Genomic DNA, 57,671 nt, shown 5'->3' with positions numbered 1-57,671 from the left:
CGAAGTTGCGGTAGACCTTTTCCTTGGTGTCGCGCCCCTTCTGGTGGCCGATGACCATGACCGGCTCGCCGTCCAGCTTGGCCATGCCGCCGACGATGGCGTGGTCGTCGCCGAAGAGGCGGTCGCCGTGGAGCTCCACGAAATCGGTGAAAATGTGGGTGAGGTAGTCGAGGGTGAAGGGGCGGTCGATGTGGCGAGCCACCTGGACCATCTGCCAGCGGGAGAGGTTGGCGAAGATCACTTCCCGCATCTTGTCCACTTTCTTCTCCAGCTTGACCACCTCGGTCTTCAGTTCCACATTGTCGCCGGCAATGTCGGCCAGCTCCTGGATTTTCTGCTCCAGCTCAAACACCGGCTTTTCGAATTCAAGTTGATATTGGGAAGCCATTAACGTCTCCTTTGCACGATTCTTTCTGATGTATTGTCAACGCTGCGAGGCGGTTACTCAAAAGACACGGCATGATAGCCGAAGAGGTTCTTCACTTCAAGGGAGAGTTCCTCGGTGGGGGCCACCTGGTACGAATCGGAAAGGGCGATGGTGGCCCGGCACTGGGCCGGAATCTCGATGGCCAGAAGCGTCTTGCAGCTGCCGGGGTGGCGGCGCATGATCCCCTTGAGGGTCTCCAGGCGGCTCCGGTCGAGGCCGTCGCCCACAAGATTAAAGATCACTCGTTTCGTTTCCCGGCTGCTCACGTCTCGCAGGAGCATCACCTCATTGGCCATGATCTTGATGCTCTTCTCCCCCTTGTCGATGGTGCCCGATATAAGGAGCGGATCGTCGGATTTGAGGTACTCGGACCCGGCGGCAAAAGCCTCGGGGAAGACCACCACCTCCACGGAACCGAGCAGGTCCTCCAGGGTGGCGAAGGCCATCCGGTCCCCCTTCTTGGTAATCAGCTCCTTGAGGGAGGTGACGATGCCGCAGAGCTTAACCTCGCTCTTGTCGGCGCGCTCGTCGAGGGTGGCAGTATCCACGTTGGCGAAGCGCTTGATTTCCTTCTCGTAGCGCCCCAGGGGGTGGCCGGTGATGAAGAAGCCGAGGGCCTCCTTCTCCAGGCCCAGCTTCAGCTTGTCGTCCCATTCGGGGATATCGGGGAGCTGCACCTTCCCCTTGCCGTTGCCGTTGGTCCGGACGATCTCTTCGACACCGAAGAGGGAGACCTGGGCGCTCTCCCGCTCCTGCTGGATCTTCTGGCCGATGGCCATGGCATCCTCCAGGGCCGACATGAGCTGGGAGCGGCGGCCGCCGGTGGAGTCGAAGGCACCGCACTTTACGAGGGATTCCACCACCCGCTTGTTGACCTTGTGGAGATCGACCCGCTCGCAGAAGTCGAAGAGATCCTTGAAATCTCCCTCTTGCCGCGCCTCGATAATCGCCTCGATGGCCCCCTCTCCCACGTTTTTCACGGCCCCGAGGCCGAAGCGGATGGAGTTTCCCAGAACACGGAAGGAGAGATGGGAGTCGTTGATGTCAGGGGGGAGGATCTCGATCCCCATCTCCCGGCAGTCGGAAATGGTCTTCACCACCTTGTCGGTGTTCCCCATATCCTCGGTGAGGAGAGCGGCCAGGAACTCCACCGGGTAGTGGGCCTTGAGATAGGCGGTCTGGTAGGCAACAAGGGCGTAGGCAGCCGAGTGGGACTTGTTGAAGCCGTATTCGGCGAACTTTGCCATGAGGTCGAAGATGGCTCCCGCCTTCTGGAGATCGACCCCACCGTTCTTGGCCCCTTCCAGGAAGATGTCCCGCTGCTTGGCCATCTCCGCCGGGTCCTTCTTACCCATGGCGCGCCGCAGCAGGTCGGCGCCCCCCAGGGAGTAGCCCGCCAGGGTCCGGGCGATCTGCATGACCTGCTCCTGGTAGACGATGACCCCGTAGGTGTCCTTGAGGATCGGCTCCAGTTGCGGCAGGTCGTAGACCACCTTCTTGCGGCCGTGCTTGCGGTCGATGAAGTCGTCCACCATCCCCGAGCCGAGGGGGCCCGGCCGGTAGAGGGCGCAGGCGGCAATGACGTCCTCGAAGCAGGAAGGCTTCAGCTTTACCAGCATATCCTTCATGCCGCTGGATTCGAGCTGGAAGACGCCGGTGGTGTTGCCGGCAGAGATGAGATCGTAACTGGCCCGGTCGTCGTCCCGCAGGGCCGCGATGTCGAAGTTGGGGTCCTTACCGGCCCGAATGATCTTCACCGCGTTATGGATGACCGTCAGGTTCTTGAGCCCCAGAAAGTCGAACTTCACGAGGCCGATTTTCTCCACGTACTTCATGGAGTACTGGGTGGTGAGGGAGCCGGTCTTCTGGTCCTTGTAGACGGGGCAGAACTCTTCGAGCACCTTGGGGGCCACCACGACGCCGGCCGCGTGGGTGGAGGCGTGGCGGGCGAGCCCTTCGAGGCGCAGGCCAATCTCCAGCAACTCCTTCACGCGGGAGTCGGCCTCGGACGCCTCCTTCAGGCGGGGCTCCTGGGCAATGGCGTCCTTGAGCTTGATGCCGAGCACCTCCGGCACCAGCTTGGCGATCTTGTCCACATCGCCGTAGGTCATGTCCAGGGCGCGCCCCACGTCGCGGATGACGGCCCGGGCAGACATGGTCCCGAAGGTGATGATCTGGCAGACCTGGTCGCGGCCGTATTTCCCGGTGACGTAGTGGATAACCTCCTCGCGGCGGTCCTGGCAGAAGTCCACGTCGATATCAGGCATGGATATCCGTTCCGGGTTCAGGAAGCGCTCGAAGAGGAGATTGTAGGGGAGCGGATCCAGGTCAGTGATCCGGATGGAATAGGCAACCAGGGAGCCGGCCGCCGAGCCCCGTCCCGGCCCCACGGGGATGCCGTGGTCCTTGGCCCAGTTGATGAAGTCGGCCACGATGAGGAAGTAGCCGGGGAACCCCATCTGCGTGATGCAGTCCAGCTCGATGCGCAACCGCTCCCAGTACTTCTGCTCCTGCTCCGGGGACATGTCGGGGTTTTTGAGCCTGATTTCCTTGAGACGGAACTCAAGCCCCTTGCGGGCCGCATCCTCCAGCATCTGATCGAGGGTCTGCCCAACGGGGGGATCGAATTGGGGGAAATAGTAGGTCTTGAAATCAAAGTCGAGGTTGCACCGTTCGGCAATCTTCACGGTATTGGAAACGGCTTCCGGCGCGTAGTGGAACGCGGCGGCCATCTCCTCAGGGGTTTTCACGTAAAACTCGTCGGTGGAAAAGCGCATCCGCGCCGAATCGTTCATGGTCTTGCCGGTCTGTATGCAGAGGAGCACCTCATGGGCGCGGGCATCCTCCCGGTTCAGGTAGTGGCAGTCATTGGTGGCCACCAGCGGCAGTCCCACCTCCCGCGCCACCTCCAGGAGCCCCTTGTTGGCCTTGTCCTGCTCCGCAAGACCGTTCTCCTGAAGCTCGATGTAGTAGCGGTCGGGAAAGAGGTCAGCGTACCAGCGGGCCACCCCAATCGCCTCCTCCATCCGGTCCCGCTCGCAGAGATAGGCCACCTCACCCTTCAGGCAGGCGGAGAGACAGATGAGCCCCTCGGAGTACTGGGCCAAAACCTCCTTATCGATGCGGGGCTTGTAGTAAAAGCCCTCCTTGAACCCGACGGAGACCAGCTTCGACAGGTTCCGGTAGCCGGTCATGTTCTCACAGAGAAGGAGCAAGTGGTAACCGGCGCCGGCCTCTCCCCCCTTCACCTCTTTCACGAAGCGGGAGCCGGGGGCGATATAGACCTCGGAGCCGATAATCGGCTTCACCCCCTTGTCCTTGCACTTGAGGTAGAACTCCATGGCGCCGAACATCACCCCGTGGTCGGTGATGGCCACGGCGGGCATATCGGTATCCTTGGCTTTCTTTATCAGATCGCCGAGGCGTATCGCGCCATCGAGGAGGGAATACTGGGTATGGAGATGGAGGTGAACAAAACTCATGGGGTACCTGTGTGACGTTGCAGAGGAAGGATAATTTTATTTTGACTAAAAAATTCTGACGATTATGGCACGAAAGAGCGGGAAGTGTCAACATGGCAGACGTATCGGGAAACCGTGCCACGCACAAGCTAACCCATCAATTTAACAACAGCTAATCCCATTTCAACAACATCTTCCCCGAGCAAGCGTGCCGCACTTTTCCAACTTCTGGTAGCAACCCTCCAATTTTCCATTATAATGAAAGACGACACACGCGACCCTTCGCACACACGGGAGCCCCCATGCCCCTTCACGCCTTCGGGCACAACCGCAAAACAAGCCCACCCCCCACACCGTGGGAGCCGCGGCAGGTCTTTCTCTTCAGCGGCCACATGATCGACGCCCCCGACCGCCCCGAGCCCCGATTTCCTGCCGACAAGGAGACTGTCGCCGCAGCAGCCATCGCCGCCATGCTCGACGAACTGGGTGCCGGCCCCGATGATCTCGCCCTTTGCAGCGGCGCATGCGGCGGCGACATCCTCTTTACAGAGGCATGCCTCGCTCGGGGGGTTCGGGTGGATATGGGGATACCATTCGGGATTCCCGAGTTCCTCACCCGCTCCGTCACCTTCGCGGGAGAAGAGTGGCGCGACCGGTTCTTCGCCATAAAGAACAATCCCCTCGTCACCCTCTTCGTCATGCCCGACGAACTGGGGCCATGTCCCGCCGACCTGAGCCCCTACGTCCGCACCAACCTCTGGCTCCTCCACACGGCCCTTGCCTGGGGGGAAGAGAAGGTCCACTTCATCTGTCTCTGGAACCGCAAGGGAGGTGACGGCCCCGGCGGCACCGAGCACATGCACGACGAGGTCAACAAACGGACCGGACAGGTCCATGTTCTCGACACGAACAAACTTTTCACCCACGAAGGAACACCTTTAGCCGAGAAGTTGGATACATGAAAATCATCCGCCTCTTCATATCCTCCACCTTCCGCGACATGCACGCGGAGCGGGACTGGCTGAACCGGGTCGTCTTTCCGGAACTGCGGAGCCGCTGCCGGCGGCGGGGTGCGGAGTTCGTGGGGGTGGATCTCCGCTGGGGGGTGACGGAGGAGGAGTCCCGGCAACGGGGGGCACTCTCGGTCTGCCTCGACGAGATCGAACACTGTGACCTCTTCCTGGGGCTCCTGGGCGAGCGATACGGCTGGGTGCCGCCTCCGGAGAAGGTGCCGGCGGAGCTCTTTGCCGCGGTGCGGGACAGTGGACAGTTGAGCGAGGAGGAGATCACCCTTGTGGACGCCTGCTACCAGTGGGACCGGACCACGCTGCCGGCCCGTTTCCGGCTCCGGAGAGACGCGGCAATCTCCCCGGAAACGGCCGATACCCTCACCCGCCTCTGGCAGCGAGCCGGACTCCTCGGCGCCGGGGAGTCGGCGACGGCCCTTGAGATGAGGCACGGCGCACTCAACCGCAGCCTCGCCCAGGGGAAAGCCCTCATCTTTCTCCGCTCCGAGGGAATCCATCGCCACTCCGCATTCCCCCCAGCCTGCATTCCGATCTTTACGGAGCCCGAGACCGAGGCTCAACAGCGGCTGTCCCGCCTGCGGGAGGAACTCCGCGCCGCAGCCGGACCAAACCTGATCGTGCGGCAGTACCGGGCCGGCTTTGGCGGTTTCAGGATCGACCCCCTCTTCCTGCCGGCAGCGGAGGCTGGCAGCGCACTGCAGGACGGTGTCATCAAGCCGGAGGAGTGGGGTATAATCAGCGAGAAGGCCCGCCAGGCGGTGGCTACCCACGGCACCATTGCCCTTACGGGGATGGAGGAATTCGGGACCCGGGTCCTCAACGATCTCTGGTGGGCCATTGAGCCGCTCCTGAAAAATGGGAAGCGCCCAGAGATCACGGGGCAGTCGTGGCACACGCGATTCGCCCGGGAGCGGGCTGCTCGCTGCCTGGGCCGTGACGACGGGATAGCCTTGGTCATGGGGTACATCCAGGACCAAGGCGACCAATCACCATATATACTTACCGGTTTACCTGGTTGCGGCAAGTCGACACTTATGGCAGCCTGCGTCGAACGCTTGCGGGAAAAATCCCCCGACATGGTGGTGATCCCCTGGTTTGTGGGAGCGGCCCCCGGATCCACGGAGGTCACCGCCATGCTCCGCTCCCTCTGCGAGCAGCTCCGCCGCGCCTGCCGCCTGGATTTGGAACCATCTCCCGACCCCGACAAGCTGCGACTCCAGCTCCCCGCCTTCCTGGCCGCTGCCGGGGCAGTGCGGCCGGTGGCGCTTTTCATCGACGCTCTCAACCAACTGGACCCGTTGGGGGGGAGCCACGGGCTGGACTGGTTTCCCCGAACCCTGGCGCCAACGGTAAGGGTGGTGGCCAGTACCCTTGCCGGCCCCTGCCTCGACCGACTGACGGAGCGCCTGCCGGCCGATCACCTCGTTATCCTCCCCCCGCTACCGGCCGACTCTCGCGCCACCCTCGCAGAAGAGCATCTGGCCCGGCGGGGGAAGAGGCTCTCCGCCACCCAGCAGGCCCTGCTCCTGGACACCGCGGCCCGGCCAGACGCGGCCCTCCCCCTCTACCTCGTGGCGGCCCTAGAGGAACTCTGCTGCCACGGCGACTTCGAGACCCTTACGGAGCGGATCGCGGCCCTGCCGCCGACGGTGACGGAGCTCTTCGACCAGATCCTCGAACGGCTTGAGCGGGACCACGGCGCCGATCTGGCCACCGCGGCACTGTCGGCCGTGGCCGTTTCCCGGGACGGACTCCTGGAGCCGGAAATTATCGACCTCATCAGGGATGGGGGCGAGGCCACATCACCTCTCTTCTGGACCCGCTTTTACCGCGCCCTGGAGCCTTTTCTCCGCCCGTCCGGCGAGGAGGGGGGCGGAGGGCTCATCGGCTTCTTCCACGAGCAGCTCCGCTTTGCCGCCTTCCGCCGCTACCTGGCCATGGATCCCCCTGCCGCGCTGCCGAGCAGCCAGTTTCGGCAGGCCCACGAACGGCTGGCCGGCTACTTTCGGGCAGGCGCCCGGAAAAACGGTGCCGACGGAGAGTGGAATCCGGAGCACCCCCGCCCCCTGGCCGAACTCCCCTTCCACCTGGCCGGCGCGGGCAAGGAAGCAGTGCTGCGGTCCCTTATCTTCGATTTCGCCTGGCTCCAAACGAAGCTCCAAGCCCTCGACGTGGCCGCGCTCCTGGCGGATCTGAATCTTCTCCCCCCCGAGCCGGCCATCGCCCACCTGGCCCATGCCCTGCGGCTTTCGACAAGCGTCGTGGCCGTGGACAAATCCCAGTTCGCCGGCCAACTGACGGGTCGGCTCCTGTCGCGGCAGGAACCGGAACTCCGGGCGCTCATCACTCAGGCAGGAGCCCACCGGGGCAATGGGTGGCTGAAGCCGGCAACCCCTTCCCTCTATCAGGCTGGGGGGGCCATCGAGCGGATCCTCGGCACCCACACCCATCCGGTGCGGGGTGTCGCCATCACCCCCGACGGCAGGCGGGCCATCTCTGCTGCCGACGACGCGACGCTGCGGGTCTGGGACCTGGCGAGCGGCGCGGAACTGATGGTTCTCAAGGGGCACGAGTCCGAAGTGTTGGCCGTGGCGGTCTTTCCGGACGGCAGACGGATCGCCTCCGGCTCCCGGGACGCCACCGTCCGGCTCTGGGATACGGAAACCGGCGAATGCCTCCTGATCCTACGGGGACACACCCTGCCGGTCAGCTCCCTGGCAGCGGCGCCCGACGGCAGTTGGCTGGCCTCGGGCTCCTGGGACAACGTGGTGCGGCTCTGGGACCCGGAAACCGGCCAGGAGCGGGGAATCATCTGGGGACATACTTACGGGATAAACGCCCTGGCCGTCACCCCCGACGGCCAGACCCTCCTCTCGGCCTCCTTCGACCGGACCATCAAGGCCTGGAATCCTGCAAACGGTGAGCTTCGCCGCGCCTTCGAGGGGCACAGCCGGCAGGTGCTGGCCGTGGCAGTGACCCCCGATGGCCGTCAGTTCGTCTCCGGCTCGGAAGATTGCACCCTGAAGCGGTGGGATTTGGCGGAAGGGACCGAGCTCTGGACCTACTACGGTCATACCGATGGGGTCAGTTCCGTCACGGTCTCCCCGGACGGACGGGAGATCGTCTCGGGCTCCTGGGATTTCACCCTGAGGCGCTGGGACCTGGAGCAACCCCGGGCGCGGGAGGTCCTGCGGGGACACACCTTCAAGGTGAGCGCCGCGGCCATAACGCCCGACGGCGCCACCGCCGTCTCCGCCGCCCAGGATACCACCCTCAAGGTCTGGAATCTGGCCGGCGCCACTGCCTCGCCGCCACTCACCGGCCACGGTGCCACGGTCACTGCCGCGGTCTTCACCCCTTCCGGAAACCGGTTCGTCACCGCCTCCTGGGACCGAAAAATCAAGGTCTGGGGAGCCGCCACCGGCGCCGAGATATTTTCTCTCACCGGCCACGAAACCTGGGTACGCGACGTGGCCATCACCCCTGACGGCCGCCGCGCCGTCACCGCCTCCCACGACCGCACCGTGCGGGTCTGGGACCTGGAGGAGCGGCGGGAACTATGGGTCTTCCGGGGCCACGACGCGGAAGTCTGGTCGGTGGTGGTCACCCCCGATGGCCGGCGCGCCTTTTCCGCCGGTCAGGACGCCACCCTGCGGGAGTGGGACCTGGAAACCTTCCAGCCCCTCGGCGTCACGGGTCTCCCCTCCCCGGCCCGGGTTACCGATGTCTCCCCCGACGGCACGCTCCTGGCCCTTGTGGCCCACTTCCCAACCTTCATCATCCGGGACCTCCGCGCCGGAAGCCTCCGTCCCTACCCTCCCCTGCACCGGGACCAGGTGAACGACTGCGTCTTCCTCCCCGACGGACTCCGGGTTCTCACCGCCTCCAGCGACCGGACCCTGAAACTCTGGCACCTCACCACCGGCCAGGTCATGTACACCCTGCGGGGCCACAACCGGGAGATATGGAGCGTCTCCGTCACCCCCGACGGCCGCCGGGCCGTCTCCGCCTCCGACGATAGAAGCCTCATCCTCTGGGACCTGGAGGCACTTAAGCCCCTTGCCACCTTCACCGGCGACGGTGCGCTGGTACCAGCCGCCATCACGCCCGACGGCAAAACCGTCGTCACTGGTGACGAGGCCGGGGCGGTGCATCTGCTGCGGGCGGAAGGGGTGCGGTAATTCAATTCGGCGCCGACGGCAGCGTAAAGTAAAAGGTAGAGCCTTGGCCGACGGCCCCCTCGGCCCAAACGTCGCCCCCGTGCCGCTGGATGATGTTCTGCACAATTGCCAATCCGACGCCGGTTCCCTCGAACTCCTCCCGCCCATGCAACCTCTCGAAGACGGAAAACAGCTTGTGGACGTATTCCATGTCAAAGCCGGCGCCGTTGTCCCGGACAAAATAGACGGGCACCGGTCCGTCCATCACCGCGTTGACCTCAATTATTGCCGGATCCCGGTAGCGGCTATACTTGAGTGCATTGTCCAGCAGGTTGAACAGAACCTGCCGCAGGAGGGTCGGATCAGACTCACAGGGAGGCAGATCACCGACCGTCACCTGCACACGGCGGTCGTCTTGCCCGTTCAGGAGTTCATCCAGAATTGCACGTACCAGGTCCGCGATCTGAACTGGGCGCTTTTGAAGCGGGGAGAGGCTGTAGCGGGAGAAGACCAGAATGTCGTCGATGAGGGAGGCCATCCGATGGACGTTGTGGGATATTCGCTGAAGGTACAGGAGCATCCGGGGAGGGAGTTGCTCGCCAAAATCCTCAATGAGAACGCGGGAAAACCCCTCAATGGCACAGAGCGGTGCCCGCAGGTCGTGGGAAATGGAATAGGAGAACGATTCCATGTGTTTCAGGGCCGATGCGAGCTCGGCAGTGCGCTCCTGAACCCGCTGCTCCAGTTCCAGGTTCAGGCGGGATATCTCCGCTTCTCTCTGTTTCTGTTCGCTGATGTCGGCCACGACGCCGCAAGTGCCGACGGCGTTTCCTCTCCTGATGAGGGGAGCAGTGCAGACGATTGCAGGAAACGTGCTCCCGTCCTTGCGGCGGACCGTATACTGGGTAGCGGTTCCTGGATCGTGAACACCGGCAAGGAGGCCGACGCGGCTTTGGTGGGCCCGGTCCTGATCGTGGGGAGCAACTGCTTTCAGAATGTTTATCCCCTGGGCGAAGTCTTCCTCGGTAAAACCGAAGGCCGTGAATGCCTTGCGGTTGGCGAAGGTGATGCGTCCGTCCGGATCTGCCTCATAGACCGGCTGTGGCAGGAGTTCGGCCAGTTGATAGTAGCGGCGCTCGCCATCCCGCAGCAGACTCCGGATCCGTTCCAACTCCCCCGTGAGATGACGCACAAGAATTGCCACCAGACCGGCGGACAGCAGGATAAAGAGCGCCTGCCACACCATTGCCGCTCCGAACCCCATCCAGGTGACGGTGGCAAGCATCCAGACAATGCCGAACGAGAGATAGACGACGACAATTTTTGCGGCACTCCATCTCGTGGCCTCTGAATCGGAACGGCCGATTTCGGGGAGAGTGTCCTGGCGACGGTACGGCATCTATTCCTCCCGGGGGTGTCCGGATACAGTACGGCGATCAAAAATGAAGTATTATTTCATGGACATGCAGTTATTACAATCCTCAAATCATATACCATAAGACCGGGAAACCAGACTCTGGACAACAGAAAGGGCACCCCGCGGGATGCCCTTTCTGTTGCAAACCAGGATGTGGCCGTCGCTTGTTCAGTTCGGCACGGACGGCAGTTCCACCCCGGCCATTTTCTGGACCATGCGTACCACCTGGCAGCTGTAGCCGAATTCGTTATCGTACCAGACATAGAGGACGCAGCGCTTACCCTGGGAGATGGTGGCCAGGGAATCGACCACGCCGGCGTGGCGCGAGCCGACAAAATCGCTGGAAACGACCTCGGACGAGTTGGTGTAGTCGATCTGGTTCTGGAGCGCTGAATCAAGGGAGATTTGACGCAGGTAGCCGTTGATCTCCGCAACGCTTGCCTCCTGCCCCAGTTCCAGATTGAGGATGGCCAGGGAGACGTTGGGGGTCGGCACCCGGATGGCGTTGCCGGTCAGCTTCCCGGTCAGCTCCGGAAGCGCCTTGGCCACGGCCTTGGCGGCGCCGGTCTCGGTGATGACCATGTTGAGGGGGGCGCTCCGGCCCCGGCGGGACGCCTTGTGATAGTTGTCGATGAGGTTCTGGTCGTTGGTGTAGGAGTGGCAGGTCTCCACGTGGCCGCTCACGATGCCGAACCGGTCATTGACCGCCTTGAGCACCGGGACGATGGCATTGGTGGTACAGCTGGCGGCGGAGAAGATATGCTCGTCCGGGGTGATCAGCTCGTTGTTGATACCGGCCACGATGTTGGGGATGTCCCCTTTGCCCGGGGCGGTGAGAATGACCTTGTCAATTCCCTTGGCCTTCAGGTGCCGGCCGAGGCCGTCGCGGTCGCGCCACTTGCCGGTGTTGTCGATGAGGATGGCGTTCTTGATGCCGTACTGGGTGTAGTCCACGTTCTCGGGCGCGTCGGCGTAGATGATGCGGATCATGTTGCCGTTGGCGATGATGGCGTTTTCCTGCTCGTCAAAGGTGATGATGCCGTTGAAATGGCCGTGGACCGAGTCGCGGCGCAGGAGACTCGCCCGCTTGGCCAGGTCGTCGGCGCCCCCCTTGCGGACCACGGCGGCCCTGATCCGGAGCTTCTCGCCGCTTCCCGCCTTCTCCACGAGGATTCGGGCAAGGAGGCGGCCGATGCGGCCGAAACCGTAGAGGACGACGTCGCGGGGCTCGCTCAGGATGGGGCTGCGGCCGGTGTTGACGGAGGCCAGCTCCCGGCGCGCGAAATCATCCACGCCGATCCCGCTCCCCTCGGCCTTGTAGCGGACGGTCAGCTTGCCGATGTCGACCCGGGCCGGGGCCAGGTCGAGCCGCGTCATTGCCTCCACAATGGGAAAGGTGTCGAGCACGGAGAGTTCGTCATCGAGGATCAGCCGGGCAAACCGATGGGATTTGAGAATGTCGATGGTGGTACTGTTGACGAGCGTACGGCCGTAGACCGTGGTCACGACGTTATGCTCGCGGTAAAGCTTGCCGATCAGGGGGAGCATGCATTCGGCACACTCCTCCAGGTGTTGCCACTCCTTGAGGTAGGTCACCTGCATCTGATTGTTCATGCAACAACTCCTTCTCCGTTGGTTTCCTGCAGCGGATTGCCGAACAACCCGTGCAGGGCGCTCCTAGTATTACAAAATTCAGGCACAGTAAACAACAGATATTCTCATGTTCGCAACAGCCCGACAATCAGGCGCCAAACAGCCTGAACTTACGCAGCAACACATTCCTCTAGCCCCCAGCAGCAGGCAATAGGTATGTTAATTTTAGTTAAAGTAAATTTCAAGGGATTTAAAGAAGGAATGTCCACATTGTGTCGGCGCATGGGGGAGGGGCGGAGCTCTCGCTCCGAAGCGATCCAGCGTCACCAGCCGGTCTTCGTGGCACGTGAACAGCTGATCCCGGGGCTTTCCCTCCGCTCATGCCTGAGGTGGTTTTTTGCGGGGATCGCTTCTCCGCGAGAGCTCCGCCCCTCCCGGGAGCCAGTGGTAAAAAATGCGCCGACGTGGAGCCCCGACAGGGACTCCACGTCGGTTGCAGAATCGCTCACTGAGAGTCTTGATTAGAATGCCGGTAACCGTCCGAGAGGGTCTTCATGAACGCGACGATGGCGTCCTCTTCCATGTCGCTCAGGCCGAGATTTCCCAATTCGGTCTTGTTCACGTTGTCAGACACTTCCGGAGCCGGCCAGCAGGTCATTTTCTCCCCGGGGTCACCCGGGTTGCAGGTGGGAAACTTGTCCCTGGTGTTGTAGAAGTGGACAATCTCCTTCAGGCTCTTGAAGTAGCCGTTATGGCCGTAATCCTTGACGAACATCGGATAGGGACGTTTGTCCACGTTCCGCAGGGTCGGCACTTTGTGCTTCCCGTAGTTCTTGTCGGCGTACATGGCGAAATCCATGCGGCTATTGAGGAAGCCGCCCAGCCCCGGATCGATCCAGCCCGATCCGCCTTCAGGCTGGCCGTAGAACGGGTTCTCCGGATTTTTCGGAACTCCCAGGTTGTCGAAGGTGTAATCCGTGAAGAGGGGGCTCGACTTCCCGCAGTCATCGGCAACGTCGGGGCATCGTGACGCGGCGCAATCAATGCCGCTGGCGCATTTCCGTTCCACGGTGCTTATGTGGCAATTGGCGCACTTTCCCTTGCCGTTGAAGAGAGCGAGACCCCATTTTTCCTTGTCCGACAGCCCGGCCTTCCCTTTCAGGTACTGGTCGTACTTGGACGAAAAGGCGTTCACTTCTTTGGAATCCTCGAAAGCAGCAATGGCGTATGCGACGTCGTTGTACGCCACATCAACCTTCGCCCTCGTCATGGCATCCAGGCTGAATGGCCCCTGGGACGGATTTGAACAGGCGCTCTCGAAATCGATGGTGGTTGGCCAGTCGATATCGCACGCACCGGGCCAGACCTGCTGGAAAAGCATGCCGTAGTCCGGTGAATTGCACACCCGGTACACCACGCATGCGGCATCAGGAAGGGCCTGCTCCTTCGGGTTCAGGAACGGCCCCTGGGCCTGGTCGGCGGCCGGGTTTCCCAGTTTCGCGCCGGTGGCCCTGCCGTCCCAGAAGTTTCCGCCCGCAAACGCCGCGTCGGAAACGTTCACCAGCCGGAAGAAGGGGCTCGTTGTGGCATAGGCCGAGCTGGGGGGCTTGCGGTTGCCGAACTGTCCTGCTATTGATCCTTCATAGACCGCGCCATGCTTGTTGATCTCCTGGTCGGGGCCGGTCCAGCCGACCTCCGGAGCGTGGCACGCGGCACACGCCTGGTTTTTGTTCACGGAAAGCCTCTGGTCGAAGAATATCTTCTTCCCTACCGCTTCCTTGCACGTCAATTCCGATGTCCCCGCCGCCGCACCTCCGGCGGTGAGAAGCAGAGTCGCTGCCGCAGCCAACAGTCTCGTTGTAACCATCCCTGGTCCTCCTTGTGGGTTCGAATTTCCGGACCGCCAACGGTGCATCCTCACCGCCTGGCAGGTCAGCTCACCTTCACTCTGTCGTTGATCCACCTCCTTCCCAAAGAAACGATCGGCAAAAATCAGCCCCAATCCACAAACAATTCCCATTCCCGCTGAAGCCGGCCCTATTGTCGTTTGGGGAAGCTTCAGCGATCCGGCTTAACACCACCCAATAGTACTTCGAAACAGCCACGTGTCAAACGGGGAGGCAGCCGAAGCAACTGATGTAATTTCACCCTCTTCCCTTGTCGCTGCGCCCATGGCGGCTATACTCTAACAAACCATAAATTTCCCCAATGAACGGACAACTCGCTGCCAATCACAACCATGAGGAGGACACCATGCCCACGAAAGCGAATACCCAAAGAAACTGGACCATCATGGTCTATCTCGCCGGCGACAACAACCTGGACAGCGCCGGCGTAGTGGACCTGAAGGAGATGAAGACGGTGGGGACGACCGACAAGATCGCCGTCCTTGCCCAGTTCGACCGGGCCGGTGCCAAGCAGGCAACCATCCGCTACTGTCTGAAACAGGGGACCCCCTTGGCCAAGGATGCGGTGCAGTCCCTCGGGGAGACCAACATGGGAGACCCGAAGGTGCTGGAGGATTTCGTCACCTGGGGGGTCGCCAACTACCCGGCCGACCACTACCTGCTGGTCCTCTGGAACCACGGCGCCGGGTGGGACGATGCCAACCTCTACCAGGGGGATGTCTTCAGCGGGGCCGCGCCCCCCGTCTCCCGCAAGGCCCAGCCCGTTGCCACCCGCGGGGCAACCGCCGGAGCCAAGGCGATTCCCCTGGCACAGGCCCGGGCCGGCATCAGGCGTGCCCGCCGCGCCCTCTTCAGCACCACGGTGGAAGCCGCCATCAAGCAGCGGGGAATCGCCTTCGACGACCAGGCCCAGGACTTCCTCGACAACATCGAGCTGAAAAGGGTGCTGACCGCCATCAAGAAGAAACTCAAGAGAAAGATCGACATCGTCGGCATGGATGCCTGCCTCATGAGCATGGCCGAGGTAGCCTACCAGATGCGCGACGTGGCCGACTACAGCGTCGGTTCCGAAGAGACCGAGCCCGGCGACGGGTGGCCCTACGACCGCATCCTCAAGGCCCTGGCCGCCAAGCCGGCCATGACCCCGGAAGAACTCTCGAAAACCATCGTCGCCCAGTACCTGGCCTCCTACAAGGCCACTGAAAACGTCACCCAGTCGGCCATGAAGCTCTTGGCGCTCAACCCCCTCGCCACGGCCGTGGACGGCATGGCAAAGGCCCTGACGGGAATCCTGGGCGACACCGCCGCCCGCACCGCCCTCATCAACGCCCGGTCACAGGTGCAGGAGTACAGCCGCCCCTATGACGACTACTGCGACCTCCTCGATCTCTGCGACCTGATCGGCAAAGGGGTCGCCAGCCCGGCGGTCAAAACCGCCTGCGCCAAGGTCAAGGATGCCGCCGCCGCTGCCATCGTTGCCGCCGGGTACAAGGGAACGGGCGTGGACAACTCCGGGGGGATCTCCATCTACTTCCCCAAGAGGAAGCTCTCGCCCCTCTACAAGACCCTGGACTTCACCAAGAAGACCGCATGGGACGAATTCCTGGCGGCCTATCTGGCGGGGCTGGGGCGGTAGCACCGACTCGCCCGTAGCCTGAGGGGACGGCGTTCGCCAGGAGGAAGAACAATGAGCATACTCTGGTTTCTGCTGATCGGAATAGCCGCCGGCTGGCTGGCTGGCCAGCTCATGAGAGGTGGGGGGTTCGGCCTCGCCGGAGACCTCATCGTCGGTGTCATCGGTGCACTTCTCGGCGGGTTCCTGTTCGGGCTGCTCGGCCTCTCCGCCTACGGGATGCTGGGCCAGCTCGTCACCGCGACGGTAGGCGCCATCGTCCTGCTGTTCGTGCTCCGCCTGATCAAACGTTGACTGACCAGTCAGACCTGTGTCACGTGCCCCTGCCTTTTCGGGAGGGGCACGTGGTATCCGGCATTCCTGAAAAATGTTTCCAAACCCGCTGTTCCCCCCTGTTCTCCCTTGAATATTCGCCTTTGACATGAAAAAAAGGCCGTCATATAGTGCCGAGTCAAATGGGAAAACTCTTGCATGGGCCTCTTCCGGCAGCATCGCTCTGTTGGGATGATCAGCAGAAACTGCTCAACAGACCAAACGGAACATTTCTGCTTTCCACAATCATCGACAAAACAGATAGCTGCAAAATTGTTGTTGTGAATTTCACTTTAGCGGTTCAAGTGAACGAGGGAGATGGCCGGATCTGCTTAATAATGAGTTGAATCAAGACGTTATAGGAGAATATTTTGGCAAAAAAGAAACGAGTTCAGCGGTCAAAAGAGGACCTGAAACAGGAATTGCGGGATCAAATAACACTTCTGCAGCATGCGTGTGAAAAGTACGATTCTGGCCTCGAAGCGATTGGAAAGCACATAGCTTTGAGCCTACGAGTTCTATTGCATCACTATGGCCAGTCTAGAGCCTTGCTTGAGCAACTTGGTCTTCGTGACGTTAAGTACTATGACAGTGCTGGCCCTATTAATCCCAAAAACCTCCTTAGCGAGTGCAATCTTATTGTACTGCACGCCTCGTCAAACGGCGGAAAATATATCCCGCAAATATCTGCAGGTGGTGGCCCTTTTCCTCCTAGAAAAGTCACATTAGTAGAGTGGTGGAACGAACCCGTCTTGAAAGATCAGCAAGGTCGAGTATTCAATAGGCGCGACCTGATCTTGAATGTTGCCGACACAGACGGTGGGGCACATGTAGATCCAGAACTAGAAGAAGCTTACATGGACCTTTCACGTAACAACTCGCTCGGCTGGGTGTTCGGGGACGGAAATATCGAGAAAGCATTTGAAGGCCGTACTGAACTGGCATGTATGAGACAAATTGCACATGAATTATTAATGACTCTTCGCGAGATATTCCCTGATATGTTTTGACAAGATCCAACTTGCGGCGGCAGCAGGCAGGCTGCTGCGCCTTTTGACGTTGGCAAACCATGAGCAATCACCCCACTGGAGAATTACCGTGCCTGAACTCCCCGAGGTAGAACTGACCCGCCGCAGGCTGGAGCGGGAACTGACCGGCAAGAGGATCGACCGAGTGGTGGTGCGGACGCCGAAGCTCCGTTTTCCGATCCCCCAGGAGCTGCACGTTTCCCTGCCGGGGCGGACGGTGCGATCCGTGGGACGACGGGGCAAGTACCTGCTGTTTGACTGTGAAACGGGGTGGCTCATCGTCCATCTGGGGATGACCGGCTTTCTCCGTCTGGTTGCCGGGACGGCGCCCCCGGGCAAACACGACCACCTGGACATCGTCTTTGCCGATGGCACGGTGCTCCGTTTCCACGACCCGCGAAAGTTCGGCACCGTGGCCTGGACCACGGATGCCCCCGCAACGCATCCGCTCCTGGCCGCAATCGGCCCGGAACCGCTGACCGCCACCTTTGACGGCGCCTATCTCTTCGCGGTGACCCGGACGCGCCGGGTCGCGGTGAAACAGCTCCTCATGAACGCGGCCATTGTTGCCGGAGTCGGCAACATCTACGCCAACGAGGCCCTGTTCCGCGCCGGCATCCGTCCCGACCGGCCCGCTTCCTCCCTCGGCCGCCCTGAATGCGAGCGGCTGGCCCGCACCGTCCGGGAGGTGCTGCAGGAGTCCATTGATCAGGGGAGCACCTACCGGGTGGAGGAAGAGACGGTCGCCTACCATCCGCTGAATTTCGATGTTTATGGGCGGGGCACTGACGCCTGCACCCGCTGCGGCGGGGCGCTGGAGGAGATCCGGCTCGGCAACCGGAGCACGGTCTTCTGCCCCCGCTGTCAAACGTGACCGGGCCTATGATTTCGGAGACTTCATGCTTATGAAGAAAAAAGGAGTTTTATGCTTGGCTCTCTAACCCTCATTCTCATCTGCCAGCTGATCGGAGAGATCATAACCCGGCTGACCAGGATTCCCGTGCCTGGTCCGGTAATCGGGATGGTTCTCCTTTTCTGCGGCCTGGTCTTTTTCCCTCGGCGTATGCCCAGCGAGGTGGAAACCGTCGGCGGATTCCTGCTGCGTTACCTGGCCCTGCTTTTCGTCCCTGCCGGGGTAGGCGTCATCACCCATCTCGATCTTCTGATGAAGTCATGGGCTCCGCTATTCGGCGCCATCATCGTCGGCACCCTTGCGACAATCGGGGTAACCGGTCTGGTCATGAAATTCCTGAACCGCCGACTCGCCTGTGCACACGAGGAGACCCGGCAATGAGCGCTGAAATGCAGCAGGTATGGGTGTACCTGTCGACCTCTCCCCTGTTGTGGCTGACGTTGACCCTGATCGCGTACCAGATCGGCACGTGGGTCTTTCGGAGGCTCGACTGCCCTCCTTTGCTGAATCCGGTGCTGACCGCCATCATCCTGCTCGTTGTGCTGCTCAAGGTGAGCGGCATCGATTATCAGACCTATTTCCGGGGAGCCCAGTTCATTCACTTTCTGCTCGGTCCGGCAACGGTCGCCCTGGCAATACCGCTCTATCGGGAGATGGAAGTAATCCGAAAGTCCTTTATCCCGATTCTCATCACCCTGGCAGTGGGCTCCGTAGCGGCCATCATCAGCGCGGTCGGCATTGTCTGGGCGCTGGGGGGAGAAACAATCATCCTTTTGAGTGTGGCTCCGAAATCGGTTACGACACCGATCGCCATGGGAATTTCCGAACAGATCGGCGGTTTGCCGTCGTTAACCGCCGTGGTGGTCGTTCTGACCGGAATTACCGGAGCCGTTGGCGGCGACTTCATACTGAACCTGCTGAGGATCAAGGACGACAACGCCCGCGGCATGGCTCTGGGAGTCGCCTCACACGGCATCGGCACCGCCCATGCCATTCAGAAGAGCAGGATGGCCGGTGCGTTTTCGGCCCTGGCCATGGCGCTGAACGGGTTGTTTACCGCTTTGCTGCTGCCGGTGCTCGTTCATTTAATGCAGTAGAGAAACGTTGAATAGCCGAAGGGAAGAGAGAGGTGCCCCCATGAAAAGACCAACATTCCCTGCGCCATACAAACATGAACACGCGCCGGTCAAAAACGTCAACGAAGTCATCACGGAACAGCTGACCATAGGCCAAAAGGCGGCGGACTGGATCGCCGCCAGGGTCGGCTCATGGGAATTCATCATCGGGCAGTCTGTGCTCCTTACCCTCTGGGCGCTGCTCAACGTTACCGCCTGGGTCCGACACTGGGATCCGTATCCGTTCATCCTGATGAACCTTGTCCTGTCCCTCCAGGCAGCCTATACGGCGCCAATGATCATGATGAGCCAGAACCGGCAGGCGGCTCGCGACCGGATCGAGGCCCACAACGATTACGAGGTCAATCTCAAGGCGGAAGTGGAGGTCAAGGAAGTGTTGGAGAACCTCGCCGCTCAGAATATCGCCATTGCCGAACTCCAGACGATGCTCGAAACCCTGCTCGCCCGGCAAGATGATCGGGAGTAGCCCGCATTTTCGCCAATAACGAGAACGAAAAATCTCTGAATCCTGACGCGAGGTATCCTTGGATACAGCACATCTGCAGAAAAAAACAGGTTATGTGGTACGCCTGTCCGAGCATGCCCTCATAACGCTCATCCTGAACGGACTCGAAGCCTATTCCGTTGAACATGAACGGAAAACACCCCATCTGGAGACGTGCGGCGCCCTGTTCGGCTACCAGGTGCCGTTGAAGGACAACAGGATTCTCTACCAGATCGAGATTGCCAATGTGGATACATCGGCAAAAAGAAACAAACGGTCAGTGACGCCGAATACCAATGCCATGAAACTAAAGGCGGACATCATGGGAGCCTTCTGGCCGAACCTCGAATATCTCGGGGACTACCACACCCATGTCTATAAATCCGTCAGCGATGTCTATTCGGTGGAATTGGAGGAAGGCGACCGCCGGGGAGATGATAAAGGCTTTTATATCTCCAATGGAGACCGCCACTGGCTGGAAGCGAATGCGGCGCTGTGCCTCAGCTACGGCTACCGGATAGGGCTGGTCGTCACCATTGCGGGGATGAAAAGAACGGGAGGCGTGGGAGCCAAACCCGCCAACTCCAGATCCCAGGCGATTGAGTTCAACCTGGGGAAGAAGAAAGTATGGCTATCGGCGTACTATGTGTACGAACAAAACGGCACCGTCAAATACTCAGCCAACAACGACCGGCTGATTACCATCGAGTGCCCTTCCCTCCTGGGTTTTCGGGGTGAGATCTGACCCGGATCCTCTTCCGGATCCTCACCCGGCAATCCCACTCTTCACTATTCAAACAATTCCAGCCCCCTCCCCTCAACACACTTCCTTAGAAACCCGCCTCTTCCCTAAAAATTATCACTCATTTCAGTTCGTTTCCTTGAAGCGGTGCCAGACAGCCCTATACTGTTAGCAGCGAACGAGTTCGAAACCCGCAGTTCCTCCCCCCGAGGGAAACAACATGAATCCGTCCAATCCAGCATTTTCAGGCGACACTGAGCATCTCAGCGTCCTGCTAAGGGCAGTTGAACAGTGCGACATATCAATCTGGAACAACTGGAGAACGACCAATCCAGCAATACGCCCCGCCCTGACAGGTGCTACCCTTGAAGGAGCAGTTCTGTTCGATGCGAATCTGGCAGAGTCAAACATCGGGAACGCAAATCTTCGCAACTGCCGGATGATGGGGACCAATCTGCGGGGCGCCATCCTTGCCGGCACTGATTTGGACGGTGCCAACCTTTTCGGTGCAAACTGCCAGGGAGCAAATTTCTGCAACAGCAGTCTTCGGGGAGTAACCCTTCGCTGCGGCATGCAAGGGTGCATTCTCGAAGGTGCGAACCTTGAGCGCGCCGATATGATCGGGACCGATTTCACCGGTGCACGACTGGCAGGAGCATCGTTCCGAAATGCTGAAGCCTTTGGCGCCCGGTTCCGGAACGCGATCCTCACAGGTGCTGACCTATCAGGAATCAACTTGGGCACTGCAGACCTGTTCAAGGCAGAGTGCAACGAAGCGGTGTTTTCCGATGCCAGCCTCCTCAGCGCAACGTTTAGCGAGGCGAGCCTCCGCCATGCATCCTTCTGCCGGGCAGACCTCTCAAATTCCTATCTCAATAGCGCAACACTCATCGCCGCCGATCTCAGCGGAGCTAAACTTGCTTTCGCGAACCTCATGGAAGCCGATTTGCGCGACGCTATCTTCCGAGGAACGAATCTCCAGGGGGCTGTGCTCATGAATGCGAAACTGACTGGGGCCGACCTTCGCAACGTCAACATGAGTCTATCTAACCTCACAATGGCCGATCTTGCGGAGGCCAACCTCACCAATGCAAATCTGACGGGCGCCCTAATGGTCGGCACCGATCTGAGACGCGCCACCCTCAGGGGATGCTTGGTCTTCGGGATTTCACCGTGGGAGGTACTCGCGGAGGATGCCGACCAACAGGATCTGGTAGTCACTAAGTTGAACCACCCGCAGGTTACGGTAGACGACATCGAGATGGCCCAGTTTATCTATTTGCTTCTCAATAACGCCAAGGTACGCCGAGCTGTAGACACTATAACCTCGAAGATTGTACTCATCCTCGGCCGTTTCTCTCCAGAGCGAAAATCGGTGCTCGATGCCGTGCGAGATCAGCTTAGAGCCTGCAACTACGTACCTGTACTCTTTGACTTCAATCGGCCAGAGTCCCTCGATGAAGTGGAAACCGTTACACTCCTTGCACGGATGGCCAGATTCATTATTGCCGACCTGACGGAGCCTCACTGCGTTCCCGATGAACTACGCTCAATCGTTCCCGATGTAGAAGTGCCTGTTCTGCCAATAATCGAAGGAGATAACCCCTACGGAACATTTGGAACTCTCCGCAAATATCCGTGGGTGCTGGACATACATCGATATCGGGGCATTGAAGACCTGCTTGCCTCCTTTGACGAATCGGTCGTCGTCCCTGCCGAGAACATGACTCGGGAAATTGGAAAGCGTAAAGCACTTCGAAATAATTGAACAAATAATAGCTCCACGGAGGGAAATACCATGGCCGAAGATAAATCCACCATCAAACTCCGCATCCCCGGCACGGAAATCACGGGACCGCTCCCCCCCGGAACCACCGGCCAGATCACCATCAAAGAGGTGCGCACCTTCCAGATCAGCGCGGCGCGGTCCGGGGGGACGGAGACGCCGGTGATCGAGAGCCGCCCCGACGACATCGTGGAGGTGGAGCTGGAAGACGGGACCCGGTTCTGGACCTCCCAGGAGCGGCTGCGGACCGAGTTGCTCGGCCTGGCCGGCACCAGAGGGGCGGACGGGGTGGTGGAGCTGCCGGCCGCCATCGAACGGCGGGGCGCCTCGCGGGGGCTCATCGGCAAGATCGTCATCAAGACCCTGAAGTTCTTCAACATCGACGTGGCGGCGGACGCGGCCCGCTTCATCGCGGAGAAGCTGGAGAACCATCTCCTCGGCACAAAGGATGAGAACCGAGGCCCCGGGCTCCACCGGTTCCTACCGGGAGACGAGCTGGCGATCACGCCGGTTTCCGAAGCGGTGCTCGACCTCCCGGCGGACCGCCCGTCGCTCCTCTTTCTCCACGGCACCGCCTCGTCCACGACGGGGAGCTTCGGCAAGCTCTGGACCGACAAGCGCCGCCCCCAGCGGCAACAGCTCCTCACCCCCTACGAGGGGCGGGTCTTCGGCCTGGAGCACGAAACCCTCTCCAAGAACCCCATCGACAACGCCATTGCCGCTGCCGAGCGGTTGCCGGCCGGGGCGCGGCTCCACCTGGTCTCCCACTCCCGGGGGGGGATGGTTGGGGAACTCCTCTGCCGGTCCGGCATGGAGGGGGGGCGCGACCCCTTCGACGATGCCGACCTGACGTTCTTCGCCGAACGCAACCCCGACAAGGCACGGGGAGACCTGGAGCGCCTCAACACCCTCCTCAAGGAGAAGCAGTTCAAGATCGAGCGATTCGTGCGGGTGGCCTGCCCCGCCCGGGGGACCACCCTTGCGTCGGAGCGGCTCGACATCTACCTGTCGGTCCTCTTCAACCTCCTGGAGGGGTACGGCTTTGTTGCCCAGCTTCCCGGCGGGATCTTCACCAGCATCTTCAGCGAGCTGATCATGGCCGTGGCCAAGGAGCGGACCGACCCCACGGTGCTGCCGGGAATCGAGGCCATGATCCCCTCCTCACCCCTGGTGGCGCTCCTGAACAGGCCCAAGGCCCCCGTTGCCGGGGAGCTGCGGGTGATCGCCGGGGATATCGAGGGGGGCAACGTCCTGAGCGCCATCGGCACTCTCCTGACAGACCCCCTCTACCAGGACGACAACGATCTGGTGGTGAACACCGAGGCCATGTTCGGCGGCTGTGAGCGGTCCGGCGGGTCCGGATTCATCTTCCGGCGCGGGCCCGATGTGAACCACTTCAGCTACTTCGAGAACGCCGACAGCGCCGACGGCCTCGCCCGGACCCTCTCCCGGAGCGGCTCGGAAGCGGACGGGTTCGAAACGTTTTCGGTGCGGGCCACCGACAGCGGCACCCCCCCCTACGAGAAGCGGGACGTGGCCGACATGGCGCCGGTGGTCTTCGTGCTGCCCGGAATCATGGGGAGCCACCTGGCCATCGACGAGAACCGGATCTGGCTCGATCCCTTCGACATTGCCCGGGGGAAATTGCAGCTCCTGAGCTACGGTACGCCGAACCTGGTGAAACCGGACGCTCCCATCTGGCTCTTCTACGGCGACCTGGTGAAACACCTGGCGATAACCCACCGGGTGGAGCCCTTCCCCTTCGACTGGCGGCTCTCGCTCTTCGATGAGGCGAACCGCCTCGCCGACGCCATCACCAAAGCCCTGGACGCCACCGAGAAAAACAGACAGCCGGTGAGCATCGTGGCCCACTCCATGGGAGGACTCGTGGCCCGGGCCATGATCGTGGCCCGGCCTGAGGTGTGGGAGCGGATGAAGGAACGTGCCGATGCGCGCCTCATCATGCTCGGCACCCCCAACGGCGGCTCCCATGCGGTGACCCAGGTACTGACCGGGCGCGACAGCCTCATCCGCAAGCTGGCCCTGCTGGACATAACCCGCAGAAAGCGGGAACTGATCAGCATCGTGGCGCAGTTTCCCGGCCTCCTGGAGATGCTCCCCGCCCTGTCCAGCTTCGACCTCTTCGATGCCGGGGCGTGGCAGAACCTGGCGGACGCCGACCCGGAAAACGACACCTGGCAGCCCCCCACCGCCGCCGCGCTGGCAGCGGCCCGCGCCAACCGGCAGAAGTTGGCCGCCTCCCCCATCGACCCGCAGCGGATGCTCTACATCGCCGGCTGTGCGCCGGCCACGCCGGTGGACCTGACCATCGAGGATACGGGGGAGAAGAAGCGGCTGGTCTTCCACGCCACCCCCCGGGGCGACGGCAGGGTGCCGTGGGAGGGCGGCATTCCGGACGGGGTCAAGGCCTGGTACCTGCAGGCCTCCCACGGCGACCTTCCGAGCGCCGAGGAGGGGTTCGACGCTATAACCGACCTCTTGCGGCGCGGCACCACCGACCTACTGCCGACGGCCCCGCCCGAAACCCGCGGCGTGCCTGAACGTTTCGAGCTTCCGGCGGAGAAGGAGCCCCTCTACCCCGACTTCACCGACCTGGCCCGGACCGCGGTAGGGGCCGGACGCGCGAAGCGGCCCCGCCGCACCGAACGCAAGATTCAGATCAGCGTCCGCCACGGAAACCTGGCCTTTGCCGGCCACCCGGTCCTGGTGGGGCACTACAAGGGTGACACCATCATCAGCGCCGAGGCCTACCTGGACCGGACCCTCGACGGCCGGCTGAGCGCACGGCACAAGCTCGGGGTATACCCCGGGGCCGACGGCACTGCCGAGGTGTTCCTGAACCTCTCGTGGGAGGAGTCGCAACGAAATGACGGCAAGCCGGCCGGAGCCATCGTCATTGGCCTCGGCAGCGTGGGTGAGCTCTCCCCGGGACAGCTCTTGCGGGCCGTCTCCCGCGGAGCGCGGGCCTATTCCGTCGCGCGGGCCGAATGCCTCCCGGTCAGGAGCGGCACGCCCGGCCCCGCCGGCATCAGCGCACTCCTCGTTGGAACCGGCGCCGGCGGCGTCTCGGTGCAGGACGCGGTGACCGCCATACTCCGGGGGATCATCGACGCCAACCACGCCATCGCCGATTCGGGCCGCGCCGACTGCGCCCCAATCGAAGAGGTGGAGTTCGTGGAATTGTACGAGGACCGGGCCATACAGGCAGCCAGAACCCTTGCGCGGTTGCGCAGCGACCCGGACATCTCCCGGGCCTTTGACATCGACGCCACCCCCCTTGTCATCCCCCTGGAAGGAGGGATGCGCCGGGCCAGCTTCTTCGAGGAGGACCCCTGGTGGCAGCGGCTCCAGATCACCGAGGACGAGGAGGAGCGACTCTCCTTCAACCTCCTCACCGACCGGGCCCGGGCCGAGGTCTACCTGCAGCAGTCCCAGCGGAGCCTGGCCGACCGGTTCATAGAAGAGATGTCGGAAACCACCGCCAGTGAAGAAGGGGTTGCCGTGACCCTCTTCGAGATGCTGGTCCCCAACGAGCTGAAGGAGTACACCCTTGACCGCCGGGACATGGTGCTGGTGCTGAACGACACGGCGGCCCGCTATCCGTGGGAAATGATGCAGGAGCGCAGGCGGGGTGACAGCACCGCCCGGGCCGAAAAGCCCCTGGCCGTCCAGGCCGGGATGGTGCGGCAGCTCCTGGTGGAACGGTTCCGCGAACAGGTGGTGATGGCACGGGAGGCAACGGCCTTGGTCATCGGCAACCCCACCACCCCCTTCACCAACCTCCCCGCTGCCGAGCAGGAGGCCCGGGAGGTGGAGAAATCCCTCAAGAACTACGGATACACCATAACCCCCCTCATCGGCTCCGATGCCACGGGGCCGGCCATCATGACCGAGCTCTTTGCCCGGGATTACCGGATCGTCCACCTGGCCGGGCACGGCGTGCTGGACTACCGCCCGCCGGTGCCGTGCGGCTCCTGCCACCAGCAGACCGAGGGGAACCCCGTCACCGGCATGGTCATCGGCGAGAACCAGTTCCTGACGGCGGCCCAGATCCGGCAGATGCGCACGGTGCCGCAACTGGTATTCGTCAACTGCTGCCACCTGGGGAAGATCGACGACCGGAATCCCCCCCGCAACCTGCCGAACCTGGCCGCCAACGTGGCCACCGAACTGATCCGGATGGGGGTACGGGGAGTGGTGGCCGCCGGCTGGGCCGTGCAGGACGATGCGGCGTCCCTCTTTGCCGCCACGTTCTACCGGGGGATGCTGACCGGCAGCACCTTCGGCCAGGCAGTGCTCGCGGCCCGCATCGCCACCTACGCCGCCCACCCCGAAGCTAACACGTGGGGCGCCTACCAGTGCTACGGCGACCCCGACTTCACCCTCGGCAAAGGGGACGGCGCCACTGTTCCCCGCAGCCGCGGAATCTCCTACACCGCAATCTCCGAGGCGATCGTCGACCTTGAGAACATCGCCGCGGCGGCAAAGACCTCCCGGGGACCGGCCGCTGACGCGCACCTGAAGGCCATCCGGGGCATCGAGCAGAGCGTTCCGCCGGCCTGGCTCGCCTGCGGTACTCTCCAGGAGGCGCTGGGGCGGGCCTACGGCGAGCTGAAGCAGTTTGCGGAGGCGGTGGATCACTACCGGAGGGCCACCGACGACGACAAGGGGCTTGCCACCATCAAAACAGCGGAACAGCTCTGGAACCTGCAGTCCCGGTGGGCCCAGGAACTGGCCGCCACAGACCCGGCCAAGGCGCTTCACCTCGTCACCGAGGCGGAAGAGAGGCTGACGGGGCTGAACAGCGCCCTGGGCGAGACCGTGGAACGGCTATCGCTTCTGGGGAGCGTTGCCAAGCGGCGGATGATGATCGCCACGGAAGTCCCGGAAAAGCAGGCGGCCCTCCATGCCATGGCGGATCACTACTACCGGGCGTACGCCCTCGGCCTCGAACGGGGCAAACCATCCTACTATCCCCTTGTCAATCACCTGACGGCCCAGACCCTGGCCCACCTGCTGGACGGAGAGGAACAACTCCCCCCCGATTTCGAATCCGCCGTGGACAAGGCTGTGGAACTGGCGGAGGGAGAGCACAATGCCAGCCCCGATTTCTGGAACACGGCCACGCCGGTGGACTGTCTCCTCCTCAGGCACCTGGCCGCCGGGGATCTGGCCGATTATACCGGGGACATAATCGACGACTACGCCAGGGCGAAGAATGTGGGATCGCCTCGGCAGTTCCAGTCGGTGCTGGACCAGCTGGCGTTTCTCAAGAACGTACTCTCATCGGTACCGCAAGATCTCGAAAGACAGGGGCTCGTGGCGGCCCTGCAGGAAATCCGGGAGGGGGCGGAAGCAGCGGGAAGCGGTGACGAGAAACGCGGGATCGGGCCAGTCGACATAGTGACGATGCGGGCGGGCGGTTCAGTGGCTCGTTTCACTCCCGACGACATGCGATCCGTGGACACACACGCAACTATTACTCTCGGCCGCCCCCTCCGGCTGAAAAAACTTGAGCTATCAGAGCCGTCACAAGGGGAGCCATCACCTGTCGGAGCCGAGCCTCCTCCAACCGTCGGGGGAGGGCCTCCGCCGGCACCTGCGCCCAAAATGTCCGGCACCGTGCCGGATGCGGCCGAAGAGCTGCAGCCAGTCCAACTCGGCGCCTCGGCCCCCCGGCAGGCGAAACCGGGGAGCGAGTTCACCGCCCGGTTCGTGGCCTACGAAAAGGCCCTGGAGCAGGAGGTCCAGGATCTCCTCACGAAACTGGCCCCCTCCGCCGAGCCGGTGCTCGGCATCCAGGAGTGCCGCTGGAAGCGGGATACCCGCGTCACCGTCAAGCTTTCGGGCCGGGGGCTCACCGTCGATCCTCCCGAGCAGGAATTCACCTGGCAGGGGGGGCGGTCCCTCCTGGAGTTCGACGTGACCGTGCCCAAGGGCGCCGAGGAAGGGACCATCCCCCTCAAGTTCGATGTGGCCATTGAGGGGATCATCGTGGCGCGCCTGCGGCTCGACCTGGAGATAACCGCCGCGCCGAAGAGGAAGAGAGTCGCCACCGCCAGCGGCGAGCCGGCAAAAACCGCCTTCGCCTCCTACTCCTCAAAGGACCGGCTCCGGGTCCTGGACCGGGTGGACGCCATCAAGATCGCGGCGGGCATCGATGTCTTCCAGGACTGCCTCGACCTGAACCCCGGGGAAGAGTTCAAGCCGCGCCTCGACAACGAGATCAGGGAGCGGGACCTTTTCCTCCTCTTCTGGTCCAAGAGCGCCAGCGAGTCCAAATGGGTGGGGTGGGAGCTGGAAACGGCCCTGACGGAAAAAGGGGAGGAGGCACTGCAGCTCCACCCCCTCGACCCGGGAGTGGATCCGCCGCCTGGTCTGGAGAAGCTGAACATCGGGAGCAACGCCATGTGGGTCCGCAAGGGGTATGAGGCGGTAGTGACGGAACGCGGTAACGCCGGCCCGCCGTGAAGGGGTGTGCTGGATGGACGGGAAACGTAACAGAGGAGAGCTTATGAAAGCGACAATCATGACTATCCTGAAGGTGGCATGTATCGTCATCGTCATGCTCGCGATGCCGGTGGGTACAATGGCGCAGGAAGGGGAAGCCGATCAGGCGGCCAAGTTCAGCAAGCAGGAGCTGACTCAGATGCTTGCGCCGATCGCCCTGTATCCCGATTCATTGATCGCCCAGGTGCTGATGGCATCCACGTATCCGCTTGAATTAGTGGAGGCGGAGCGATGGCGGCGGGACAACATGGGGCTGAAAGGGACCGAACTGGACAATGCCCTCCAGAACAAGCCGTGGGATCCCAGCGTCAAATCGCTCTGCCATTTTCCGGACGTTCTCTTCGCCTTGAGCGACAAGCTCGACCAGACGAGAAAACTGGGGGATGCCTTTCTGAGCCAGGAAGATGATGTCATGGCCTCCATCCAGGAATTGCGCCAGAAGGCCGAGCAGCAGGGGAATCTCAAGACAACCAGCCAGCAGAAGGTTGTCGAGGATCAGGGAGAGATCCAGATCGAGCCGGTTGACCCGGAAGTCATCTATGTGCCGGTCTATGATCCGTCATATATCTATGGCCCGTGGTGGTATCCCGACTACCCCCCCTACTACTGGTATTACCCGACCAGTTACCCCTTCGGCCTGAGCTACATCGCCTTCGGCCCTCCCTTCTATTTCAGCTTCAACATTTTTTCCTGGGCCTGGTGCGACTGGCGTTCCCATCGTATCCACGTAGACTTCGACCGGACGAGGCGGTTCAACCGTTTCAATACCAGCCGGGATCTTGGCGGCTCTGTCTGGCGCCATAACCCCGTCCACAGGAGAGGGGTTGCCTATCGGGACATACGAACGGGCGAACGCTTTGGGCTGAGACCGACACGGGTGTCACCGGCCGGGCCGGAAACACGCGGCTATCCAGTCAGGGGTCAAGTGAGGCCGGGATTGCGGGGCACACAGGCGCCTGCCGGGCGCGTGCCTGAACAGAGGGAACGGGCCGTTGTGCCGCAGAGGGAACAAGGGCCAGCAGTCCGGCAGGCTCCGGTTGAGCGGCGGGAAGGCACCACGGTGACGCCGAGAATACAGGCACCGAGGGAACAGGTACAGCGGCCGGCAGGGCGGGATACCCCCTTCAGGGGGGTCGGCGAAGGGACCTTCGAGCGCCGGGCGATCAATCGCGGCGAGATGAGCATCCGGAGTGGTACGCCGCCGATGGGAAGGTCCAGAGGCGGTTTTGGGGGAGAGATCAGACAGCCTTCAGGCGGCTTCAGAGGTGGCGAGATACGACAGCCTGCCGGTGGCGGCTTCCGGGGCGGCGAGATACGACAGCCATCCGGCGGCGGCTCCCGGGGTGGCGGTAGACGTTGATACAGACTGTTTTGGTTATAGCAGGGTTGCACGCATACAGGGAGGCACCATGAAAGTTAGCGCATCGAATCACAAAGGGGGCACGGGTTGGGTGATGTGGGCCTGCGTCGTGGCCGTTGCCATGATCTTTTCAGTGATATCCACACCATCTTTTGCGGCGCAAACACGGCAGAAGAAATTCGCCACGCCCGACAACGCGGTGAAAGCCCTGGTTGCCGCCGTGAGGGAGGGGAACGAGAGAGATTTGACGCTCATCCTCGGTCCCGGCAGCAAGGATCTGATATCGTCCGGCGACGAGGTTGCCGACAAGACGGACCGGGAAAAATTCCTTGCGGCCTATGACCGGATGAACAGCCTCGAGCGCAAGTCCGCCACGGTCATGGTCTTGCACGTTGGCCCGGATAACTGGCCCATGCCCATACCGATCGTAAAGAAAGGGGGAAAATGGGCCTTTAATATCGGGACAGGGAAAAAGGAGATCCTGAAACGGAGAATAGGCAGGAACGAACTGCACGTCATCGATGTGCTCGACGCCTATGTGGATGCACAGCAGGAATACGCGGGCAAGGATTGCCGGGGAGGCGGAAAAGTTGAATTCGCCCAGAAGCTTATCAGTTCCGAAGGGAAACGGGACGGCCTGTACTGGGAAGCGAAGGAGGGCGAACCCGAGAGTCCGCTCGGCCCCCTGGTGGCGCGGGCGGCGAAGGAAGGGTACGCAAAGGAAAGCAACCTTTCCCCCTTCCATGGCTACTACTTCAAGATACTCAAGGGGCAGGGGAAACACGCCGCGGGAGGGGCATACCAGTATGTGGTCAAGGAAAGGATGATCCTCGGCTTTGCGCTCGTTGCCTATCCCGCCGAATATGGCAATTCGGGGGTCATGACCTTCATCGTCAATCAGGCGGGAACCGTGTACGAGAAAAATCTCGGCAAAAATACGAGACGTCTGGCAGAGGCCATGGAGCTGTTCGATCCCGACAAGACCTGGAAGCCGGTCAAGACCGGAGAAACATCCAAGCAGAAATAATCGTGGTTTGACCAGCTCTCAAACTCCATGGAAGGAGATCACCATGAATGCTCGCCAAGTATTGAAACGGATGAACCAAGTGGCCTGTCTTGTGCTCCTGGGGACCGGGGCGGCAGTTTCGTCCATCACCCTCGAAACAGCCACCTCCCCTGCCGCCGCCCTCGCCCTCACCATGGCCGACTGCCGTGTCTGCCATGCAAGCGGCAACAATGTCACGCGTCACCACAACCTCATAACCACCAAAGGGCTCGATTGCCTGGACTGCCACAGGCTGGTGCTCGACCCCGTCACTAACACCTATGTGTTTGCTCCTTTCAGGGACTGCACCAGTTGCCATTCGACCTTGGTCCATTTCGACAAGCACGGCCTCTACATCGCCAACTGGCAGACCATGTCCGGCGTCGTGCCGGGAACTGCCCCCCTCTGGACCCAGATCATGACCTTCTCCCTCGTCAATCCAGCCCAAAACCAGTATCAGGTCTGCTACAAGTGTCACTCGTACAACGCCTTCGGCCCAGCGACCACGGGTGTCAGCCCCGTCGTGAGCCACTCCAATATCAAGCTCACCGACCAGGCCATGGAGTTCAACCCCAACAACCGGTCGGCACACCCCATACAGGTCCCCCTCAATTCTCAGACCGGCTCCTATGCACCCAAGGCGTTGCGCTCGAACCAAATGAGCCTCGGCTGGACCAACGTGGGAACCCAGACAATGGTCTGCTCGGACTGCCACGCGGCTCCGCCCACCGGGAGTACGGGAGCAACCAAATACCTCCTCAAGGGACCCCGCACCTACTGGCCCTACAACAGAAACGGCCAGCTCTGGACCCTCGGCGACGTCAGAAGCAACGCCAACAACTGGTCGACCGATCTCTTCTGTGTCAACTGCCACCCCATCTACTCGGGGGGATCGTGGGAAAACAACGTCCACGGAGAGGGAGATCACCATGACTCCATGACTATCGGCGGGACACGTTTCAATGGAGCCCCCTGCGTTTCCTGCCACGTGGAGATTCCCCACGGATACCGCATCAGCCGGCTCATCGGTTACGATACGGATCCGGCCCCCTACGGGACAGTCCAGGCAAACGGGACGAAGGTACAAGTGCTCAAAGGTTTCAGAAAGGCTTCTTCACCGACCAATTACGGAGAAGGGAACTGCTATTCAACGGTTGGCGCATGCGACGAACACAACAGTCGGAGCATGACCTACGACTGGTAGAGGCATAACCATTACACAGCAGGCCGGTAATCGATGCGGGCTGCCAGGGAACTGGCGGCCCGTTCCAATTCAGCCCCGGCAATTTCACCCCGTTTCCTTGATGCCGCGCGAGGCTGGTTTATACTTAATGAACCAACCTTTACCGGTACGCAGCAAGGAGGCCATGCCCGCCACAAACCTCACCGTCACCGACGCCTGACTGGAGGAAACCACAATGGAAGGCATATTCATCAGCTACCGCCGCGAGGAGAGTGCCGGCCACGCCGGCAGGGTCTACGACCGGCTGCGGGAACGTTTCGGCAGGGACCGGGTCTTCATGGACGTCTCCGCCATCGAGCCGGGAGTTGATTTTGTGGAGGCCATCGACCGGGCCGTGGGCTCCTGCGCGGTGCTCCTGGTAATAATCGGCCGGCGGTGGATTGACTGTACCGACGCGGCGGGCCGGCGTCGCCTGGACGACCCCCGGGATTTCATCCGCCTGGAAGTGGGGACGGCCCTGCGGCGGAACATCCGGGTGGTTCCGGTGCTGGTCCAGGATGCGGCCATGCCGGGGGAGGCGGATCTCCCCGACGACCTGAAGCTCCTGGCCCGCCGCAACGCCATCGAGATCAACGACACCCACTGGGACTCGGACTTGGCGCAACTGGTGGATACCCTGGGCAGGGTGCTGGAGGGGACGGTCGGAGCGGCTGCGCCGGGCGGTACCGGCGCCGTGCCGGCGGTACGGAAGAATCGGCTCGCCTGGCTCATCAGCTCCATCACCGCAATCGTGGTGGCGCTGGCGGGGCTCTTCACCGGCGTCGAATCGTTGCGCACCAGCTTCGTCAAGCTGTTCAAGGGATCGCCGCCCGTTACGACGACCGGCACCACCACCCCTTCCGGCCAGGGGCAGACTGAACCGGTAGCCATCACTGTGCCTCGGGTTACCGGCATGGAGGAGCAGCAGGCCGTCGAGGCCCTCCGCGTCAAGGGATTGCACCCCCAGGTGGTGCGGCAGATTGTGCCCGAAGCCCCACCGGGGACAGTGACTCAGCAGGAGCCGCCGGAGGAGACGAGCGTCACCGCCGGAGCGATGGTGAATCTCGTCGTGGCGGTTCCTCCTGAACGGCCGGAAGAACCGCCGCCCGGCGGACAGCAGGAGCCCCCTCCGCCGAAGCTCGTCACCGTGCCGAAACTGGCCGGGAAAACCCTCGGTGACGCCAAGGCTGCCCTTGCAACAGCCGGCTTGAGGGTGGGAACGGTGGAAAAGCGGAAAACCGACACGTCAGAGCCGGGCACGATCATCGGCCAGACCCCCAAGGCCGGCTCGAAGCTGGCACAGGGGAGAAAAGTCAGGTTGGTGGTAGCCGTAAAGCCCCCGGAACCGGAACTGGTGACGGTGCCCAACGTGGTGAAGCAGCCCCGGCAACGCGCCCTGAAGATGCTGGTGGATGCGGGACTGCAGCCGGGGGCCGAGACCCGGCGACCGACGACCCGGGCGCGTCCCGGAACAATCCTCGACCAGAAGATCAGGGGTGGAACCACGGCAAAGCGCGGGACACGGGTGGATCTGGTGGTTGCCGCGCCGCCGGACGCCGGAAGGACGGCAGAAGAGCCCACAGCGGGGAAGATGATCACCCAGGGAAGGGGCGAGATTCGCCAGACTTATCTGTTTGACCTGGATGCAGGGAGCATTGCCCAGAACGGTGACGCGGACATCTGGTTCGAGGCGGAAACGGAGACGGAGCGTTACCTGACGCCGCGCAATGGGGCTTCCCTCGGCTTCACCCGAGAAAAACCCACCTATGAAAACTGCTCGAAAGTCAAGATGACGCAGCGGCGCATCCCCATCCAAAGGATACCGGAGAACGCCAACGTCTGCGTCCGTACCAACCGCGGCAACCTGTCCGCCTTCAAAATCAGGGAACCGGTCGGCCCCAGCCCCGGCGTCATGAAGATCAGCTACATCACCTGGGAGGGGGTACGCTAGGGTAGCGTCGGAGCAAAGGATTGCATTGGGAAGGTGGCGCCGTTGGGCGGCGCCACCTTCATGCCGGTTACTTGCCGACGGTTACTGTCTCGGCACCGACGGGCGATGAAAAGTTGAGGGTTTCGGCGGTACCGGTGGGGGTCCACGAGCCGGTGAATATCCCATCCCCTGCTGCCAGATCGGGGTAGACACCGTCATCGCGCATGGTCAAGACCCCACCGGTGCTGAGGGAGACCGTGACAGGTCCGGCAGGCTTTGAGCAGTTGATGCTCAGGGCGGAAAGCGTCGTTGCCACACCAGGCTGGAGGGTGGCTGGATATGTCAGAGCGGAGAAGACGCGGCTGTCGACGCAGGTGAGAGAGCCGAAGGCGTCGATACGCCGGCCGGTGACAGTCTTGGCGGCCAGCGACGACGGGCGGTCGCCGCCGGAAAGGATGAGGTTTTTGATCCCCCGCCAGTCCATGGTCGGATACTTGGCCTTGATGAGCGCGGCCAGGCCGGTGACGTGGGGGGTCGCCATAGAGGTGCCGGAGAGGTAGGCGTACTGGTTGTTGGGATAGGTGCTCAGAATGGAGTACCCGGGCGCTCCCACCATGACGGTCCGGCGGCCGTAATTGGAGAACGAGGCTAAGCCGTCCGTCGACGTGGTGGCGGCAACAGCGATGATGTTCGGCAGGTTGTAGTCCGCGGGATAACTCGGGGTCGTGTCGTTGTTGGCAGCGGCGTTGCCGGCGGCGGTAATGAAGAGGATATCCCGCTGGCTGTTGATGGTGTCGTAGAGCGCCCGCGAATAGCCTCCGCCCCCCCAGCTGTTATTGGTGGCGACGATGTTCACCCCGCGGGATTTCATCTTCTTGACGTACTGTAGACACTCAATGGCATCGGAGGTGTAGCCGGAGCCGTTTGCATCCAGGAATTTGCAGGCCATGATCTTGACTGTCCAGTTGACCCCGGCCACGCCGATGCCGTTATTGCCGACCGCCCCGATAGTGCCGGCCACGTGGGTGCCGTGACCGTTGTTGTCCATGGGGTTGCCGTTGTTGTTTACGCCGTTGTACCCGTAGATATCGTCCACCACGCCATCCCCGTCGTCATCGATTCCCGGTTTGCCATTCAGTTCCGCCTGGTTGATCCACATGTTGGCCTTTAGGTCCGGGTGGTTGTAGTCGACGCCGCTGTCGATCACGGCCACCACGACCCCGGCACTCCCCGTGGTATTGTCCCAGGCCGCCGGGGCATTGATCTTCGCCATTCCCCAGGTGCTGTAGAACTTCGGGTCGGTGGGAATTTTCGAGGCCTTCAGCAGATAGTTCGGCTCCGCATACTCCACATCGTCGTCCGCCTCGAACTCTTTTACGGCATTCTCCACGCCGAGGCCCGGTCTGATCTTCACCTGCTCCATGTTGAGGTCACGGAATTCCTTCTTCCTCTCCGAGCCGTGCCTGCGGTGCCCCTCCGCCTTCCCTTCCTCGGAAACTCCCTCCCGGTACTTCACGATCAACTCCCCCTCCTTATAGGGAGCAGTCCCAGCGGCCGAAGCTGTCATCATCCCGGCATTGCCATATCCCGCCATGAGCACGACCATAAACAGCGAGCAAACGAAGCGTTCCAACCTTTTCTTCATCATCCATCCTCCCCTTTCGACGTGTCCCGGCTACTGGAGCCGCTTTTTCGTCCGGTCCGGCACAAAAAAAGCCGGGTCGGAATATCGATGCGATATTTCGGCGACCCGGCTGTCTCGGGGAGACCCTGTAGGCTTTCCGTCCCACCCTCGCGGATGGTTTAGTATTGTCGTCTATCTACTGGTGCAAAACTGGTCGTGTCTAAAATTCAAGTTTCCCTAAAATCGCCCGTCAAGAGGTCGGCCGTCAAGAACAAAATCAAGAGGTTAGCCGACAATAATTCGCCCCATCAGTAAGCGCGTTCTCCCTTTTGACAAACCAGAAACCGACAGTACACTTTTGTTAATTAGAATTTCCCCCACCCCGCCCTCCTCCTTTCTCCGCGGGGACACATTCGTTTCGATTGCCATATAACACCACGATGGCCAACATGTGATATGCCAAGGAGGGCATGCATGAAGACCCCTCGCCTCTCGTTTGAAACGCTTGCCGATCTCCAGATCCCCCGGCTCGACCCTGCCGAGCTTTCGCTGTCGGCCCTGCGCCGCGATCCCAGGAACGCCACCTTCGACTGGCTTGGAAAGGCGGGGGAAGTCATTCTCGGCCCACGGTCGACACGGACCAAGGCGGCTCCGCCGAAACCGGCCGCCAAGGGACCGCCGCCGAAGTTCATCACCATAGGTCCCTTCTCGCTCGTTTACAACCAGCTCCAGTTGACCCTTCAGGAACAGGGGGCCAGCCAGTTCTGGCATCTGGAGACCGCATGGTTTGGCGGCGCTCCCGCCCTGACGGTGACCCAGAAGGACGGCGGCGTGGATATCACTCTTGCCGGCGCCTTCTACCCCGGCACCACCATCCCCGCCTCACTCAGGGCCGCGATCCGTCTCGTGAACGGCACCTGGACCCTGCGCCTGCGGCTGAAGTACGGAAGCTTCGACGCCACCCTTCCCCTGTCGCCGTGGCTCGCCCGCACCCAACTGGCGCTGTCGCCGGTCCACCTGGACCTGGAATGCGCTCCCCTGGGCCCGGCCTCGGCCCTGGATGCCAAAGGGGGCGGCATTGCCGCCTTCACGGCGGACTGGCTCCTGGGAACCCTCACCATTGACGGTTTCCGCTTCCCCGGCTTTCCCGGCAACGTGACTGCCGATGCGGCCCTGGTGGGGCTTCTGCCGCCGGGCGCCCCGGCCTTCTTCCTCCCGAACACCCTGCGGCGGACCGGCATCCTCTTCGCCGCGGACCAACAGTTTCCGCTGCAGCCCGAGTTCGCGACGCCCGGCCCCACCATCCATTTGGGAGGGTTCCGCTTCGACGGGCTTTTCCTGGAAGCGGCGCTCCTCCCTAACGACCAGGCCATCCGCTTTCTCTTTGCCCAGTCAGTGGCCGATCCGACCCTGGCCGGGCTCGAAACCGGCGGCGGACTACGGGGAAGCGACGGCGCGCCGTTCCGTGTGCCGCTCCGCAACCCGCGCTACGGCCAGCTCTTCGACGACAGCCGCCAGCGGAATGTGGCCGGGCTCGTGGCCCAGGTGGACGAGGCCCCCTTCTGGCTCCACAGCCCGGGGGTGAGCCTCCTGCTGGCCCAGTCCCGCCAGGTTCCCTCCACCGGCATCCTGCAGATGGGGGCAACCCCGCCGGTCATGGTCTGCCGCCTGAGCCTCATGAAGAGCGCCCCCCGGGTGGAAGGGATGCTGGTCCGCCCCGAACCGGCCCCCCCCCGGTCCGAGGTCCTCGTCACCTGGCGGCCCCTTCCGGGCACCCTCCAACCCACCTTTGGCCATGTTGAGATCGATGCGGCGGCCGGCAGCACCACGGTGCGACTCCCCCGCAACACCTCCCTGGCCGTGGTCCGGCGCGACGACTTCCTCCACCTGGGGTACCGGTGGACCAACCTGCGGCTCGTGACCGAAGGGACGACGCGGCGCCTCCAGCCGCTGACCACGGGCCCCTCCTACCTGGCGGTGGTCTTCCCCCCCCAGAGCATCGGCGAGGAGACTTTTTTCGAGGCGGACCCGAGCTACAAGGTAAGCGATTCGGACATGCCCCCGGCTCAACAGGTGAAGGAAGGGCCGAGCATCGCCAACCCGCCGTCGCCGCCGGTGAAGGCCCTCATGGCAAAGCAGAGCCGCCTCGTCTTTTCCCTCCCCCAAGGGGACCAGGCGTTCCTCCTGAACGGCGCGACCATCCTCGACTGGCAACCCCTCACCCCGTCCCTGGCCCCCACGGCCCTGCCGGGATCGGTGCGGCTGAAGCGGCCGGGTCTCCCCCCCATCATCCTCCCGGGCCCCGAGCCGATCTTCAAGGTGGCGGCACCCCTCTGGAACCGCCCCCCGGTGGCGCTCACGAACCGCGCCGCGCCAGTGCAGCGGGTGACGGCAACCCTCGCACGTCAGACGGTCCTCGGGAACCTGCGCCCCATCGACACCATCAGCATCCTGCCGGGGCTCCTCCTGAAGCCGGCCCCCCCCTCGGCCACCACGACACAGATCGAGCTCCCCTTCCGCCTGATCATCTCCCCCAACCACCATGGCACCTGGGTCCACGCCAACGCCCCGGTGACCCGCGACGGCCGGACCGAGCTCTGGCACACGCGGCTGGCAGTGCGCGCCGGCGAGGCAGTCACCGAGGAGCCCCACCAGTACCGGACCGTGCGGGCCATCTGGTCCCGTGACCACGACATCCCTACCGACTTCGACAAGCCGTTCCTGATGCCCATGGACCAGGACGACCGGCGCCAGATCGTGGACCTGACCGCCGACTTCACCATCGGCACGCCGACCCCGGTCTCCATCAACAAGCTGATGCTCTCGTCCCTGGGGGGGTGGCTCGACAGCAACCTCCAGCTGTCGCCGCCGGCGGGATACTCCGTGGAGCAGTGGCGGCACCGGGCCACCATGGGGCGCGACCACTTCGTGCGGGTGGTCTACAAGGGGTTCCTCTTCCCCTTCGGCCACCGGGCGTCCCTGGTAAAAATCAGCGAGCGGAAGGTGGAGCTCTCTCCCACCGGCGACCCGGTGGCGTACATCAGGCAGCGGATGTTCATCATCGTCCGGGAGCCGGAGCGGACCTACGGTGGCAGTGCTTACGCCTTCAGCGGCCGCGAGACCCCCCTGCGGCGGGTCCGGATAACCACCGTCGTCACCCCCAACCTGAACCCGCCCCAGGAATCCCCCCTGGGTGCCGATCCGGGCCAGCGCCCCCTCGGGGGGCCGGTGGGAACGCCACCCATCGCCGCCTTCTGGCCCCGAGTGGGGCCGGGCGACTTCCTCTTCCACCTGAAGGGGTGGGACTGGGAGGGTCACGAGGTGGACTTCGTGATGCCCCTGGCCTTTGTCCGCTCCGACATGCTCGACAACGCCGCCGAGATCAAGGTGGCGGTGGATGCCTACAACGCCCCCAAGGAGAAGGACCGGCGCGCAACCACCCTCGGCGGCCAGCAGGTGGCCATGGCCGAGTCGACGGGGTATGCTGGCAAGACCACCTTCGACACGGCGGCCCTGAGCTTTGCGGCCCTCTCCCCCGCCGACGGCACCCGGGAGCCACCTTGCTACCCGAAGCTGGACCAGGCACAGATCGCCATTGCAGCCCTACGGCAGATGACCGGCAGCAACGATCCGGCCACGGTGGAGCTGGCTCCCCGGTATCTGGAGCACAGCTTCGACCCGGTGAAGAACAAGGCAGGGCTCTTCGCCCAGGTGCCGGCCATGGTTCCAGCCCCCTCCCTGGACTACACGGCCGGGAAGAGCTCCGACCGCTCAGGCGGGGTCGCCACCCCCAGCATGGCGATCCGCGGCCTCTCCCGGGAGCTGGGGACCGTGGGGGACACGGCCGACAGCTTCGCCGAGGGGAATTTCGACCCACTCCAGTTCTTCGCCGGCCTCAACGCCCAGCTCCTCGGAGGGATCACCCTGGCCGACATCCTCGACGCCCTGATCCCCGGCGACTTCCTGGACCAGGCCCCGAAGCTCGTCACCGCCAACAGCGCCACCGAGATCACCACGACGCTCCACTGGGAGACCACGAAACTCAAGGCCAGTGGCCCCTTCGTGAAGGGGGCCGCCGCAAAGCTCACCCTCGACAGCCTCCTCAAGACCCCCAAGGCGGGGGGAGGCAAGGCCTTCCAGCTGACGGGAAAAATCGTCGATTTCACCATCAACCTGGCTGATGTGGTGACGGTGAAGTTCGACCAGTTCTCCTTCACCTCCGTGGACGGCAAGAAGCCCGACGTCCACGTGGAAATCGCCGATATCACCTTCACCGGGGCCCTGGAGTTCGTGAACGAGCTGCGAAACTACCTGCAGCCGGCCAACTTCGCCGATCCCCCCTTCCTGGACGTGACTCCCCAGGGGATCACCGCCGGCTACTCCCTCACCATCCCGGCGGTCTCGGTGGGGGCGGTTTCCATCGCCAACATCGCCCTCGGCGCCCGGCTCACCCTCCCCTTCACCGGGGAGCCGATGCGGCTCCGCTTCAACCTCTCGGAGCGGCAGAGCCCCTTCACCGTGTCGGTGGCCCCCTTCGGCGGCGGCGGGTTCTTCGCCCTGGCCGTGGGGATGGACGGGGTGGAGACCCTGGAGGCCTCCCTGGAGTTCGGGGGCTGCGTGGCCATCGACCTGGGGGTGGCCAGCGGCGGCATCTCCCTCATGGCCGGCATCTACCTGAAGATCGACGTGAGCACCGACCACTCGCAGCTGACCGGATACGTGCGGGCCAACGGCGCCCTGGAAGTCATCGGCCTCATCACCGTATCGCTGGAATTCTACCTGGGGCTCGATTACGACTTCGGCTCCGGCAAGGCCTGGGGCGAGTGCCGGGTTTCCGTGAAGGTGGAGGTGCTCCTCTTCAGCGCCAGCGTCACCGTCACCATGAGAAAACAGTTCGCCGGGTCCAGCGGAGATCCGCCCTTCGGCGTCATGATGCCCCAGCCGCGCTGGGAAGCCTACGCCGCGGCGTTTGCATAGGGGGTAACTGCCATGAAACAGACAATCATATGGACCGCTCTTCCGAAAGGTATGAGCGCTGACGGAAAGAATCTCCTCCTGTCGGTGATGGTATCGCCCCGGCTCGACACCGAGGGACCGCCTCTGAAGCTCAGCGCCTTTCCCCCCTTCACCAACTGGCCGGCCCAGCCCCTCACCATCTCAATCCAGTTCAGCGGCCAGGCGCCAGTGGCCGCAACCATCATCCCCTCCGGGGCCGACCCGGCCCTCTGGCAGGCCCTCTTTCCGGCGGAGGAGACCTCGGTCCGCTCCTTTGTCCCTGCGGACCAGTCGAAGCAGCTCATCCACTCGTTCCCGGTGGCCAACGTGGTGGAGCACCTGCGCAAGCTCTACGCCGCCGTGGGGGTCGCCTCCCCCACCGATCTTCCCCTGATCGCCGAGCTGGCCCAGAAGGGGGCGACCCTGGTCCGCACCGTGGAGGGGCAGGGGCGCGAGTGGTTCAACCTGGACGACCATCTGGAAGCGGACCTCCTGGGCCGGTACAAGCGGCTGAAGACCACGGCCCTGCCGCCGGGGCCGCCGGAGCCGGCCATGGACTTTTTCCGGGCCAAGCACTTCCACCGTTTCAAGGGGGGGAACCGCGACAACCCGGTGCCGGTGCCCGACTTCGACTTCCACGAGGCCGTGGCCATGGTGGGGAACCACCCCCTCCTGATGCGGCGGCTCGGGCTCGTGATCGAGGTGAGCGTCCCCCTGGCCGGCCAGCCCGCCGGCGGCACCGTGCAGGTGGCAAGCGTGGGGCACGAATTCGTCAGCGACGACCAGCCCCTGCGGGTCCACTACCTCCTCGATACGGCAAAGAAGCGCTTCCTGCCGGCACCGGCGGCCACGTCGGACCTGGCGGACGGCATGCTCCGGCTCGGCACCACCGACTTCAGCATCCAGCAGGTGGACGCGGACGGCGCGGCCCTGAAGGCCATCGACTACGCCAACCAGCTCCAGATGCGACAGCAGGGGCGGCTCAGGACCGCCGACTCCACCAACGACGACGGCCTCCCGGCCCTGCGCTCCGGCGGGGTCTCGGTGCTCCGGACCGGCCGGGCGGTGCGGTTGGCCAACACCTTCAAGACCGTGACCCAGGCCAACACCAACCTCAATCCCCAGAACCCGCCGGAACTCTGGGCCGATGACGTGACCGGCGGGTTCCGGGTGGACGTGCAGGACGTCGCCGGCATCTGGCGCTCCCTCTGCCGGCGCGGCGTCACTTACCGCGTGGGGCGTCTCGCCGGCCCCCAGGCCACCATCACCGACTCGGACGAAGGGACCGTCACCGCCGCCGCCATGCAGGACGTGGACCCCACGAAGAACGACTTCTACCTCCACGAGGCCCTCTTCCACTGGGACGGTTGGAGCCTGGTGGCCCCGCGCCCCGGCGAGGCGATCCAGAACGACGGCCTGAGCCACGGCGAGAACCTGGGACCCGACGGCAAGGCGAGAAACCCCTCGAAAACCTCCCTCAACCTGGAGATCACGGCCGAGCCGACCCCCAAAACTCTCCCACGCCTGCGGTTCGGCGGCACCTACCGGATCCGGGCCCGGTCCGTGGACGTGGCCGGCAACAGCCTCCCCTACGACTCCACCGACGCATCCCAGGCCTCGCCGCAAGTCACCTACCGCCGCTTCGAGCCCGTGGAAGCGCCGGCCGTGGCCATCGTCTCAGCCGTCCCCCTCTCGAACCTTCCGGGGGAGTCGACGGCGCACCTCGTCATCCGGAGCTACAACGACACCCCGGCCGACGACGGCACCATCTCGCCCGAAATGTCGGAGCGGCTCCTCCTCCCCCCCCGGACCGCCGTGGCCACCATCGAGCAGTACGGTCTCCTAGACACTCCCACGGGGGTTGACGCCACCCCGACCACCTGGAACCGCCTGGCCGCCAAGGATGCGGCAGCCATCCCGGAGGTCTACCCGAACCCGGCAGCGCTCCCGACCGAGGTCCCCTACCTGGCCGACCCCTTCGCCGCCGCGGCGGTCCTGCGGGGGCTTCCCGGGACGGCGCCCGAGTCAAGTCAGGCCATAACCTTCGATGCCGCCCCCGGCTGGTGGCAGGGGAAACCGTTTCGCATCGCCATGATCGAGGGGAACGGCCCGCCCACCTGGGATTCGACGGAGCGCATCCTCACCGTGGAGCTTCCCAAGGCCGCCGTGGCAAAGGTGCGGCTTAGTTCCCGCGTCACCCCCGCCGATCTGGAGAAGCTCGCCGTCTGGAAGTGGATCGAGGATGAGGCCTTTGACGACGAGGAACGGGCGCGGCTGAAGCAGCTGGCCCTGGACGGGCTCCACTGGATGCTCACCCCCTTCCGGGAGCTGACCCTCGTCCACGCAGTGCAGCAGCCCCTGGCGCCGCCGGTCATCGAGGCCCTCAATCCCCGCAAAGCTGCCCTGGGGGACACCTTCGCCACCGTCGGGGGGACAGTGGGGGTCCACGCCCCGAGCACCGGCAAGGTAGACCTCCTGGCCCTCTGGAGCGAGCCCACCGGCATCGGCTTCGCCCGCAAGAGCGGCGAATCCCACGCCTTCGACCTCCCCGTGGCCTCGCCGGACACCCCGTCGGTGCCGTGGGGGGGCCGTCGCCACGAATTCGGCGACACCAAATACCGCAAGGTCAGCTACTACGCCACCGCCACCACCCGATTCCGGGACTACTTTGACCCTTCCCTCACCAGCGACGAATTGACCCGGCCCCCCAAGGCCGAGCTTCCCCCTGCCTCCGCCACCCACCTCTTCGAGACGGAGGTGCTCAACTCGGGCCGCCCCCTGGCGCCGAACCTCCTCTACGTGGTCCCCACCTTCGGCTGGGAGGCAGGAGAGGACGAGCGGGGAACCTTCAGCCGCCGCACCGGCGGACTGCGCCTCTACCTGGAGGAACCCTGGTTCTCCTCCGGCGACGGCGAGCTCCTGGGGGTAGTGGTCTGGCCCGGCGAGCGGGACTGGTGCCTTTCCGGCAAGCCGATCCGCGACACCTTCGTGCGGATCGAGGTGCCCGACGAACTGAAGCCCTACGCCAGCCAGTGGGGGCGCGACCCCATCTGGCTCTCGGGCCCCACCCAGCAGGTGCCGTCGCTCCAGAACTTCACGAAAGCCGTGGCGGTGCAGACATCCCTCACCATCGAGGAGCGCCCCGACACCCTCGTGGCCGTGGCCGGCCATGGGGTGGGGTACGACGAGGAACGCCACCTCTTTTACTGCGATCTGGACATCGATGCCGGCGACTCCTACTATCCCTTCGTGCGGCTGGCCCTGGTACGCTACCAGCCGAAATCCATTGCCGGCGCCGAGCTTTCCCGGGTGGTGCTGGCCGACTTCGCCCAGTTCGCCCCGGACCGGATCTGCTGGGTGGCCCGGGACGCCGCCGACCCGACGGCGCTCCGGATCACCGTCTCCGGCACCGGCTACCGGAGAAACGCCTCCTTCAACTGCACCGGCGAGATCGAGGCCCGGCTGGAGCGGTGGCTCGGCCCCGGCGAGGGGGACATGGGGTGGGTGCCGGTCTCCATGGCGCCGGTCACCCTCTTCAACGCCCAGGCCCTCAAAACCCTCTCCGTCTGGGAAGGGACCATCACCCTCCCCGTCGATGACCCCGATGCCCTCTTCCGGGTGGTGGTGGAGGAGTACGAGGCATTCCTGGGCGACGCGCCCGAAGCGGGGCTCACTGAGCGGTTCGGCTCGGGCCGGGAGCGGCGGCTGGTCTATTCGGATGCGGTGGAAGTGGGAGAAGGGAAATTGTGAGAGGTTCCGAAAGGAGGTAGGTATGCGAAGGCTCGCACTGGCAATGCTGCTTCTTATCTTCGCTTCTCCGGTCGCTGCCGAAGAAATTCACATACTCGGCGGATACGGAGTAGATTCAAACCCGAACCGCAAGGCTGGAGCTTATCAGATCGAATATCTGGAGGGGCTTGGGGAGCACTTCGCCTTCAGTCTTTCGTATCTGAACCAGGGGCACTTTCCCGAGCACCATCGCGACGGCAACTCCTTCAACCTCTGGCTCCGCACCAACCAGCTCCACCCCCAGCTCTCCCTGGCCGCCGGCATTGGCGTCATGTACTATTACGACACGACCCATCCGCCTCCCGGCACCCCATCCGAGGATGTCCACGGCCTGGCGAGCATGTACAGCCTGGCCGCGACCTGGTACACGGAAAGCCGCGTGATCTTCCAGCTCCAAACCTACTGGGTCAAGGCAAACGCCAGCTTCGACACCGTCTCGGCCCTTGTTGGGATAGGCTACCAGCTCGATGCTCCGCCCAAGCCGGGTCCGCTTGCCAAGGCGCCCCCCCAGACAAAGAGAACAACTGAAAACGAACTGACGCTTCTCGGAGGGCAGACAATCGTCAACGTCCCGGGGGACGGGCATTCGCAGGCTCTCAGCCTCGAATACCGGCGGGGGATCTGGCGTTTCGTGGAGATGACCGCCGCAGCCCTTTACGAGGGGCGAAGCACGCTGTGCGACCGGTACGGTCTGACCACCCAGCTCTGGCTCGCACGGCCCTTTTTTGACGATCATGTGGCGCTCGGCATCGGTTTCGGGCCCTATTTTGCCGTGGACCGTCGCCGCCAGAACGACAATGAGGTCTTCATCCCCACCATTTTCACCGCTTCGGCCGGTTTCCGCTTGACGCCACACTGGCTTATCAGGGCCTCCTGGAACCGCGTCATTACCAACTATAATCGGGATAGCGACATATTTATGGGAGGGATCGGCTACCGATTCTGAGACCTCTTTGTTTCTTTTTTGTTTTTTTAGGTTGACGTTCTATTTTTGATCATGTACTGTCAGATAAAAATTTTGCAGGGAAGATAGACGACAATACTAAACCATTCGCGAGAATGGGGCGGAAAGCCTACAGGGTCTTATTGAGACAGCCGGGTTGCCGAAATATCATTATGATAATCGGCCCCGGCTGTTCTGTTTTCCCCGTCTCTATCTTCAATATCGATAGTCGATAATACTAAACCATTCGTGAGAATGGGGCGGAAAGCCTACAGGGTCTTACTGAGACAGCCGGGTTGCCGAAATATCACCAGATATTCGCAACCCGGCTTTTTTGTTGACTGCAGCCTCAAAAGAGCCGGGATGCGAAGAACCAGGAAAGGGGGAACCTTCTGTCACCATGCTTCTGATACTTATAACCATGGGACAGACACAGTTAATGACGAGCAGGACATCTGCAACTAGTCATTGCTGAACGTAATCACGGATGAAAAAAAAGATGAAAGGGATTTCAACGATGATCAAAAACACAATGCAAGGAGTTTCAAACATGTCTAAAACTTTGAAGATGGCAGTACTCTTTCTGGCACTGACAATCGGACAAACAGCGGTAATTCCCTCAGGACATGCCGACGACGACTATGCAACGAAAATAAAGAAGGCTTCCCAGGAAAAGGCTGAGAAGGAAAAAAAGGAACGGGAGAAGAAGGAGAAGGAGAGCAAGAACCACAAACCGGCTCCGATTCCCAGGCCGAACCCGACGCCGGTCCCCCCGACTCCCGCGCCGGCTCCCAAGCCTATCCCTGCACCGGCCCCCAAACCGACCCCGGCGCCGACGCCGGCACCTACGCCCGCTCCGGCCCCGGCACCTGCTCCGACACCGGTTCCTGCGCCGACCCCGGCTCCTACTCCCGCTCCGGCTCCGGTTCCAGCCAAGACCTGGGCTCTGTACAACCAGTACTGCGCCGGGTGCCATGGCGCCTCGAAGCAAGGTAAAACCGCTGCCGCCATTCAGAGCGCCATCAGTGGCAACATCGGCGGCATGGGCTACCTCAGCAGCTCTCTGACCGCCGCTCAGATCACCTCTCTTGCTGCCGGTCAGTGACTCTCGGTAACACCACCAAACAGAGCCCTCCCCTCCCCGGGGAGGGCTTTTTTCTTTTGTCCTCCCACGACATCAAATCCCCCCCCCATGAAATCGCACCCGACAATGTTATAATTAGCCCACTTACCGATGGGAGGGCTAATCATGGACTTTACTTATCCGCCAACATGCTCCAAACAGTTCCGGGGGATCCTAAAGGTCAGCGTCCGGTATGCGCTCCCGCTGGCAATGGCCCTCTCCGCAAGCACCGGCCATTGCGACACCTTACCGGATACATTGAGTCTTTCACGGGGAATGGCAATCGAAATGGCGATCCGCAAGAACATCGATCTGCGGGTCGAATCTCTTAATTACTCAATGGCGGAAACGGACGTTGACCGGAGCTGGGGAATCTATAACCCGATTCTGGTAGTTTCCGGCACGGGCGGAGTCACATCCGTTCCGGGCGACCCCTTTTTCAGCAGCAGATACTCAACCGGCTCCATCGGCCTGACTCAGTATCTTCCGACAGGCGGATACTTTTCTGCATCAACCCAAAGCGGTTATACAAACGCCGAGGTCAGCAACCCGGACTCATCCACCTCGACCTGGCAGTCAACGGCGGGCCTCGCACTCTCGCAACCTTTGTTGAAAAATGCGGGGAAGCAAACGATGGAATTGAGCATAACGCTGGCTGCCAATGCGCTGGAGGATTCAAGGGAACGGTACCGCTTCACCACCACCGATACCGTTCTGGCCGTCATTACCGCATACAATCACCTCTACACCTTGCGGCAGACCCTGGAAACGAAGAGGGGAGCCCTGAAATCCGCCCAGGATTTCCTCGAAGAATTACGCAAAAGGCCAAAACCGACCGCCCTCCAGAAGATAGAGCTGGCCAACACGGAATACACCATCGCCCAGAGGCTGAAAGACCTCGTGGAAGCGGAGAGAAGTGTAAGTGACCAGGAAGCGAACCTCCGATACCTGATCGGAATGGAGCAAAAGACCCGGATCATTCCTGTTGATCCGCCCCCAAGAGAGGAGCCGCAGACAACGGAGGATCAGGCGGTCAAGTCTGCCCTGGAGTACCGCTCCGACCTGAAACAGCTCCGCATAACCTTGAAATCGTCTCAACTGCAGGAACGGGTGGCCGATCATCAGACATTGCCCGAACTCACTGTCAGCGGCAGCGGGGGCCTCACCGGGACCGGCACCAACTTTGCGGAAAGCTACCGGAAGGTAGCGCAGAAGCCGGGAACGTACTGGTCGGCGGGCATGCAATTAAACGTGCCGCTGGGCAACACCGCCGCCTATAACGATTATCTCAAAAACAAAATTAGGACCGAGCAGGTGCAAAACCAGATCGATGCGCTCGTATGGAAGATACGCAACGACGTCGAGGCCGACATGCGGGCGCTTATTTCCGCGCGGTTGCAGATACAGACGACGGAAAAAGCACTTCAGTACGCCGAGCAGCGTCACGACGAATACCGGAATCAAACCAGGGCCGGTGCCACGACGGTTCAGGATTTCATCAATGCGGAAAACGACCTTATTGCCGCCCGAAACGCCCATCAGGACTCAACGGAAGCATTCGCGTACGCCGTCTCGAAGCTGTGGCGCGACACCGGCGAGCTTCTCGACCATCAGGGAGTACGTATCACGAGCCCGGATCAACTCAAGTCGAACAAATAGGGGGCCGGCCTATATCCATTTCTTCCTTCTGAAAAAGACGAGCATCCCCCCGATCACCAGAAGCATGAGGATGAGCACGGCGGGGTAGCCCCAGCGCCAGTTGAGCTCGGGCATATAGTGGAAGTTCATGCCGTAGAGACCGGCAATGAAGGTAAGGGGCATGAAGAGGGTGGCGATGATGGTCAGCACCTTCATGACTTCGTTGGTGCGGTTGCTGAGGGTGGAAAGGTAGATGTCGAGGAGCCCCGAAAGGATATCGCGGAAGGTTTCCACGGTGTCAATGATCTGCACGGTATGGTCATAGACATCGCGCAGGTAGATGGCGGTCTCTTCGCGGACGAGGGACGATTCACGCCGTTCGAGGCCGCTGATCACCTCGCGGAGGGGCCAGATTGATTTGCGCAGAAAAATCACTTCCCGCTTGAGGATGTGGAGCCTGCCGACGGTTTCGCGCACCGGATTGGCCACCAGCTCTTCTTCGAGCCGCTCGATCCGCTCCGCCAGGCTTTCGAGGATAACGAAGTAGTTGTCAATAATGGCGTCGATGAGGGAGTAGACGAGATAATCGGCTCCCAGGGAGCGGATTTTCCCACGACCGGCCCGCAGCCGCTCACGAACCGGGTCGAAGGGATCCCCCGCAAGCCCCTCCTGGAAGGAGAGCACGAAGTTCTCACCCAGAATGAGACTCATCTGTTCGGCAGCCACCCCTTTGTTGCCGTTTTTGAGGGAGAGCATCTTGAGAACGATGAAGAGGTAGGCGCCGTAGTCCTCCCGCTTCGGGCGCTGGTCGGTATTGAGAATGTCTTCCAGCACCAGAGGGTGGATGCCGTAACATTCGCCCAGTTTCTGAAGGAGTTCGATGCTGTGGATTCCCTCCACATTGATCCAGCTGACTTCCGGCTGGTTGCGCAGAGGGAAACAGGCGGCAAGGTCGTCGGAAGCCTGTTCGTAAACGCCTTTCTCGTCATAGGCGATAATGGAGACCCGGGCCGCTTCGCGGTGCCGTTCGCCGATGTGAACGAGGGTGCCGGGGGGAAGCCCCGCCTTGGCGGAACGCTTTGTGACGAGCTTGTTCCTCATGGGGGTTGCGTTAGCGCCTCCGGGCATCAGAATGGCTTGAGCCCGATGCCGAACTGGTCTTCAAGGTGAAGATAGTTTCCGTGCACCATACCTTCACCGCAGGCGATGGCTACCTTGCGCTTGCGCACGTCCTCTATCCACCGCGGGTTAGAGGCCTCGGCCCGACGGTTTGCCACGATAATCAGGCGGGCTTCTTCAGTCTCGTCCTTACTCAGGTCGCCTCCCAACCGGGAGAAGTCGGCCATGATCTGGGATTTCACCAAGGGAGAGATGCTCCCGTTCTGGGTCTTGATGTCGAACATGAGCGCCACGCCACGCTCGGACCAGAGGCCATACTCGGCACAGAGGTCCTTGGCATCGCTGAAGAGCATGCCTGCGGCGCCTATTTGGATATTCTGGAACTCAGCGGTGCGCCCCAAGGTGGTGAGAAGCCCCTTCCATGGTTCGAACAGGCTAAAGCGCTGCTGGTCCTGGACCGAGCGGACCCAGGCGAGCTGGTCGTCCTTATCGGAGGTAAAAATGGCCTTTAACTCGGGAAAGTAGTCGTGGCAGATACTCTCCAGTTGGCTGGGGTACTTTTCCGCCATTTCCTGGAAGAGCGGCTGCAGCGACCCCTGGCCCAGATTCCACTGGAGAGCGCCGAAACTGAGCCCCTGGCCGTCGAAATCGCCAGAGACGACAGCAAAGCAGTGGGGTATCGGTTTGCCCGTTTCGATGGTGCCTGTCAGAGCCAGACAGCGATATGCCAGAGTCTGCTTGCCGATTTCGGGCTCCAGCAGCTTTTCACCGTGGAAAAGCTTTTTCCAGGTATCCTCCCCAACGATTCCATCCACATCCAGTCCGTTCTTCCGCTGAAAATTCTTCACAGCGCTTTCGGTGCCGCCACCAAAGATGCCGTCAGTATCGCCACTATAAAGCCCAAGCCCCGCCAACCGTGTCTGGATTGTCTTTACCTCTGCTCCCGTGCTTCCGCGTCGATAGGCGTTCGTCATGAATCCCTCCCCGGTCATTGTAATGATCTGCTGGAGCGTCCCTAGGCAGTCCCTTCGCTCGCAGATACCAGCGAGACGGGAAGTGGCGCCGACTCCCAGGTTACTTCGGGGAAGAGGGCGTTATCGAGACGAAGGTAGGTGCCATCGACCCCGGATTCGGCCCACCAGCATTCGTTGCCCCGGAGGGGAAGGTCCTTGAACAGATAGAGTTGCTTGTCCTTGTCTCGGGCTACGTACATGGCATCGGCTCCTTTTATCACGGATTCTCCACAAAAACAGTCAGTGTGGTTTGTTCAGGTTTCCCAGCTTCCCTCCCCTAGGCAAACAAGCCACCGATAGATCTCAAACCACCGTTCGGGGAGGAGTGGCGAAGTTCTAATGAGCAAAGTGTACTGTTGGTTTCGGGTTTGTCAAAAGGACATTCCGATTGCAGGCTCTCACAAAGTAACAAACCAGCGCTAAGTACTTCAAATACACAGCAGTGTACAATTATTAATCGCACAATGACCAATATTTAATCTCGAACTCGACGAACAACGATAGATTATGCCGCAAATTCGGGCAGATGCCTCTTTATGCATCGTCGGCGCATTTTTTGGTGCACCCTCTGCATATATAAGTGGCGCCAGCCAAGAAGGCAATTAACCCGATTCTGAGCACATGTTGAACAGGCTCACAATATCATCACAAGGAGGAAGCATGTCACCACAACTTATCGACGAAAGACTCGCAGGCATCTATCAGGATGTGCTCAAGCGCAACCCGGGCGAGGTGGAATTCCACCAGGCCGTGGCCGAGGTCCTGGAATCCCTCGGACCGGTCGTGACCAAGCACCCGGAATACCTGGAGCGCAAAATCATTGAGCGGATCGCTGAACCGGAGCGTCAGATTATCTTCCGGGTGCCCTGGCAGGACGACAAGGGGCAGGTCCACATCAACCGAGGCTTCCGCGTTGAATTCAACTCCGCTCTCGGCCCCTATAAGGGAGGCCTCCGCTTCCACCCCTCCGTCTATCTCGGCATTATCAAGTTCCTCGGCTTCGAGCAGATCTTCAAGAACTCCCTCACCGGCATGCCGATCGGTGGCGGCAAAGGTGGTTCCGACTTCGATCCGAAAGGGAAGACCGATGACGAAGTAATGCGTTTCTGCCAGAGCTTCATGACTGAACTCTATCGCCACATTGGCGAACACACCGATGTTCCGGCAGGAGACATCGGGGTTGGCGGCCGCGAAATCGGCTACATGTTCGGCCAGTACAAGCGGATCACTAACCGCTGGGAAGCCGGCGTCCTCACCGGCAAGGGACTCAAGTTCGGCGGATCCCTGGTTCGTCCGGAAGCAACAGGCTACGGCGCCACATACTTCATCAACGAAGCCCTCAAGGTACGCAAAGATTCCTTCGACGGCAAGACCTGCCTGGTATCAGGTTCAGGTAACGTGGCCATCTACACCATCGAGAAGATCCACCAACTGGGTGGCAAGTGCATTGCCTGCTCCGACAGTAACGGCGTCATCATCCACGAGAAAGGGCTTGATGTGGAACTGATCAAGCAGCTGAAGGAAGTGGAGCGTCGCCGGATCGCCGATTACGCCACCTACCACAAGGATGCCAAGTACATCGCCAACGGCAACATCTGGGATATCCCCTGCCAGGTAGCCATGCCATCAGCAACCCAGAACGAGATCAACGGCAAGGATGCCAAGACCCTGGTGAAGAACGGTTGTATTGCCGTGGGCGAAGGGGCAAACATGCCCACCACGCCGGAAGGGATCAAGGTGTTCATCGAGGCCCAAATTGCCTACGGTCCAGGCAAGGCGGCCAATGCCGGCGGGGTTGCCACCTCGGCCCTCGAAATGCAACAGAACGCCCAGCGCGATTCCTGGTCCTTCGAAGAGACCGAGAAGAAGCTGGAGAAGATCATGGTCGGCATTCACAAGCTCTGCTACGAAACTGCCGAAGAGTATGGCGACAAGGGGAACTATGTCACCGGCGCCAACATCGCCGGTTTCATCAAGGTAGCTGACGCCATGGTCGCTCACGGTCTGGTATAAGCAGCACTCGTTCATTCATAACCCCAAAAAGGCCCGGCATTGCCGGGCTTTTTTCAGGTTCATCCGGGAATTCCGGGGAAAGCGGCTCTGATCTTGAGAAAGAAGTATTCGTGATCCCGGAAGCCGTAGGCCATTCTTTTGATCACCTTGATCTTGTTATTGATGCCTTCGAGGATTCCGGTGTGAAGGGGCCAGAGGCAGTGGTTGAGGATTCCTTGGAGATAGCCCTTTAGCCGGCGGGCAAACAGGATGAGTGGCGGTATTCCACTCTCCATCGCCCTTTGGTGCCACTGCTCCCAGAATAGTCCCGCCTCTTCAATGCAGGTAAACTTCCACAGTTGCTTCAGATCGTCTTTGAGCAGGTAGACCGTAAGGAGGCTGCGGTTTGCCTCCAACAGTTCCTGGAGGCGAAGCATGTCGTCGCCCTTGACGTTCTCGCTGTTTCGTAGCAGCAACCACCGCGATGTTTTGACTACCTTCCGTGCCTTCTTGTCTTCCTTCAGGCGGTTTGCCTCATCGACTCGCACCCTGTCGATCACTTCCCTGCCATACTTCGCCACCACATGGAACAGGTCGTAGACTATGTCTGCCTGGGGCGAGTGCTGCTTGATTTCCTCCTCATATGATGCGTTCATATCCATCACGACCGCTTTGAGCCGTTTACAGCCATGTGGGCCAAGCTGCGTGAAGAAAGGACGGATACTCTCGCGACTCCTGCCTTTGCCGATCCATAAGACTTCCTTACGGTATGGCTCGATGATAACCGTCGCATAGCGGTGCCCCTTGTGAAGGGCGAACTCATCCATCCCGAGAACTTCGATGTTTGAGAGGTCGACGGTGCCGACCCGCTCTGTGAGTGAGCGCTTGTCGATTTCCTTCACCTGGTCCCAAGAAAGCCCCAGATACTGCGCCACGTGCTTCACAGACACGACACCACACAGTCGCGCTACGCTCTCTGCAAGCCTGCGCGTCACGCGGGCGTATTTCGCCAGCCATGACAGACGCTCCAGCGTTGGCCCACACTGAGGGCACAGCAGCCTGCGGCGGTGAACGATCAGATAAGTCTGAGCATCGAGAATCGGCAAATCTCGAATTACGCGCTTGGTCGTTTCATGGACGCTTGTGCAACGCCCACCGCACGAGCCACACACCATCTCATCCTGGGACAGGGTTGACCTTCCCCCCATCATCCAGCCATTTGGAAGTTAGTGATTTGGCCTTGTGACCTTCCCCCTGTAAACTGATCCAAAAAATTGTGTTAGTCTTTCGGAATCCGAAAGGGGGCATAATGAAAAAATCTAGGTTTACAGAGGAGCAGGTAGCTGCGGCAATAAGACAGGCAGAATCAGGAGTTCCAGTTGCTGAGATCTGCCGTCGTCTTGGAGTCACTGAAGTCACCTTTTACCGCTGGAAGAAGCAATTTGCCGGCATGGGTGTGACCGAACTGAGAAAGCTACGTCAACTCGAAGACGAGAATCGCAAGCTCAAGTCATTAGTTGCCGATCTGACCCTGGACAAGCACATGCTTCAGGAGGTCATTGCATAAAAGCTGTGAAGCCGGCGCGCAAGCGGCAGCTGGTTGAGTTCCTCCGAGTGGCTTTCAAGGTGAGTGAGCGCCATGCCTGCCGGCTGATACGATTGCAACGCTCAAGTCAGCGCTACCGGCATCGCCGTAATGAACAGATTGCCTTGCGCATTCGGCTCAAAGAGCATGCTGCCGCTCGTCCTCGCTTTGGGTACTTGCGGTTACACATTCTGCTGCTTCGGGAAGGCTGGCAGATCAACCGTAAACGCGTTTATCGATTGTACCGGTTGGAATGCCTTAACTGCGCCACAAGAAGCCTAAAAAGCGAATTTCGGCCTTGAGGGTTGCTCATCCTGCACCGCAGAGACCTAATGAGTGTTGGAGCATGGACTTTGTTTCTGATAGCCTCCATGATGGTAGGCGATTTCGGGCCTTAACGATAGTCGATAACGTAAGCCGTGTTAGTCCGGCAATTGAGGTCGGAAACTCGCTCTCGGGGCGCCGGGTAGTCGATGTGCTTGAAGGTCTGGCCTATACATATGGCCTACCGAAGGTAATCCAAGTCGACAATGGACCGGAGTTCACCTCGAAGGCGCTGGATGAATGGGCTCACCGGAGAAAAATCAAGCTTCAGGTCAGTCGGCCAGGCAAACCAACCGACAATCCGTTCATCGAGAGCTTCAACGGTCGGCTCCGGCAGGAATGTCTTGATCAAAGCTGGTTTATTTCAATAGAAGACGCCCAGATGAAAACCGAAGAATGGCGTGTAGATTACAACGAAAACCGGCCGCACAGTTCACTTGAAAACAGGGCTCCTAGCGACTTCCTGGATGCTTGGAACCAAAATCAACAAACCGAAAAACTAACACATCTTTTGGACCAAAAAACGGGGTAAGGTCACTAGACAGAAATCACTAAGTTTGCAATGGTTCAGTTTCTGGGGGGAAGGTCAAACTAGGATTGAGGGAAACGAGGCGATTGGAGGGTGGGGTAAAAGCACTAGGAACAGCAAAAGCCCCGCCCTCAGAGAAGAGAGCGGGGCTTTTGGATAAAACTCCCGGCGGCGACCTACTTTCCCACACAGCTACCCGTGCAGTATCATCGGCCCAGAGGGGCTTAACTTCCGTGTTCGGGATGGGAACGGGTGTGACCCCCTCGGCATAGCCACCGAGAAACCTTGTAAATGTATCTTTCCAATCACATGAGCGAGATGTTTAACGGGGTAAATATGGGGGGTGGGGTTACCACCCCCGTCAAATAGTTCGGGAAATAATTATGATCAAGCCTCACGGCCGATTAGTACCGGTCAGCTGAGCGCATTGCTGCGCTTACACACCCGGCCTATCAACGTTGTGGTCTACAACGGGCCTTCAGGGGATTGCTCCCAGGGATACCTAATCTTGAAGGAGGCTTCCCGCTTAGATGCTTTCAGCGGTTATCCTTTCCGTACATAGCTACCCAGCGACTGCTCCTGGCGGAACAACTGGAACACTAGAGGTACGTCCATCCCGGTCCTCTCGTACTAAGGACAGCTCTTCTCAAGTATCCTGCGCCCACGGCAGATAGGGACCAAACTGTCTCACGACGTTTTAAACCCAGCTCGCGTACCGCTTTAATTGGCGAACAGCCAAACCCTTGGGACCTACTTCAGCCCCAGGATGCGATGAGCCGACATCGAGGTGCCAAACCTCCCCGTCGATGTGAACTCTTGGGGGAGATCAGCCTGTTATCCCCGGAGTACCTTTTATCCGTTGAGCGACGGCCCTTCCATACAGAACCGCCGGATCACTAAGACCTACTTTCGTACCTGCTCGACTTGTCTGTCTCGCAGTCAAGCTCCCTTATGCCTTTGCACTCTACGGCTGGTTTCCAATCAGCCTGAGGGAACCTTCGTGCGCCTCCGTTACACTTTGGGAGGCGACCGCCCCAGTCAAACTACCCACCAGACAGTGTCCCCGACCCGGATGACGGGCCTAGGTTAGACACCCAAAACAACCAGGGTGGTATTTCAAGGTTGACTCCACCGAGACTGGCGTCCCAGCTTCATAGTCTCCCACCTATCCTACACAAGCTATTCCGAATGTCACTGTCAAGCTGTAGTAAAGGTTCACGGGGTCTTTCCGTCTTGCCGCGGGTACTCGGCATCTTCACCGAGAATTCAATTTCGCTGAGCCACTGGTTGAGACAGCGCGGAAATCGTTACGCCATTCGTGCAGGTCGGAACTTACCCGACAAGGAATTTCGCTACCTTAGGACCGTTATAGTTACGGCCGCCGTTTACCGGGGCTTCGGTTCAAAGCTTCGCTTGCGCTAACAAATCCCCTTAACCTTCCGGCACCGGGCAGGCGTCAGACCCTATACATCGTCTTGCGACTTAGCAGAGTCCTGTGTTTTTAGTAAACAGTCGCTACCGCCATTTCTCTGCGACCCTCTTCGGCTTCACGTGCGAATCGCTACACCTAGTGAGGGCACACCTTCTCCCGAAGTTACGGTGTCAATTTGCCGAGTTCCTTAACCAGTGTTCTCTCAAGCACCTTAGGACATTTATCCTCACCCACCTGAGTCGGTTTACGGTACGGTCACCTGCCGTCTGAAGCTTAGAGGCTTTTCTTGGAAGCATGGGATCAACGACTTTGCGGGGATACCCCCTCGTCATAACGCCTCAGCGTTGAATGGAGAAAGGGATTTGCCTCTCTCTCCCGCCTACACGCTTAAACCGGGACGTCCAGCACCCGGCTCGCCTACCCTTCTCCGTCCCCCCATCGCAACGACAAGTGGTACAGGAATATTAACCTGTTTCCCATCAACTACGCCTTTCGGCCTCGCCTTAGGGACCGACTAACCCTCAGCAGATTACCTTTACTGAGGAACCCTTGGGTTTTCGGTGTGCGGGTTTCTCACCCGCATTTTCGCTACTCATGTCAGCATAATCTCTTGTGATACCTCCAGCCGTCCTCGCGGTCGACCTTCGCAGGCTTACACAATGCTCCCCTACCACTCGCATCTTAAGATGCGAATCCGCAGCTTCGGTACCATGCTTGAGCCCCGTTACATTTTCCGCGCAGACCCACTCGACCAGTGAGCTATTACGCTTTCTTTAAAGGGTGGCTGCTTCTAAGCCAACCTCCTGGTTGTCTGGGCATTTCCACATCGTTTTCCACTTAGCATGGATTTTGGGACCTTAGCCGACGGTCTGGGCTCTTTCCCTTTTGACTACGGATCTTATCACCCGCAGTCTGACTCCCGTGATAACAGTTAGTGGTATTCGGAGTTTGATTGGGTTTGGTAATCTGGTAGGACCCCTAGCCCATTCAGTGCTCTACCCCCACTACTTACTTCACGAGGCTATACCTAAATATATTTCGGGGAGAACCAGCTATCTCCGAGTTTGATTAGCCTTTCACTCCTATCCACACCTCATCCCCTGGCTTTTCAACGCCAGTGGGTTCGGGCCTCCACGAAGTGTTACCTTCCTTTCACCCTGGACATGGATAGATCACCCGGTTTCGGGTCTACTCCCGGCAACTCATGCGCCCTATTCAGACTCGCTTTCGCTGCGGCTCCACTCTATGAGCTTAACCTCGCTGCCGAGAGTAACTCGCTGACTCATTATGCAAAAGGCACGCGGTCACCCCTGATATACATGGGGCTCCCACTGCTTGTAGGCATACGGTTTCAGGTTCTATTTCACCCTCCTCATTGGAGTACTTTTCACCTTTCCCTCACGGTACTAGTGCACTATCGGTCAGAGAGTAGTATTTAGCCTTGGGAGAT

Annotated in this window: 32 protein-coding genes, 2 rRNA genes, 2 pseudogenes and 3 riboswitches (2 of these 39 only partly in view); of the genes and pseudogenes, 23 read left to right on the top strand and 13 right to left on the bottom strand. The window is 61.3% G+C overall.

The window, feature by feature from the left end; genetic code table 11:
- Together GMET_RS06120 and dnaE are read right to left on the bottom strand one after the other, a co-directional pair.
- Positions 1 to 388, bottom strand: the start of a protein-coding gene (locus GMET_RS06120; RefSeq protein WP_004512154.1) for an acetyl-CoA carboxylase carboxyltransferase subunit alpha. It extends 569 nt beyond the left edge of the window; only the first 388 of its 957 coding nucleotides appear in the window; it begins with the start codon at positions 386 to 388; the stop codon falls past the left edge of the window.
- A 53-nt stretch (positions 389 to 441) separates the two neighbouring features.
- Positions 442 to 3,909 (bottom strand): DNA polymerase III subunit alpha, encoded by a 3,468-nt coding sequence (gene dnaE, locus GMET_RS06115; RefSeq protein WP_004512155.1) that lies wholly within the window; start codon positions 3,907 to 3,909, stop codon positions 442 to 444.
- 281 nt (positions 3,910 to 4,190) lie between these two features.
- On the opposite strand from dnaE, the gene GMET_RS06110 reads away from it, so the two are divergent.
- Positions 4,191 to 4,850: a hypothetical protein gene (locus GMET_RS06110; RefSeq protein ID WP_004512156.1), complete on the top strand. Its 660-nt coding sequence runs from the start codon at positions 4,191 to 4,193 to the stop codon at positions 4,848 to 4,850.
- Positions 4,847 to 9,097, top strand: coding sequence for a DUF4062 domain-containing protein (locus GMET_RS06105; protein ID WP_004512157.1), 4,251 nt, complete (start codon positions 4,847 to 4,849; stop codon positions 9,095 to 9,097). Before GMET_RS06110 ends, GMET_RS06105 begins: the two co-directional genes overlap by 4 nt.
- Position 9,098: 1 nt before the next feature.
- Here GMET_RS06105 and GMET_RS06100 read toward each other — a convergent pair whose 3' ends face one another.
- The 4 genes from GMET_RS06100 to GMET_RS06090 form a co-directional block, all read right to left on the bottom strand.
- The gene (locus GMET_RS06100) at positions 9,099 to 10,475 is read right to left on the bottom strand and encodes a sensor histidine kinase (RefSeq protein WP_004512158.1); all 1,377 of its coding nucleotides are present in this window, start codon (positions 10,473 to 10,475) and stop codon (positions 9,099 to 9,101) included.
- Between the two features lie 186 nt (positions 10,476 to 10,661).
- A complete protein-coding gene (locus GMET_RS06095) occupies positions 10,662 to 12,107 on the bottom strand; it encodes a glyceraldehyde-3-phosphate dehydrogenase (protein WP_004512159.1) in 1,446 nt (481 codons plus the stop codon).
- Between the two features lie 302 nt (positions 12,108 to 12,409).
- Positions 12,410 to 12,595 carry a hypothetical protein gene (locus GMET_RS18745; protein WP_138983407.1) on the bottom strand — a complete coding sequence of 62 codons (186 nt, stop codon included), beginning with the start codon at positions 12,593 to 12,595 and terminating at the stop codon, positions 12,410 to 12,412.
- On the bottom strand, positions 12,592 to 13,953 hold the full coding sequence (locus GMET_RS06090) for a cytochrome-c peroxidase (RefSeq protein ID WP_004512160.1): 1,362 nt from the start codon (positions 13,951 to 13,953) through the stop codon (positions 12,592 to 12,594). Before GMET_RS06090 ends, GMET_RS18745 begins: the two co-directional genes overlap by 4 nt.
- Before the next feature lie 386 nt (positions 13,954 to 14,339).
- Here GMET_RS06090 and GMET_RS06085 point away from each other — a divergent pair, with 386 nt between their 5' ends.
- The 14 genes from GMET_RS06085 to GMET_RS06020 all read left to right on the top strand — a co-directional run bounded on the left by GMET_RS06085 (position 14,340) and on the right by GMET_RS06020 (position 34,136).
- Positions 14,340 to 15,629 carry a clostripain-related cysteine peptidase gene (locus GMET_RS06085; RefSeq protein ID WP_004512161.1) on the top strand — a complete coding sequence of 430 codons (1,290 nt, stop codon included), beginning with the start codon at positions 14,340 to 14,342 and terminating at the stop codon, positions 15,627 to 15,629.
- 51 nt (positions 15,630 to 15,680) lie between these two features.
- Positions 15,681 to 15,920, top strand: a complete 240-nt coding sequence (locus tag GMET_RS06080) for a GlsB/YeaQ/YmgE family stress response membrane protein (RefSeq protein ID WP_004512162.1) — start codon at positions 15,681 to 15,683, stop codon at positions 15,918 to 15,920.
- Positions 15,921 to 16,309: 389 nt separating this feature from the next.
- Positions 16,310 to 16,948, top strand: coding sequence for a hypothetical protein (locus GMET_RS06075; RefSeq protein WP_004512163.1), 639 nt, complete (start codon positions 16,310 to 16,312; stop codon positions 16,946 to 16,948).
- Between the two features lie 88 nt (positions 16,949 to 17,036).
- On the top strand, positions 17,037 to 17,840 hold the full coding sequence (gene mutM / locus GMET_RS06070; RefSeq protein WP_004512164.1) for a bifunctional DNA-formamidopyrimidine glycosylase/DNA-(apurinic or apyrimidinic site) lyase: 804 nt from the start codon (positions 17,037 to 17,039) through the stop codon (positions 17,838 to 17,840).
- Positions 17,841 to 17,891: 51 nt separating this feature from the next.
- A complete protein-coding gene (locus tag GMET_RS06065; RefSeq protein WP_004512165.1) occupies positions 17,892 to 18,260 on the top strand; it encodes a CidA/LrgA family protein in 369 nt (122 codons plus the stop codon).
- Positions 18,257 to 18,976, top strand: coding sequence for an LrgB family protein (locus GMET_RS06060; protein WP_004512166.1), 720 nt, complete (start codon positions 18,257 to 18,259; stop codon positions 18,974 to 18,976). Before GMET_RS06065 ends, GMET_RS06060 begins: the two co-directional genes overlap by 4 nt.
- Positions 18,977 to 19,016: 40 nt before the next feature.
- Positions 19,017 to 19,481, top strand: coding sequence for a DUF1003 domain-containing protein (locus tag GMET_RS06055; protein ID WP_004512167.1), 465 nt, complete (start codon positions 19,017 to 19,019; stop codon positions 19,479 to 19,481).
- A gap of 58 nt (positions 19,482 to 19,539) precedes the next feature.
- Positions 19,540 to 20,244 carry a hypothetical protein gene (locus GMET_RS06050; protein ID WP_004512168.1) on the top strand — a complete coding sequence of 235 codons (705 nt, stop codon included), beginning with the start codon at positions 19,540 to 19,542 and terminating at the stop codon, positions 20,242 to 20,244.
- Between the two features lie 217 nt (positions 20,245 to 20,461).
- Positions 20,462 to 22,009, top strand: a complete 1,548-nt coding sequence (locus tag GMET_RS06045; RefSeq protein ID WP_004512169.1) for a pentapeptide repeat-containing protein — start codon at positions 20,462 to 20,464, stop codon at positions 22,007 to 22,009.
- Positions 22,010 to 22,039: 30 nt separating this feature from the next.
- Positions 22,040 to 28,519, top strand: a complete 6,480-nt coding sequence (locus GMET_RS06040; protein ID WP_004512170.1) for a DUF7379 domain-containing protein — start codon at positions 22,040 to 22,042, stop codon at positions 28,517 to 28,519.
- Between the two features lie 43 nt (positions 28,520 to 28,562).
- A complete protein-coding gene (locus tag GMET_RS06035) occupies positions 28,563 to 29,918 on the top strand; it encodes a DUF3300 domain-containing protein (protein WP_004512171.1) in 1,356 nt (451 codons plus the stop codon).
- Positions 29,919 to 29,967: 49 nt separating this feature from the next.
- Positions 29,968 to 30,945 carry a DUF2950 domain-containing protein gene (locus GMET_RS06030; RefSeq protein WP_004512172.1) on the top strand — a complete coding sequence of 326 codons (978 nt, stop codon included), beginning with the start codon at positions 29,968 to 29,970 and terminating at the stop codon, positions 30,943 to 30,945.
- A 43-nt stretch (positions 30,946 to 30,988) separates the two neighbouring features.
- The gene (locus GMET_RS06025; RefSeq protein ID WP_004512173.1) at positions 30,989 to 32,167 is read left to right on the top strand and encodes a hypothetical protein; all 1,179 of its coding nucleotides are present in this window, start codon (positions 30,989 to 30,991) and stop codon (positions 32,165 to 32,167) included.
- A gap of 214 nt (positions 32,168 to 32,381) precedes the next feature.
- The gene (locus tag GMET_RS06020) at positions 32,382 to 34,136 is read left to right on the top strand and encodes a PASTA domain-containing protein (RefSeq protein ID WP_004512174.1); all 1,755 of its coding nucleotides are present in this window, start codon (positions 32,382 to 32,384) and stop codon (positions 34,134 to 34,136) included.
- Between the two features lie 67 nt (positions 34,137 to 34,203).
- Here GMET_RS06020 and GMET_RS06015 read toward each other — a convergent pair whose 3' ends face one another.
- Positions 34,204 to 35,760: a S8 family peptidase gene (locus tag GMET_RS06015; RefSeq protein ID WP_238378984.1), complete on the bottom strand. Its 1,557-nt coding sequence runs from the start codon at positions 35,758 to 35,760 to the stop codon at positions 34,204 to 34,206.
- A 96-nt stretch (positions 35,761 to 35,856) separates the two neighbouring features.
- A riboswitch (cyclic di-GMP riboswitch) is annotated at positions 35,857 to 35,933 on the bottom strand.
- Between the two features lie 280 nt (positions 35,934 to 36,213).
- Between GMET_RS06015 and GMET_RS06010 the strand changes: the two genes are divergently transcribed.
- From GMET_RS06010 to GMET_RS05990, 5 genes are all read left to right on the top strand, one after another.
- A complete protein-coding gene (locus tag GMET_RS06010) occupies positions 36,214 to 40,716 on the top strand; it encodes a hypothetical protein (protein ID WP_011365782.1) in 4,503 nt (1,500 codons plus the stop codon).
- A gap of 12 nt (positions 40,717 to 40,728) precedes the next feature.
- Entirely contained in the window at positions 40,729 to 44,484 is a 3,756-nt protein-coding gene (locus tag GMET_RS06005; protein WP_004512177.1) for a hypothetical protein, read from the top strand.
- Between the two features lie 22 nt (positions 44,485 to 44,506).
- Entirely contained in the window at positions 44,507 to 45,469 is a 963-nt protein-coding gene (locus GMET_RS06000; protein ID WP_004512178.1) for a hypothetical protein, read from the top strand.
- An 85-nt stretch (positions 45,470 to 45,554) separates the two neighbouring features.
- Positions 45,555 to 45,631, top strand: a riboswitch (cyclic di-GMP riboswitch).
- 62 nt (positions 45,632 to 45,693) lie between these two features.
- A riboswitch (cyclic di-GMP riboswitch) is annotated at positions 45,694 to 45,770 on the top strand.
- A 246-nt stretch (positions 45,771 to 46,016) separates the two neighbouring features.
- On the top strand, positions 46,017 to 46,571 hold the full coding sequence (locus GMET_RS05995) for a c-type cytochrome (RefSeq protein WP_004512179.1): 555 nt from the start codon (positions 46,017 to 46,019) through the stop codon (positions 46,569 to 46,571).
- Between the two features lie 144 nt (positions 46,572 to 46,715).
- On the top strand, positions 46,716 to 48,248 hold the full coding sequence (locus GMET_RS05990; RefSeq protein WP_004512180.1) for a TolC family protein: 1,533 nt from the start codon (positions 46,716 to 46,718) through the stop codon (positions 48,246 to 48,248).
- Between the two features lie 9 nt (positions 48,249 to 48,257).
- Here the strand turns inward: GMET_RS05990 and corA are convergent, their stop codons facing one another.
- Genes corA through GMET_RS05975 form a run of 3 tightly spaced genes read right to left on the bottom strand, consistent with a single transcriptional unit; the run spans position 48,258 to position 50,559 of the window.
- Complete coding sequence (gene corA / locus GMET_RS05985) at positions 48,258 to 49,328, bottom strand: magnesium/cobalt transporter CorA (RefSeq protein ID WP_011365781.1); 1,071 nt, start codon at positions 49,326 to 49,328, stop codon at positions 48,258 to 48,260.
- A gap of 26 nt (positions 49,329 to 49,354) precedes the next feature.
- Positions 49,355 to 50,320, bottom strand: coding sequence for a peptidoglycan-binding domain-containing protein (locus tag GMET_RS05980; protein ID WP_004512182.1), 966 nt, complete (start codon positions 50,318 to 50,320; stop codon positions 49,355 to 49,357).
- Positions 50,321 to 50,361: 41 nt separating this feature from the next.
- Positions 50,362 to 50,559 carry a hypothetical protein gene (locus GMET_RS05975; protein ID WP_004512183.1) on the bottom strand — a complete coding sequence of 66 codons (198 nt, stop codon included), beginning with the start codon at positions 50,557 to 50,559 and terminating at the stop codon, positions 50,362 to 50,364.
- 460 nt (positions 50,560 to 51,019) lie between these two features.
- Here GMET_RS05975 and gdhA point away from each other — a divergent pair, with 460 nt between their 5' ends.
- Positions 51,020 to 52,372 (top strand): NADP-specific glutamate dehydrogenase, encoded by a 1,353-nt coding sequence (gdhA, locus tag GMET_RS05970; protein WP_004512184.1) that lies wholly within the window; start codon positions 51,020 to 51,022, stop codon positions 52,370 to 52,372.
- 59 nt (positions 52,373 to 52,431) lie between these two features.
- On the opposite strand, the pseudogene GMET_RS05965 reads toward gdhA, so the two are convergent.
- Positions 52,432 to 53,541 (bottom strand): annotated as a pseudogene (locus tag GMET_RS05965) (ISL3-like element ISGme5 family transposase); the annotation flags it as partial.
- A gap of 119 nt (positions 53,542 to 53,660) precedes the next feature.
- Between GMET_RS05965 and GMET_RS18260 the strand changes: the two are divergent.
- Positions 53,661 to 54,792 (top strand): annotated as a pseudogene (locus GMET_RS18260) (IS3-like element ISGme7 family transposase).
- A gap of 160 nt (positions 54,793 to 54,952) precedes the next feature.
- Here the strand turns inward: GMET_RS18260 and rrf are convergent.
- A 5S ribosomal RNA gene (gene rrf, locus GMET_RS05950) occupies positions 54,953 to 55,069 on the bottom strand.
- A gap of 103 nt (positions 55,070 to 55,172) precedes the next feature.
- A 23S ribosomal RNA gene (locus GMET_RS05945) occupies positions 55,173 to 57,671 on the bottom strand (it continues 457 nt past the right edge of the window).

The sequence above is a fragment of the Geobacter metallireducens GS-15 genome (genome assembly GCF_000012925.1).
Taxonomy (GTDB): Bacteria; Desulfobacterota; Desulfuromonadia; order Geobacterales; family Geobacteraceae; genus Geobacter; species Geobacter metallireducens.
Note: the sequence above shows the minus strand (reverse complement) of the source record. Positions and strands in the feature narration are given on the sequence as shown.

Bases quoted from the DNA above. Each gene is read 5' to 3' on its own strand.
- GMET_RS06010 (WP_011365782.1), top strand. From the start codon at position 36,214: ATGAAGACCCCTCGCCTCTCGTTTGAAACGCTTGCCGATCTCCAGATC.
- GMET_RS06000 (WP_004512178.1), top strand. From the start codon at position 44,507: ATGCGAAGGCTCGCACTGGCAATGCTGCTTCTTATCTTCGCTTCTCCG.
- GMET_RS06020 (WP_004512174.1), top strand. From the start codon at position 32,382: ATGGAAGGCATATTCATCAGCTACCGCCGCGAGGAGAGTGCCGGCCAC.
- corA (WP_011365781.1), bottom strand. From the start codon at position 49,328: ATGAGGAACAAGCTCGTCACAAAGCGTTCCGCCAAGGCGGGGCTTCCC.
- GMET_RS06005 (WP_004512177.1), top strand. From the start codon at position 40,729: ATGAAACAGACAATCATATGGACCGCTCTTCCGAAAGGTATGAGCGCT.
- GMET_RS06100 (WP_004512158.1), bottom strand. From the start codon at position 10,475: ATGCCGTACCGTCGCCAGGACACTCTCCCCGAAATCGGCCGTTCCGAT.
- GMET_RS06025 (WP_004512173.1), top strand. From the start codon at position 30,989: ATGAATGCTCGCCAAGTATTGAAACGGATGAACCAAGTGGCCTGTCTT.
- GMET_RS06030 (WP_004512172.1), top strand. From the start codon at position 29,968: ATGAAAGTTAGCGCATCGAATCACAAAGGGGGCACGGGTTGGGTGATG.
- GMET_RS06060 (WP_004512166.1), top strand. From the start codon at position 18,257: ATGAGCGCTGAAATGCAGCAGGTATGGGTGTACCTGTCGACCTCTCCC.
- GMET_RS06095 (WP_004512159.1), bottom strand. From the start codon at position 12,107: ATGAACAATCAGATGCAGGTGACCTACCTCAAGGAGTGGCAACACCTG.
- GMET_RS05980 (WP_004512182.1), bottom strand. From the start codon at position 50,320: ATGACGAACGCCTATCGACGCGGAAGCACGGGAGCAGAGGTAAAGACA.
- GMET_RS06090 (WP_004512160.1), bottom strand. From the start codon at position 13,953: ATGGTTACAACGAGACTGTTGGCTGCGGCAGCGACTCTGCTTCTCACC.
- GMET_RS06055 (WP_004512167.1), top strand. From the start codon at position 19,017: ATGAAAAGACCAACATTCCCTGCGCCATACAAACATGAACACGCGCCG.
- GMET_RS06040 (WP_004512170.1), top strand. From the start codon at position 22,040: ATGGCCGAAGATAAATCCACCATCAAACTCCGCATCCCCGGCACGGAA.
- dnaE (WP_004512155.1), bottom strand. From the start codon at position 3,909: ATGAGTTTTGTTCACCTCCATCTCCATACCCAGTATTCCCTCCTCGAT.
- GMET_RS06110 (WP_004512156.1), top strand. From the start codon at position 4,191: ATGCCCCTTCACGCCTTCGGGCACAACCGCAAAACAAGCCCACCCCCC.
- GMET_RS06015 (WP_238378984.1), bottom strand. From the start codon at position 35,760: ATGAAGAAAAGGTTGGAACGCTTCGTTTGCTCGCTGTTTATGGTCGTG.
- GMET_RS05975 (WP_004512183.1), bottom strand. From the start codon at position 50,559: ATGTACGTAGCCCGAGACAAGGACAAGCAACTCTATCTGTTCAAGGAC.
- GMET_RS06045 (WP_004512169.1), top strand. From the start codon at position 20,462: ATGAATCCGTCCAATCCAGCATTTTCAGGCGACACTGAGCATCTCAGC.
- GMET_RS06080 (WP_004512162.1), top strand. From the start codon at position 15,681: ATGAGCATACTCTGGTTTCTGCTGATCGGAATAGCCGCCGGCTGGCTG.
- GMET_RS06035 (WP_004512171.1), top strand. From the start codon at position 28,563: ATGAAAGCGACAATCATGACTATCCTGAAGGTGGCATGTATCGTCATC.
- GMET_RS06105 (WP_004512157.1), top strand. From the start codon at position 4,847: ATGAAAATCATCCGCCTCTTCATATCCTCCACCTTCCGCGACATGCAC.
- gdhA (WP_004512184.1), top strand. From the start codon at position 51,020: ATGTCACCACAACTTATCGACGAAAGACTCGCAGGCATCTATCAGGAT.
- GMET_RS05995 (WP_004512179.1), top strand. From the start codon at position 46,017: ATGTCTAAAACTTTGAAGATGGCAGTACTCTTTCTGGCACTGACAATC.
- GMET_RS05990 (WP_004512180.1), top strand. From the start codon at position 46,716: ATGGACTTTACTTATCCGCCAACATGCTCCAAACAGTTCCGGGGGATC.
- GMET_RS06065 (WP_004512165.1), top strand. From the start codon at position 17,892: ATGCTTGGCTCTCTAACCCTCATTCTCATCTGCCAGCTGATCGGAGAG.
- GMET_RS06085 (WP_004512161.1), top strand. From the start codon at position 14,340: ATGCCCACGAAAGCGAATACCCAAAGAAACTGGACCATCATGGTCTAT.